The organism is Streptomyces sp. NPDC042336 (assembly GCF_055581985.1).
Genome location: NZ_JBVJEA010000041.1, coordinates 1 through 41747, shown reverse-complemented (window position 1 = coordinate 41747; position 41747 = coordinate 1). Strand labels below are relative to the sequence as shown.

General features: G+C 71.9%; 24 protein-coding genes and 7 pseudogenes. 18 read left to right on the top strand and 13 right to left on the bottom strand.

Annotated elements, in window-relative coordinates:
- On the top strand, nt 1-484 hold a 484-nt coding region (locus ACZ6IM_RS39885), incomplete at its 5' end, for an HARBI1 family protein (RefSeq protein ID WP_469563964.1).
- Nucleotides 485-992: 508 nt separating this feature from the next.
- Entirely contained in the window at nt 993-1847 is an 855-nt protein-coding gene (locus tag ACZ6IM_RS39880) for an XRE family transcriptional regulator (protein ID WP_469563962.1), read from the top strand.
- A 612-nt stretch (nt 1848-2459) separates the two neighbouring features.
- Here ACZ6IM_RS39880 and ACZ6IM_RS39875 read toward each other — a convergent pair.
- The gene (locus ACZ6IM_RS39875; RefSeq protein ID WP_469563960.1) at nt 2460-2894 is read right to left on the bottom strand and encodes a hypothetical protein; all 435 of its coding nucleotides are present in this window, start codon (nt 2892-2894) and stop codon (nt 2460-2462) included.
- Between the two features lie 517 nt (nt 2895-3411).
- Between ACZ6IM_RS39875 and ACZ6IM_RS39870 the strand changes: the two genes are divergently transcribed.
- The 3 genes from ACZ6IM_RS39870 to ACZ6IM_RS39860 all read left to right on the top strand — a co-directional run bounded on the left by ACZ6IM_RS39870 (nt 3412) and on the right by ACZ6IM_RS39860 (nt 8809).
- Complete coding sequence (locus ACZ6IM_RS39870; protein ID WP_469563958.1) at nt 3412-3798, top strand: hypothetical protein; 387 nt, start codon at nt 3412-3414, stop codon at nt 3796-3798.
- Between the two features lie 248 nt (nt 3799-4046).
- Nucleotides 4047-8348 carry an nSTAND1 domain-containing NTPase gene (locus ACZ6IM_RS39865; protein ID WP_469563955.1) on the top strand — a complete coding sequence of 1434 codons (4302 nt, stop codon included), beginning with the start codon at nt 4047-4049 and terminating at the stop codon, nt 8346-8348.
- An 80-nt stretch (nt 8349-8428) separates the two neighbouring features.
- Nucleotides 8429-8809, top strand: coding sequence for a CU044_2847 family protein (locus tag ACZ6IM_RS39860; RefSeq protein ID WP_469563953.1), 381 nt, complete (start codon nt 8429-8431; stop codon nt 8807-8809).
- 92 nt (nt 8810-8901) lie between these two features.
- Here ACZ6IM_RS39860 and ACZ6IM_RS39855 read toward each other — a convergent pair.
- The 4 genes and pseudogenes from ACZ6IM_RS39855 to ACZ6IM_RS39840 form a co-directional block, all read right to left on the bottom strand.
- Nucleotides 8902-9033 (bottom strand): annotated as a pseudogene (locus ACZ6IM_RS39855) (IS5/IS1182 family transposase); the annotation flags it as partial.
- A 118-nt stretch (nt 9034-9151) separates the two neighbouring features.
- Nucleotides 9152-9673: a hypothetical protein gene (locus ACZ6IM_RS39850; RefSeq protein ID WP_469563950.1), complete on the bottom strand. Its 522-nt coding sequence runs from the start codon at nt 9671-9673 to the stop codon at nt 9152-9154.
- A gap of 182 nt (nt 9674-9855) precedes the next feature.
- Complete coding sequence (locus tag ACZ6IM_RS39845; RefSeq protein ID WP_469563947.1) at nt 9856-10731, bottom strand: ABC transporter permease; 876 nt, start codon at nt 10729-10731, stop codon at nt 9856-9858.
- Nucleotides 10728-11342, bottom strand: a complete 615-nt coding sequence (locus tag ACZ6IM_RS39840; protein ID WP_469563945.1) for an ABC transporter ATP-binding protein — start codon at nt 11340-11342, stop codon at nt 10728-10730. Before ACZ6IM_RS39840 ends, ACZ6IM_RS39845 begins: the two co-directional genes overlap by 4 nt.
- A 255-nt stretch (nt 11343-11597) precedes the next feature.
- Here ACZ6IM_RS39840 and ACZ6IM_RS39835 point away from each other — a divergent pair, with 255 nt between their 5' ends.
- Nucleotides 11598-12959: a flavin-containing monooxygenase gene (locus tag ACZ6IM_RS39835; protein ID WP_469563942.1), complete on the top strand. Its 1362-nt coding sequence runs from the start codon at nt 11598-11600 to the stop codon at nt 12957-12959.
- Nucleotides 12960-13053: 94 nt separating this feature from the next.
- Here ACZ6IM_RS39835 and ACZ6IM_RS39830 read toward each other — a convergent pair whose 3' ends face one another.
- A complete protein-coding gene (locus ACZ6IM_RS39830; protein ID WP_469563968.1) occupies nt 13054-14397 on the bottom strand; it encodes a hypothetical protein in 1344 nt (447 codons plus the stop codon).
- Between the two features lie 783 nt (nt 14398-15180).
- Between ACZ6IM_RS39830 and ACZ6IM_RS39825 the strand changes: the two genes are divergently transcribed.
- From ACZ6IM_RS39825 to ACZ6IM_RS39790, 8 genes and pseudogenes are all read left to right on the top strand, one after another.
- The gene (locus ACZ6IM_RS39825) at nt 15181-16389 is read left to right on the top strand and encodes an SDR family oxidoreductase (protein ID WP_469563939.1); all 1209 of its coding nucleotides are present in this window, start codon (nt 15181-15183) and stop codon (nt 16387-16389) included.
- Between the two features lie 67 nt (nt 16390-16456).
- On the top strand, nt 16457-18040 hold the full coding sequence (locus ACZ6IM_RS39820) for a PfaD family polyunsaturated fatty acid/polyketide biosynthesis protein (RefSeq protein WP_332057072.1): 1584 nt from the start codon (nt 16457-16459) through the stop codon (nt 18038-18040).
- A gap of 50 nt (nt 18041-18090) precedes the next feature.
- Nucleotides 18091-24312, top strand: coding sequence for an SDR family NAD(P)-dependent oxidoreductase (locus tag ACZ6IM_RS39815; protein ID WP_469563935.1), 6222 nt, complete (start codon nt 18091-18093; stop codon nt 24310-24312).
- Between the two features lie 61 nt (nt 24313-24373).
- Nucleotides 24374-31096 (top strand): beta-ketoacyl synthase N-terminal-like domain-containing protein, encoded by a 6723-nt coding sequence (locus ACZ6IM_RS39810; RefSeq protein WP_469563933.1) that lies wholly within the window; start codon nt 24374-24376, stop codon nt 31094-31096.
- A 118-nt stretch (nt 31097-31214) separates the two neighbouring features.
- Nucleotides 31215-31439: pseudogene (locus ACZ6IM_RS39805) on the top strand (integrase core domain-containing protein); the annotation flags it as partial.
- 363 nt (nt 31440-31802) lie between these two features.
- Nucleotides 31803-32015: an alpha/beta hydrolase gene (locus ACZ6IM_RS39800; protein ID WP_469563930.1), complete on the top strand. Its 213-nt coding sequence runs from the start codon at nt 31803-31805 to the stop codon at nt 32013-32015.
- A gap of 59 nt (nt 32016-32074) precedes the next feature.
- Nucleotides 32075-32254: pseudogene (locus tag ACZ6IM_RS39795) on the top strand (IS5/IS1182 family transposase); the annotation flags it as partial.
- A gap of 48 nt (nt 32255-32302) precedes the next feature.
- Complete coding sequence (locus ACZ6IM_RS39790; RefSeq protein WP_469563966.1) at nt 32303-32809, top strand: tetratricopeptide repeat protein; 507 nt, start codon at nt 32303-32305, stop codon at nt 32807-32809.
- A 264-nt stretch (nt 32810-33073) separates the two neighbouring features.
- Here the strand turns inward: ACZ6IM_RS39790 and ACZ6IM_RS39785 are convergent, their stop codons facing one another.
- Entirely contained in the window at nt 33074-34324 is a 1251-nt protein-coding gene (locus ACZ6IM_RS39785) for a cytochrome P450 family protein (protein ID WP_469563927.1), read from the bottom strand.
- Between the two features lie 193 nt (nt 34325-34517).
- Between ACZ6IM_RS39785 and ACZ6IM_RS39780 the strand changes: the two are divergent.
- A pseudogene (locus ACZ6IM_RS39780) lies at nt 34518-35456 on the top strand (GlxA family transcriptional regulator); the annotation flags it as partial.
- A gap of 368 nt (nt 35457-35824) precedes the next feature.
- Nucleotides 35825-35992 (top strand): annotated as a pseudogene (locus ACZ6IM_RS39775) (ISL3 family transposase); the annotation flags it as partial.
- On the opposite strand, the gene ACZ6IM_RS39770 reads toward ACZ6IM_RS39775, so the two are convergent.
- Both ACZ6IM_RS39770 and ACZ6IM_RS39765 read right to left on the bottom strand, forming a co-directional pair.
- Nucleotides 35978-36589: a hypothetical protein gene (locus tag ACZ6IM_RS39770; protein WP_469563924.1), complete on the bottom strand. Its 612-nt coding sequence runs from the start codon at nt 36587-36589 to the stop codon at nt 35978-35980. The pseudogene ACZ6IM_RS39775 and the gene ACZ6IM_RS39770 sit on opposite strands and share 15 nt — an antisense overlap.
- A gap of 393 nt (nt 36590-36982) precedes the next feature.
- Nucleotides 36983-37149, bottom strand: a pseudogene (locus ACZ6IM_RS39765) (IS5/IS1182 family transposase); the annotation flags it as partial.
- A gap of 140 nt (nt 37150-37289) precedes the next feature.
- On the opposite strand from ACZ6IM_RS39765, the gene ACZ6IM_RS39760 reads away from it, so the two are divergent.
- Nucleotides 37290-37712, top strand: coding sequence for a hypothetical protein (locus tag ACZ6IM_RS39760; RefSeq protein WP_399936748.1), 423 nt, complete (start codon nt 37290-37292; stop codon nt 37710-37712).
- Here the strand turns inward: ACZ6IM_RS39760 and ACZ6IM_RS39755 are convergent.
- Nucleotides 37691-38470: a helix-turn-helix domain-containing protein gene (locus ACZ6IM_RS39755; RefSeq protein WP_469563921.1), complete on the bottom strand. Its 780-nt coding sequence runs from the start codon at nt 38468-38470 to the stop codon at nt 37691-37693. The genes ACZ6IM_RS39760 and ACZ6IM_RS39755 overlap by 22 nt on opposite strands.
- Nucleotides 38471-38556: 86 nt before the next feature.
- On the opposite strand from ACZ6IM_RS39755, the gene ACZ6IM_RS39750 reads away from it, so the two are divergent.
- The gene (locus ACZ6IM_RS39750) at nt 38557-39531 is read left to right on the top strand and encodes an LLM class flavin-dependent oxidoreductase (RefSeq protein ID WP_469563918.1); all 975 of its coding nucleotides are present in this window, start codon (nt 38557-38559) and stop codon (nt 39529-39531) included.
- A gap of 160 nt (nt 39532-39691) precedes the next feature.
- Here ACZ6IM_RS39750 and ACZ6IM_RS39745 read toward each other — a convergent pair whose 3' ends face one another.
- From ACZ6IM_RS39745 to ACZ6IM_RS39735, 3 genes and pseudogenes are all read right to left on the bottom strand, one after another.
- A complete protein-coding gene (locus ACZ6IM_RS39745) occupies nt 39692-39862 on the bottom strand; it encodes a hypothetical protein (RefSeq protein WP_238696687.1) in 171 nt (56 codons plus the stop codon).
- 951 nt (nt 39863-40813) lie between these two features.
- Nucleotides 40814-41494, bottom strand: a complete 681-nt coding sequence (locus ACZ6IM_RS39740) for a GntR family transcriptional regulator (protein WP_469563915.1) — start codon at nt 41492-41494, stop codon at nt 40814-40816.
- A 20-nt stretch (nt 41495-41514) separates the two neighbouring features.
- Nucleotides 41515-41747, bottom strand: a pseudogene (locus tag ACZ6IM_RS39735) (hypothetical protein); the annotation flags it as partial.

The following is a 41747-nucleotide window of genomic DNA, read 5'->3' as shown; positions in this document are numbered from 1 at the left end:
TGAGAGCGACCCGGAGTACGTCCTGCTCGACGGAACCCTGGCGGAGTGCGACCGGGTCGGCGACAGCCGGGCCGACTACTCCGCCAAGCACCGCCCGCACGGAGTGAACCTGCAGCTGGTCACCGACCCGGCCGGCGCACTGCTGTGGATCTCGCCCGCACTGCCGGGCCGCACGCACGACCTGACCGCCGCCCGCACACACCGGATCATCCGGATCTGTGAACGCCAAGGAGTCCCGGTCCTGGCCGACTGCGCCTACATCGGCGCGGGACCGTGGGTGACCACGCCACGGCGTCGCCCGCCCAGAGGCGAGCTGTCCCCGACGCAGCGGACTGTCAACCGAGCGCTGTCCCAGGCCCGCGCAGCGGTCGAGCGCGGGCCGGCACGACTCAAACGGTGGCGGATCTTCCGCAAGGCGCGTTGCAGCCCGAATCGAATGACGTCAATCGCGGCAGACGTCCTCACTCTGGAGCGGCAACGCTGAAAGAGCTCAGTGACACAGGCGCCGCGCCGACTCGACTTCTGCCTGCGGGAACGCCTGCGGCTGGACCCCCGGCGGCTGCGGCGGCGACGTCGGCCATGTCGGCGGCCGGCTCGGATGCTGCGCCGACGGATGCGACCAGAAGCTGCATCATCCGCTCGCCGACAGGCCGGGGAGCGGCCGGGCCGGTCACTGCGCATCCCCTCCGCAGTCGTGGCGGCGCGCACGGTCTTGCCCTCGGAGTCGCGGATGTGGTCCGTCGACGGCACCTGGGAGCGGGGTGTTTACTCCGCTGACAGCACAGACCGACGCCGATGAGGACCTCGGTCCGGTCGGGGCACCACAGAGACTGCTGGCCCGCTGACGGGGCATGGCAACGGCCGTCGGCCGTCCCGGACAGAAGCGGGCTGTCAGGGCTAGTCACGGCCTTGCCCGGGATGCGTCCCGGACAGCCGGGCATGGCGGAATCCATCGTTGTCCTCTGTGTCATGACTGCGGCAAGGTGACCTTCGTGGGGAACCTGGGGGAGCCATCGCCATACGACGCACACGACGCTGCTGGCTTCGTCGAGTCGATGCGGCAGCTCAAGGAGCATTCGGGACGGACGTATCGCGAGCTGGAGGAACAGGCCGCCCGAAACGGTGACGTGCTGGCGCGCAGCACACTGGCCGACATCCTGCGCCGGACGAGTCTGCCCCGCCCCAACGTGCTGACCGTGTTCGTCCGCGCCTGCGGGGACGGGCAACGGGTCGGAGCCTGGCTGGACGCCAGAGACCGGATCGCCGCAGCTATCACTGCCGCACCGGCCGTGACACCGGGCTCCGGGCTCGACACCGCAGTCCAACCGCAGACCGAACACTCCACGGCCTCGCAGCCGCATCGGACCAAAGGCCGCATGCTCGCACTCACGGCCACACTCATGGTCCTGCCACTCGCCTTGGGTGCCTGGGGGCTGCTGGCCGGCAGCTCCGATGATCCGGCCGCCCCTTCCCGGACTCCCGCCGGCGGCTGGGTCACCATCCGCCCCGCCCGCTCGCTCGACCTGTGCCTGACTGAAGGACGCGACCGCCACGGCGCCTACGCCAGCGCCGTCGCCGTCCAGCTCACCTGCGCCCGCGCCACCGTGCCCCGCACCTACCTCGAACCGGCCGGCGGGGATCTGTACCGCATCCAGTGGCACCACCCCCAGGAAGGGAAAGGATGCCTGACGGTCATGAGCACGGGGCCTGCTCGAGCCCCGAAACGACTGCACCCGGGCCACCCTGTTCCACCTGGAGACTCCCGCCGCCGACAACGCCGGGGGGTTCCGGCTTCGCCCGGCCAACAGCAGCCGGTGCATCGGCATCGCCTTCCACGACACCGCTGAGGGAGCCGAGGCGGCCGAAGAACCATGCACCGGCGCGACCGACCAGCGGTTCGTCATCCGACAGGCTGAGTGAGTGGTACGCCACGCTCTTCCTCCGGGGTGTCTCCGACCCGTCGGACCCGTGCGGAGCCGGCCGGCAGGCTGGACCGGGGTACCGCCCTGTGCCTACCGCGGCAGGACCCGCCTCCCTCCGCACAGTGAACTGTGCTGCGAGGCGAGGCAGGTTCGGTTTCCGACGATTCGCAACCCCTCAGCGCTGGCGCGCAGCACGCTGGGAGGGTCCGGCGACCCTCGTGAAGGAGACGTCTGCGGCCGCAACCGCTTGCAGCCGCAGAAAGGACCACCGACGACCTGACCAGGGGGAGAACATGGGCTTCACCGCATAGCACCACGGACGCGGCCAACTGGATGCCACCCAGCCCGACCTCGGGTGCGGCAGGGCGTGGGAGGCCGTCCACCGCGCCCGCCCCGCCTGATGATGGCCGACCCGGAGTGCGCGCCCCCCGTACACGCGAAGGTCTCCCCCGTATACGTCCCGGCACCCCGCCCGCGCCGGTGATCCTGACCGGCCGACGGGCGGGGACGCGGGTACGCCGCGGCGCTCCTGCTCGATCAGTTGACGAGGCCGCAGCCGGTGACCTTGCCGCCGGTCCGGTTGCAGACACGGAACCTGATGTCGCGCACGTCGTTGAACACCAAGTCGTACTGGCCCGTGCTGTCGCGGAGCGACGTCCAGGGGATCTGGCTCCACGCGCCGGAGCGGTAACGGTAGCCGGTGTACTGGAAGACTCCTGGCCCATCGTTCCAGCTGTCACACGTCGCGTAGTACGAGTGCCGCGCCCAGCCGGCGGTGTCGTACTTCACTTTGCCGCCCGCGGAGCCGTCGGCGACATAGTCGTAGTCGCCCTCCATCTCGTTACAGCCCTCGTAACTGGAGCCGAGGATCATGGATGCCGTAACCGCCGATGCCGCATACGGCTGCAGGGCCAGTGTCATGCCAGCCGCTAAGGACGTGACGGCGAGCGCCGCCTTCTTTGCTCCCCACATGGGTTTCTCCCCTCGTAGTGCCGTCTCCCCACCGCGAAGACGGCCGGGCCCTTCGGTTGCCTTCGAACGGTGACCGGCCCGGGAAGCGAAGTACAGAGGAAGCCTGTCCGGGACATGTCCCGGACAGCGGACAGCCTGTCCGGACGGTGCCGGAATCCGCCGCGGCACCACGAATGAGCCCGAGCTGAGGGGGAGTGACGGCCGCGGGCGAAAGTCATCGCGCCCGGGGCCGGGCGCTCTTGCCGGACCCGGTGCAGGGCGGCGGCGTCCGGCTCGGGGAACGCGCGGCGGCTCAGCTCCCGCATCGCGGCGGACTGCCGCTCCACCGCCTCCGCGATCAACGGGTCCACACGAGACGGTCGGGCCGTCTCCTGGTGCTGCGAGCGACTGGCGGTAGCCCTGGGCACCCCGTCTTGGGTTCTCCACCGGCCCTTCGAGCCGGGCGGCAGACACCGGGGGTGAGCTCCGTTGAACGGGGAGCGGGCGAGTCGTCGACCGTCACTCCTCGCAACGGGCCATGGGGTTGGGCCTGCTGGTTATCGTGGGCTGCTTCGCCGCCGGCCTGTACTTCGCCAACGGCCGGACCAAGGTATTCGTCGCCGCCATCGCCGGCGTCGCCGCGGCGCTCTCCGCCTTCCTCAACCGCACCTACCTGCATATGTACGGGCAGACGCTGAGTCAGCTCAACCGCTACTTCGAGCAGCCGGTCCTAACCGGCTACTACCTGACGGCAGAGCGCCTGGCCCAAAACCTGGGCGAGGACCCCGAGAGTGAGATGCGCCGCCGCATCATCGACCGGGTTCTGGAAGCCAGCGCCCAGATGAACAAGGGCGCCTCCGGCGAAGAACCACCGCCACCCGACAAGCGGCGGGCAAAGAAGAGGCACGCCGCAGCGACCGAGTAGGGCCGCATCCAGCTCTGTACGATCGGCAGCGTTGGCGCCGCCAAGGATTCAACAACACCGTTGTGACCGGATTCCGCGGGCCTGCCGACCCCTGCGGCGCGCTCGTACCGGCACCGACGGCCTCAGCACGCCTCGGCGGCCGACGCACGCCTCCAGACGTCAAGAGTGGTACTAGCGAGGCGAGTTGGCTTTTCCGTGGTGGCGGTGGATCGTGAGTACGTTGTCCCGAGGCGAAGGGAAGCAGGGTCATGGCCGCGGAGTTTCGGAGTGACGTTCTGGGGGCCTCCCAGGTGCGGATATTCTCGGTCCACGGAGACGTGGCCGGTGCCGGATTCCTGGTTGCCGCGGACCTGGTGTGCACCTGCGCGCACGTCGTCGAGGAGGCCCTGGCTCTCCCGGCACCTGCGGACCAGGCCCCTGACGGGGCGGTGAATCTCGACTTCCCGCTCCTGTCCGCCCGTCCCTCCGCGCGGGCCAGCGTGGTCTCCTGGCGCCACGGGCGAGCCGATGTCGCGCTGCTGCGGCTTGACCAGCCCGTCGACGGCGCGAGGCCGGTGCGACTCGTCGACGGCGCCGAAGTCTGGGAGCACCCGTTCCGTGCGTTCGGGCACCCGAACGGTGCGGATCACGGAGTCTGGGTGCGGGGCACTCTGCGCGCCGGCATGGCGGCGGGGCTCCTGCAGATGGAGGCGCACCTGCCCGGGCCCCGCGTCACGGAGGGGTTCAGCGGGTCCCCGGTGTGGGACGACGTCCAGGGCGGGGTCGTCGGCATGACCGTGGCCGCGCACCGAGGGGAGAGTACCGCCTATTTACTGCCGTCGGCCGACCTGATCGACGAGCACACCATGCCGGCACATTGCCCATTCCAGGGACTGGAGCCCTTCACCGAGAAACAGTCGCAGTTCTTTCACGGTCGTGGCGCCGACACCACCCGGGTGCTGGAGGCTCTTGACCAAAGGCCGGTGGTACTGGTGGTCGGGCCCTCAGGATGCGGGAAATCCTCCCTGGTGGGGGCCGGAGTGCTGCCTCGGTTACGGGACCAGGGTGCCGGCGTGTCCGAGTTGCGTCCCGTCCCAGGCGCCCGGGCGACCTCCGTTCTCGCTCACGTGCTGACCGATATCCTGGAACCGGGGCTCAGCGAGATCGAACACCTCGTCAGGGCCGACGAACTGGCCTGGCTCCTCGCCGACGGCCCGGATGTCCTCGCGGCGCTGCGGGAACGGATCCTGGCCCGTGGCCCGAGCGCCGGGCACGTGCTCTTCGTGGATCAGTTCGAGGAGTACGCACGCGCCGTGCCCGCCGAGGCTCGCGAGCTGTTCAGCATGCTTTCAGACCTCGTCGGCCGGCGAGGCCCGGCAGCCCTGCGGGTTGTCGCCACGGCGCGTCCCGACTCTCTCGACGCAGTGGTGACGGTCGACACGTCCGACATCGTCAGTGATGCCGTGCAGTTCCTTGCGCCGCTGAGCGACGACGACTTGAAGCGCGCGGTGACTGCTCCCGTCGATGCCGTGCCGGGGCTGTGGTTCGAGCCGGGACTGCCCGAGAGGATCATCGCGGACGCGGGCGACGAACCCGGACGGATGCCGCTGGTCCAGTTCGCCCTGACCGAGTTGTGGCACCAGCGCAGCAATTCGATGCTCACCCATGTCGCCTACGACGCGTTCGGAGGCATTGCAGGGGGCCTGGCCAAGCATGCGGACGGTGTCTACAGCAAGCTGTCGCGCAAACAGCAAGAGCTTGCTCCCCGATTGTTCGCGCAGCTGGCCCGGCCGGGTGACGGCGACGCTTTCGCCCGGAGACCCGTCCGCACCACCGATCTAGCACCCGAACTCCTCGCACTTGTTCGCGAGCTGACGCAATCGGGAAGACTCCTCGTCCTCTCGCACGCCCCGGGGGAATCCGGACAGGAGGAGATCGTCGACCTGGCACACGAAGCACTGACTGAACTCTGGCCGCTCCTTCGGACCTGGCTCGTGGAGTCCCGGGACTTCCGCGCCTGGCAGGAGCAGCTGCGCGCTGACATGGGCCGCTGGCAGACGCGGAAGAGCGATCCCGCGCGCCTGCTCAGCGGCGCGGACCTGGACGAGGCAGACCTCAGACTCGAGGGACACAGCCAGGACGTCTCCGCGGAGGAGCGCACCTACATTCAGTTGAGCCACCGCCACTCCCGGCGCAGGATTCGCGTGCGCAGGGGCGCAGTGGGGGTGCTCGCGGTGCTCACGACGCTCTCCGTCGTCCTGGCGCTCTCCACCTGGCGGGGCTTGCAGCGTGCCGAACAGCAGCTCCGTCTCCAGGCGGCGGGCCTCCTCGCCCAAGCCTCCGAGGCGCGCCCGCCGGACGATCCCGCCACGGCCCTGCAACTCGCGCTGGCCGCCTACAACGCCCGGCCGACCGCCACGACCCGCCAGGTCCTGCTGAACCAGTACGTCCGCGGGCAGCACCTGCTGGCCAGTCACCCGTCGGTCTGGAAGGGGCGTGCGACGGGCATGACGTCCACTCCGGACGGTCGCGTACTGGTGGTCACATCGACGCGAAACAGCGACAACCCCAGGTTCACCGTAGTCACCGACGCCCTGAGCGGCACGCCCCGAGCACAGGAGCTGAGCGGCGTACCCAAAGGACTGGTCCACGACCAGGCTCTTAGCCCCGACGGCCGCTTCTTCGCCGCTACGAGCTCATCCGATGTCGTGCTCCTGTGGCGGCTGGACGGTTCCTTCCGCCCCGAGCCGCTGTCCGTAGTCCACACATCGGCCGGAACGGTGAACAGCACTCTCGATTTCAGCAGCGACAGCAAGCGACTACTGCTGACCGTGAGGCCCTCGGGCAGCTGCGCCCCGCTCCCCAAGTGCCCGCCCGCGTTCGCCGAGGCATGGGAGACCGAGTCGGGTGATCGTATCCGCGTATCGGAGGGGCTCGTCCCCGAGGAAGGGGCGCAGGAGGCGGCTTTCACCTCCGACCCGGATTCCGTCGCGGTCATCAGCTCCCCCGACCTGGGCCACAAGCGCCTCGAGATCAGAGACCTCCGCACCTCCCGGCTGCGATACAGCGCCACCGTCAAGGACAACCTGGACTCGAGCTTCAGACTGGCGGCCGGTGGTGAACTTCTCATCGGCCTGAACGGTGACAACGCGTACGCGCGGCCCCTCGGGACCGCCCCCGGCCGTCGCACCGAACTGCTCGACGTCCGCTGGGGCGCGGACAGCACCCAGCGCTTCCACGTGTCGTCGAACGAATCCTCGAGCGGCACCGACGAGGGACTCTACGACGAGAGAATCCTGACCGACCTCGGTACCGGGCAGACCCACATCGCCCGCATTCCCAGCGCCCGCGACACGGAACTCTCCGACGCGGGCCTCGCGGTGGTGCCCCGCGACGACGGCGGGACGGCGGTCCTGGTACCGCTCGGTACAGCGCTCATGGTCGTGCGTGCCGAGCGCTATGACCGCGAACAGTTCCCCGCCACGCACGGCGACGCGGCCACCAGCATGTCCCCGGACCGGCGCTTCATGGCCATCGCGGACCAGCGCAACCTGCAGGTCGTCGACACGTCCGGCGCCCGGCCGCAGTCCGTGCCACTCCCGTTCATCGACGACGCGCCGTCCTGGACGCTTTCCTGGACCGCAGATTCACGACGGGTCGTGGTATGGAGCAGGGGCGGCAACCTGCTCGCCGCGTACCCGGCAGCAAGCCTCAAGGACAAGGTGCCTCTCGACCGTGCGCTGCCCGGAGCGAAGGCGGCGGAGAAGGAAGAGTACGACCAGGGAGGTGAAGTGGAGGAAGTCGCCGCCCTGGGCGGCAGCCAGGTCGCCCTGCTGACGCTCGACGGACGCCTCGCCCGGGTCGACACAGCCAACGGGGCCCTCCTGACGAGGCCGGTCCCGGCCCACCCCGATCCCGACCGGTCCGGCATGGGCACCCTCGACGACATCTTCACCGAGGGCCGACTCGTCCCCCGGCCGCACCACCCCGGGCAGGTCGTGGCGGTGACCCGGCGCGGCGCCGCGTTCGGCGACATCCTGCTGTGGGACCTTCGCACGCCCAGGCACATCAAGACCCTGACGGGGCTGCCAGTCTCAGCGCCGTTCGTCAGCAGCGACGACCCGTCACCCGGCCCTCTCGCCTTCGACGAGCGCGGTACCCGTCTGGCCGTCCAGACCAGCGGCAAGAAGGTCCGGGTGTGGGACGTCGACCGGGGCAAGCCCCTGCCCGGCAGCGCGACCGGCTCCGCGGACGGGTACATGATCGGCGTCGGTGCCGGGGACCGGGTCCTCACCTACAAGGAAGGCCGGGTGACGATCCACGACCTGAACGACGCCGAGAACTCCACCACGTTGAACGTCCCCGAAGAAGCGGTGGCCTCCGTGAAGGGGAACCGTCTGGAGGTACTCATCGGAGGGGTGAAGGAATCCTTCACCTTGCGGCGCAGGACCTTCGACCTGCGTCCCGAGGCCCAGTTCCGCGCCCTGTGCAAAGTCGCGGCCCGCGACTACACCCCCGCCGAGCGTGAACTGCTGCCGGACGGAACCCCGGAACAGCCCCCCTGCACCTGACCTGGAGGCACGAGAAGATCCTGCGACCGAGTCCGGCAACATCACTGTCCGGTCGGGGTCCTTCCTGCAGAATGATCCACATGACCGATTCACAGGATTTCGCTCTCTCGGACGGAACCACGGTCCACTTCCTGATCCGGCCCGCGGAGCGTCCCACCTCCGACGCCGAGCAGGCACCGGACGGCATCGGCCCACTCGTTCCGGTCTCCAGGCGAGGGCGAGCGGCCGCCGCCGTCGCCGCCGACGCCTTGCGTACCACGCTGCAACCCCTTGGCTCGCTGGTCCAGGACGTGCACGACGCGATCACCACAGGGGCGACCCCGCCCACCGAAGTATCCGTCACCTTCGGCGTCCAGCTCGGGCACGACCTCAAACTCGGCATCGTCAGTGGCAGCGGACAGGCACACCTGACGGTCACCGCCACCTGGAAACCGGAACAGAACCAGGAACCCGGAACCTGAAGCACCAGCGGCAAGCCTCGATCATGCTGACACCGACAAGTCGGAGGCCCATGGCCGCCCTCTCCCCCCAGCGCTCGTGTAACTGAGCCTTTTCAGCGCTGCCGCTCCAGGGTGAGGATGGCGGCGGCGATTGACGAGAGCCGCTTCGGACTGCAGCGGGCATAACGGAAGATCCGTCCGAGGGGCGTACGTCTGACCGGCGTGGTCACCCAGGGGCCGGCTCCCATTCCCAGGAGTGCTCGCCGCGGGCGAGCGGCGCCGCGGAGCATCCGCGGGTACAGGCGCGGGCCGTAACCCGGCCGACACCACCGCACGCCCCGGGATGGCAGAGGCGCCGCCCAGCTACCAGCCGGCCTTCACCGCGTTGTAGGCCGTACGACAGTCGGCGTTGGTGGCGTCCGCGGCCAGCTTCTCCATGGAGTCGCGCCAGACCGTCTTGGCCACCCTCTCCATCTCCCTGGTCTCGGCCGGGACATTGGGGGCGTACTTCTTGATCGTCGCCAGTGCGGACCTCGCGAACTTGTTGCACACGGGTCCGGCGGCGTTCCGGTAGCGGCTGTCCAGGTCGGTCGCGACCGCCTGGCCATTCCGGGTCGCCCAGGTGTTCCAGGCCGCGCACGCCACCTCGGTGAACACTGCCTGGTCGGCCTCGCTCAGCCCCAACACCTGGGCGGTCATGGTGTTCTTGGCCTTGTCCGGGACCGTGAAGTCCACGACGGGGAACTTGTCGAGTGTTTCGAGCAGCGCTTCCTGACACGCGGGCGGCAGCGGAGCGGCCTGTGCCGTGGCGGGGACGGCCGGCGTGGAGACGCAGACCAGGACCGCGGTGAGGACGGCGCGGCGGGCGGTACGCGAGAGAGACATGGGGCGGTGCTCCTTGCACTGGTGAACGGGTCGTTCCGGGCACCGATCCAGCGCCCGACGGCTACTGAACGATCACCGCCTGCCCAGGTCACGGGCGAATCGGCGGGACAGGGGGCGCACACGGAGTCGACGGCCGTCGTGCGACGGACGGAGTCCCCCGAACGGCCCCGGCAGCCGGGCGGTCAGGCGGGGCCCACCCTTTCCGGCGTCGGGCCGGACTCAGCCGGGGGCAGGTGAGCGCCGGGGCCCTCGGTCGCTCCAGCGCCGCGGGACGCCGGAAGCGATGGCTTCCTGTGCCGCAGGAGCGCGTTTCGGGTACGTCGGCGGAAGACCAGGAATCCCGCCGCCGACGCGCCGGTGAGCCAGAGGCACTGGGTCAGGAGCGCCCGGCCGCCCGACGCGTCGGAGAAGGCGGCGGACATGCTGGCCTGAACCGCCCCGTACGTCGGGAGGAAACGCACGACGGCACTGTCGGACCCGGAGCTGGAGAGGGGGTTCTGCAGGGCTACGTCGAGGACGCTGATCATCAGGATGGCGAACATGCCCTCGACCTCGCGCCGGAGCACCGACCCGAAGACCACGCCGAGCGCGCCGTAGGTGAGGGCGGCGCCGAACAGCGCGGCGGTGAGCAGCAGGGGCTGTCGCGGCGTCCAGGCGAACCCGGCGGCGGCGGTGGCGTACACGGAGATCGCGACGCAGACCAGCGTGAGTGCGGACAACTTGGCGAGGACGAGGTGGTACCGGGGGTAGCCCGCCATCGCCAGCCGGCGGTCGAAGGCTCCCCCGGTGAACGTGGCCGCGAACATCATGAACCCTGCGATGAGGGTGACCGCGTTCAGCGCGCCGGTGATCTGAGTGAGGTGGTTGCCGGGCGGGGAGAGCACCTCGCCGGTCGCCCGGAGCCGGAAGGGGGCGGGCTGATCGGGAATGGTCACATAGGCGAGGGCGATCCACACCGGGATGTACACGATCACCAGTAGCATCGCGAACCGGTTGCGGGCGTGTCCGATCAGCGCGTAGCGCGATGCCGTGACGAACAGGGACAGGTGCCGCCTCACGCCGCGGCCTCCGCAGGCCGTTGCTGGACGTGCAGGCGCCCGCCCTCCAGGCGCCAGAGCTGGTCCAGCCGGTCGATGTCGTACGCGAGGTGCGAGACGACCAGCACCGAACGCCCGGCGTCGCGCAGCCTGGTCGCCAGTTCCCAGAAGCGCAGGTAGGTCTCCCAGTCGAAGCCCTGGTAGGGCTCGTCCAGCAGGAGTACGTCCGGGTCGTGCATGAGGGCCAGGGTCAGGTTGAGCTTCTGCCGCGAGCCGCCGCTGAGCCGGCCCGCGCGCTGGTCGAGGTACTCGGTGAAGGCCAGTGTCTCCATCACCTCCTCGGCCCGTTCGAGCCCGGTGAGGCCGAACGCGCTCCGGAAGAAGTCGAGATGCTGGCGGACGGTGAAGGAGTCGTCCAGCACCACGGTCTGCGGACAGTATCCGAACCTGCCGCTGTGGTGCACGGTCCCCCGGTCCGGACGGAGTTCACCGGAGAGGATCTTCAGCAGGGTCGTCTTGCCCGCTCCGTTCTCGCCGACGATCCCGGCCAGGGTGCCGGGCTTCAGCCGGAGGCCGACGCCTCGCAGGACGGCATGCTGCCGGTAGGAATGGTGCACATCGTGGACGTCCATCGCTTCGCTCCGTCGTACCTGGCCTGCGGTCCGCGGAACCGGTCCGCGCGTGCCCAACGAGTCGGCCGGGCGAGGGAAACGGCAGCCGGGAGAGCTGCCTCCTGCGGTGTCAACCTGGCGCCCGCGCGTCACGCGTGCGGCGGGAAGCCTGCCCGAAACCGCCTCGGTCGCAGTGGCGGCGGCTACCGTGACCGGGCTCCCGGAGGGTCGTACCCATCTGACGTGAAAGGCCGGTCAGCCATGCGGAGAACGTGCGTGATCGGAGCCGGCCCGTCCGGCCTGGCCGCGAGCAGGGTCCTCGCCTCGCGCGGCATCCCGTTCGACTGCTTCGAGGCGGGCTCGGGCATCGGCGGCCTCTGGCGCTATGGCAACGACAACGGCATGTCGGGGGTGTACGCGTCGCTGCACGCGAACATCTCCAAGGAGAGCATGTCCTTCTCCTCGCTGCCGATGCCGGATTCCTACCCGGTCTTCCCGCACCACACCCAGGTCCTCGCCTACCTGGAGAGCTACGCGGAGACCTTCGGGCTGCACGGTCACATCGGACTGCGCGCGGAGGTCACCTCCGTGCGCCCTGTGGAGGGCGGCGGCTGGGAGGTCACCCGCCGGAGCCGAGGAGGGGCGGAGGCGGTCACCGATCGGTACACCGAGGTGGTGGTGGCCAACGGGCACCACTGGGACCCGCGTCTTCCGGACCCCGCTGTGCCCGGGGCCGGGGTGTTCGAGGGCTCCGCCGTCCACGCGCACGCCTACCGCTCCCCCGAGCCGTACGCCGGGCAGCGGGTGCTCGTCGTCGGGATGGGCAACTCCGGGTGCGAGATCGCGGCGGAGATCTCCCGTTCGGCGGCGCGGACGTTCCTCTCCGCCCGCACCGTGGCGCACGTGTTCCCGAAGATGCTGCTCGGGCGGCCCGCGGACCACTGGGCGGTGAGCAGGGCGGCCGCTCTGCCCCGCTTCCTCAAGAACCCGGCGATGGCACTCCTGCTGCGGCTGGCCCGTGGGGCCCCCGCGCTCTACGGGCTCCCCGAACCGGTGCGGCGGCCTCTCGCCGCCCACCCCTCCACGTCGGACGAGCTCCTCGTCCAGCTGGCCCGGGGCGCGGTCACCGCGAAGCCCGGCATCCGCTCCTTCGGCAGGGACTCGGCGTCTTTCACGGACGGCAGCCGCGAGGCCGTGGACGCCGTGGTGTACGCCACCGGGTACTCGCTGTCCTTCCCCTTCCTGGACCCCGCCGTCTTCGCCGCGCCGGACGGCCGCACCGAGCTGTATCTGCGCACGGTGCCGCCCCGGCTTCCCGGGCTCTTCTTCATGGGGCTCGCACAACCGGCGGGAGCGGCCTTCCCGTTGCTCGAACCGCAGGCCGAATGGATCGCCGACCTGATCGAAGGGGAGGTCCTTCTGCCGACGCCCGCGGAGATGACCCGGTCGATCGCCCGTGCGCGGGAACGGCACGACAAGGTCTACGCGCCGACCTACCGGCACGGAATCGAGATCGACATCTGCGCCTACCGGCGGGCCCTTCGTCGGGAGCTGCGGGCGGGCAGGCGCCGAGCGCTCCGGGCCGCCGCTCGCCGCCCCGACGCGCCTCGTCCCGCTCCGGTGTCCGACGCGGTGTGACCAGCCCTCCCGTGCCGGTACGGGGGCGGACCGGCCACGTGCGAGCACGGGCGGCAAGGGCCCGCGCCCCGGCCCGCGCCCGCACACCCGCTCATCACCGCTGCACGCTCTCCTCCAGCTCTCGCACGGCCTGTTCCCACAGCTCCGGCAGCAGCTCGCCCAGCGGCAGGGCGCGGTCAGCGACGAAGGACACCTCCGCCCAGTCGCCGAAGAACGACAGCCCCACTCCGCAGAGGTGTCCCGGCACGAGGAGCGGCAGCAGGGCCGTCCCCGTCACCCGGGTCTCCCCCAGGCTCCCCTTTTCGGCGAGCGGCATGGACGTGGCCATGACGTTGGTGACGCGGGGGGACAGCATCCTGCGCAGGTACCACGCGGTGGGACGGTCCGGCATGTAGCGGACCAGGTCCTGAACGGCCTGTCGCCAGGTGTGGCCCCGCAGCTTCCGGGTCACTGCCATGATCTGGTCGAGCCGTCGCAGCGGCGCCTCCTCGTCCGGGGAGCCGTCCGAGCGGCCCGGAGTGGGGCCAACCGGCAGGTCGACCGGAAGGGCGAAGCAGCGGTTGCCCCAGGTCTGCTCCTCGTCGGCCCGCCGCGCGTCGACGGGCAGCACGGCCGTCACCCTGGGCAGTGGCACGCCGGAGCGGGCCGCCCACACCGACAACGCCCCGGCCAGCGCGGCGAGATGGGCGTCGTGGGCCGAGCCACCGCGTCCGGCGCCGATCAGCCGCAGGGTGTCCACGGGGACGCGCCCCCGCCACAGCCGCCGCTCGCCGGTAGGGGCGAAGGCCGTGTCCGGGCGGTGTCCGCGCACGGCGAAGGTGCGCGCCAGGAACCTCGTGGCCAGCGCGGCGGCCGCGCCGAACCGCCGGGGCACGCCGGCCACGCCGCTCCCGCCCGGCAGTGGACGCGCTGATGGCTCCCCGTCGCCCAGCATCGCGCGGAACGTCATGGCGGCGGCCGAGCCGTCCTGGCAGGCGTGGAGGAAGCGGTAGCAGAGGGCGTACGCGTCGGGTTCGTGGCCGTGGATCAGCCAGGCCCCCCAGTAGGCGCCGGGCGCGAACGGGGCGTTGAGCGCGCTGTGCAGGGCTCTGTCCCAGTCGGCGGGTCCGGCGGCCACCACCTCGTACACATGCCGCTCGACGGGGAAGTCCTCGGACGGCTGCCACCCGGGCCGCCTGCCTCCCGTCACCCGGCTGGTGAGCAGCGGCAGTTCACCGAGCCGGAACGCCACGTACGCGCGCAGATCGGCCAGGCTCGGGGGCGGACCGCTGAGATACGCGACGCCGCCCGCGTCCCAGCGGACGTCGGGGCGGCGGCGCTCCAGGTCGAGGAACGCGCGGTCGACCGCGTGGGTGGGATGACGGGGCGGGGGGACGGAACGCTTCGGCCGGCCGGACCCCGTAGAGGGGGCCGCCGGCGCGGTGGGCGGGGCGGACACGGTGGACTGCTCGGAATCGGGCATGCGGGTGCGGGCTCCCGTTCGGGCCGAGGCGGTCTCGATGACCACCGGTGGTGGGACAGAGGTACGGCAGCGCGCGATGGGCGGGGACTCCGGCGGCCGGGCGCCCCGTCCACCCGAGCCGGTCGCGCTGCCGGGACCGGCGGCTCACCAGGATGACCGGCGACCGGGACAGCGTCGGCCGGCTGCGGCGGCCCGTCCCGGCTCCGCGGGCGGGTACCGGACGGTTCAGCGACGGTCGCCGCCCACCCGCTCTCCGCACCTCGCGGCCTCGTTTTCCCGTGCCGCGGCGGGGTCCCGGTACCCGGCGAGCGCGGCCGTGTCCCGGGTCGCGGCCCGCGAGGGCGTCATCCTGGGGTACCGCGACGAGTTCCCCCGAAAGAGCGACCGGACCGAGCGGCGTGCGGCGACGGCACCGACGGTCGAGCGACATCCTCCGTTCGGGTGGCCAGGGCGGATCGATGGGTGTGTTCCGTCCGCCGTCTGCCATTGTGTGGAAGGCGCCGGAGATCACCGGGGTTCGAAGGCCTGGTGAGCGCCGTCCGGGACGGTCGTCGGGAGAGCCGGGGGCAGCGGCAGCACGGATCGGCGGGACGATCCGGACCGTGCGCGGCGCGATCGCCGACGACGACCCGCGCCGCGGGACGGTCGACGGCCGTGCCGCTCGTATCCGCTTCCGGTCCGCCGCACCGCCGGTGCTCCGCCTCCGCACGCCCCGCATGGCAGGGGACCGCCCTTCTCACCGCTCTGGGAGCCACGCTCGTGCACGTCGCACTCACCGGCGCCACCGGATTCCTCGGACTGCGCCTGTTACGTCGTCTGCTCGACACGCACGCGTGGGTGACGGTCCTGGCTCACGCCGGTTCGGGCGACGCGCTGCACCGCATCACCCGTTCCCTCGAACTGACGGGTGCGCCGAGCGCGTTCCTCGCACGACTGCCCAAGCGGCTGAGGGTGGTGGAGACCGATCTGGCGCTGCCCCGGCTGGGCTTGTCCGCACGGGCGTTCCGAGAGCTGGCCGACAGCCTTGGCGCGATCTGGCACAGCGCGGGAAGCATCCATCTGGAAGGGGACCTTCCCGAGCTGCGACGGACCAATGTCGAAGGCACCCGCCACGTCCTGGAACTGGCGGCCGCCGGGCGCGCGGAACCGGTGGTGCGCCATGTGAGCACCGCGTTCGTGGCCGGCGCGCGGCGCACCGGGGTGGCGTACGAGGACGAACTGGACGACGGCGCCGGTTTCGAGAACGCCTACGAACAGTCCAAGTACGAGGCGGAGCTGCTGGTTCACGCCTGGTCCCGCGAGCACGGGCGACCGGCCTTGGTGCTGCGGCCGAGCATCCTCGTCACGGACGTGCCCCCGCACCCGGAGCTGCCTTCGCACCCCCTGCAGGTCGTCGAGCGCATCCTGCGCGACGCGCGACGGGCCACCGCCGCCGCACCACCGACCGCCCCGGGCCCTGCCGCCGGGGCTACGGACGGTCCTTCCCGCGGCGCTCCCGGGTCGCCGGGCCCCGGGACCCGGCCCCGGGTACGGACGGTGGGGCACCCGCACGGGCGGCTGAACCTGCTACCGGTGGAGCACGCGGCCGACGTCATGGTCCGCCTGTCCGAACTGCCGTCCTCACGTGGGGTCGACACGTACCACGTCGTCCATGACCGCGATGTCCCCGTGCCCACCGTCGTCGCCCTGCTGGAACGGCTCGTCCCCCTCTCGATCGACCTGGTCGACGCCAAGCCGGAGGACCCTTCGGCGCTGGAGACCATGATCGATTTCTACCCGGGCATCACGGCCTACCTCACCCACCGGCGGCGGTTCGACGACACCCGGGTGAGGACCCTGCTCGGTCCGGCGGCGGTCTGCGCTCCGGTCGGTCTCGATCGGCTGTGGTCCGGACTGGCCCCGAGGAGCGGGGCGCTCCCCCGGCCCCCGGACACCCCGCCCGCCCCTGCGCCCGCACCGTGCTCCTGAGCTTCCCGTACGTCGCAGACGGCGTACGCCCGACCAGCAGCAACCGTCCCGCCCCGTTGGAGCTTCCGTGTCCGTTCTCGCCGCTCCCCGCGCCCTTGCCGTGCGTCCGCCGGTCTTCTCCCCCCAGGGGATCGCCGACCGTGTCCGGCTGATCCGGGAACCCGTGCACGTCGTCAGCGGCCCGGACGGCCGGGAGCTGGGCCTCGCGACCGGGGCGCCGCCCGCCGGTCCGGTGCTGGGCACGCTGCCGCCGCTGTATCCCGAGTGGCTCGGCGGCCGGACCTTCTGCGAGGCGCACGGCGTCCGCTTCCCCTATGTGGCGGGGGAGATGGCGAACGGCATCGCGACCACCGGCATGGTCGCGGCGATGGCGCGGGCGGAGATGATCGGCTTCTTCGGTGCGGGCGGCCTGCCCCTCCCGGAGGTGGAGCGGGCTGTGCACTCGCTGGCGCAGGAGCTGGGGTCCCGCACGAACTGGGGAGTCAATCTCATCCACTCACCGGCCGAACCGGAGCTGGAGTGGCGGGTCGCGGAGCTTCTGCTGCGCTGCAGCGTCCCCCGGATCTCGGTGTCGGCGTTCATGGAGCTGACCCCTGCGGTCGTACTGTGCTCGGCGCAGGGCCTGCGCCGGGGTGCGGGCGGCAGCGTCGTCCGGCGTACGCGGCTGCTCGCGAAGCTCTCCCGTCCCGAGGTGGCCGAGAGGTTCCTCTCCCCCGCCCCGTCCGCTCTGCTGGACCTTCTTGTCGCGCGTGGCAGCCTGACCCGCGAGGAGGCGGCCCTGGCGGCCCTGGTGCCGGTGGCCGAGGACATCACCGTCGAGGCGGACAGCGGCGGGCACACCGACAACCGGCCGTTGTCGGTCCTGCTGCCGCGGATCGCCGCCCTGCGCGACACGGTCTGCCGGCGGTTCGGGTACCGGCGGCCGGTCCGCCTCGGCGCGGCCGGGGGCCTCGGCACCCCGGACGCGGTGGCCGCCGCCTTCGCTCTCGGCGCGTCCTACGTCGTCACCGGTTCGGTGAACCAGACGGCGGTCGAGGCCGGTCTGTCCGACGAGGCCAAGGCGATGCTGTGCGACGCGGACGTCGCCGATGTCGCCATGGCGCCGTCGGCCGACATGTTCGAGCTGGGCGTGAAGCTGCAAGTGCTGTCGCGGGGCACGATGTTCGCCCGGCGGGCCGGCCGCCTGTACACGGCCTACCGTGACCACGGCTCGCTGGAGGAGATCCCGCCCGCGCTGCGTACCGCCATCGAACGCGACGTGCTGGGCGCCCCGTTCGAGGAGGTCTGGCAGCGCACGCGTGCCTTCTGGGAGGAGCGCGATCCGGCGGAAACCGTCCGTGCGGAGGCCGACCCCCGACACCGCATGGCTCTGGTGTTCCGCTGGTACCTGGGCAGTTCCAGCCGGTGGGCGATCACCGGGGAGAGCGCGCGGCGGGCCGACTACCAGATCTGGTGCGGACCGGCGATGGGCGCGTTCAACCGGTGGGCGGCCGGCACCTTCCTGGCAAAACCGCCCCACCGGTCCGTGACGCAGATCGCCCTCAACCTGCTGGAAGGGGCCGCGACACTCACCCGCGCCCATCAACTGCGCACGTACGGCGTTCCGTTGCCTTCCGAGGCGTTCACCTACACGCCGCGCGAGCTGGCGTGAGCGGCCCCGCCGCGGCACCGTCCGCCGCCGCCCGACCCCGAGGAGAGACCATGTCCGGCTCCACCCCCCGCCAGGTCCCCATCGCCGTGGTCGGCGTCGGGGCACTGGTTCCGGGCGCCACGGACGCAGCCGGCTACTGGCGGGTCGTGACCGGCGGCCGCGACCTGATCACCGAGGTCCCCGCCTCCCGCTGGCGGGTGGAGGACCACTACGATCCGGACCCGGCCGCCCCCGACAAGACGTACGCCCGCCGGGGCGCCTTCCTTCCCGAGGTGGACTTCGACCCGATGGCCTACGGGGTGCCTCCCGCCAATCTGCCGGCCACGGACACCTCCCAGCTGCTCGCCCTCATGGTCGCCGACCAGGTGCTGAGGGACGCCGGCGGGACGTCCGGGATCGACCGGGACCGGACCGGCGTTGTCCTCGGGGCGGCCGCCCTCGAACTGCTGCCGCACATGTACGGGCGTTCCCAGCGCCCCGCGTGGCTGGCGGGGCTGCGGGAGAGCGGGCTGGATGAGGCCGAGGCGCAGGCCGTGTGCGACCGCATCGCCGCCCGCTTCGAGCCGTGGCGCGAGTCGACCTTCCCGGGGCTGCTGGGCAACGTCGTCGCGGGACGGATCGCCAACCGGTTCGATCTGCACGGCGTCAACCACACCACCGACGCCGCCTGTGCCAGCTCGCTGGCCGCCCTGTCGACGGCGGTCGGAGAACTGTCCCTGCGCCGGGCGGACCTGGTCATCAGCGGCGGCGTGGACACCGGGAACGACATCGGCATGTTCCTGTGCTTCTCCAAGACGCCCGCGCTCTCCCCCAGCGGCGACTGCCGCCCGTTCGCGGAGGCGGCGGACGGCACGATGCTCGGTGAGGCGGTCGTGATGTACGCCCTGAAGCGTTTGTCCGACGCAGAGCGCGACGGCGACCGGATCCACGCCGTGATCAGGGGCATCGGCACCTCGTCGGACGGCCGGAGCACAGCGATCTACGCCCCGCTGCCCGAGGGGCAGGAACGGGCCCTGCGACGCGCGTACGAGGAGGCCGGCTACCCGCCGGAGACCGTGGAGCTGGTCGAGGCGCACGGCACCGGCACGAAGGCCGGGGACACCGCGGAACTGGCCGCCCTCAACGCGGTGTTCGGCGCCCCGGGACGTCCCGACGGCCAGTGGTGCGCGATCGGCTCGGTGAAGTCGCAGATCGGGCACACCAAGTGCGCCGCGGGCGCGGCGGGGCTGCTCAAGGCAGTGATGGCCCTCCACCACAAGGTGCTCCCGCCCACAGTCAAGGTCGAACGGCCGAACCCGGCGGCCGCCGCCCCTGACGGCCCGTTCTACGTGAACACGGAGGCCCGGCCGTGGGTGCGGCCGGCCGGTCATCCGCGCCGGGCGGCGGTGTCGAGTTTCGGCTTCGGCGGCAGCAACTTCCACGTCACCCTGGAGGAATACACGCCGCCGACCGTGCCCACCCTCTCATCGGACACGCATACAGACACCCCTGCGCGCCCCGCGCCGAAGAACACGGGCCGCCCCGCCCTGCGCCACCGCACGGCGTCGAGCGAGCTGGTCCTGTTCGCCGCCGCCTCGCCGTCCGCCCTGGAGGAACAACTACCCGAGGACGGGCGGCCGCTGACCGAGCTGGCGAGGGAAAGCCACGCCGCGTTCTCGCCCACCGCCCGGGTGCGGCTGGCCGTCGTTGCCACCGACACCGATGACCTGCGGGGTAAGTACGCGCAGGCGCTCGCGCACATCCGGCGGCGACCCGAGGCGTCGTTCTCGGCCCCTTCCGGAATCCGGTACGCGTACGGAGAGCCCGCGCCCGGCCGCATCGGCTTCCTGTTCCCCGGGCAGGGCTCCCAGTACGTCGGGATGGGGGCCGGGCTCGCGATGCTGGCCCCGGCCGCGCAGGCCGTGTGGGACCGGCTGGGCTCCACCCGCTTCGACGGAAGGCCGCTGCACCGGGCCGTGTTCCCGCCGCCCGCCTTCACCGAGGAGGAGCGCGCCGCCCGAGCGGCCCTGCTGAACGCCACCGAGTGGGCTCAGCCGGCGCTGGCGGTGCACGCGCTGGCGCTGCTGGCGGTGGTGCGGGAACTGGGGCTGCGGCCGGACTGCGTGGCCGGCCACAGTTTCGGCGAACTGGTGGCGCTGCACTGCGCGGGCGCCCTGGACGCGGAGTCGCTGGTCGGGCTGGCGCGTATCCGCGGCGAGCTGATGCGGGAGGCGGCGGCCAGCCCGGGCGCGATGCTGGCGGTGGCGGCGGACCGCGAACGCGTAGCGGAGGTACTGGCCGGCGGTGGCTTCGAAGACATCTGGCCCGCCAACCACAACTCGCCCCGTCAGACGGTGCTCTCAGGTTCGGCGGCGGCGGTCGAAAGGGCGCGGAGCGCCTTCTCGGCCGCGGGGATCACCTCCCGCGGACTGTCCGCGTCGACCGCCTTCCACAGCCCGCTGGTCGCCCCGGCTGTCGAGCCGCTCGCCGCCCACCTGCGCACGGTGACGTTCTCGGAACCCCGGATCGAGGTCTACGGCAACACGGACGCGGCGCCCTACCCCTCCTGCCCGGACGCGGTGCGCCGCCGGGTCGCCGGTCATCTCGCCTCGCCGGTCCTCTTCCAGGACCAGATCGAGGCGATGTACGCGGCGGGGGTGCGGACCTTCGTGGAGGTCGGCGCGGGCGCCACGCTCACGGGCCTGGTCGGGCAGATCCTCGGCGACCGTGAGCACGCGGCCGTGCCCCTCGACCGGCCGGCCGGGGCGGGTGCCGACACCTTCCACGCCGCGCTCGGTGAACTCGCCGTACGGGGCGTTCCCCTCGACCTCGTCCCCCTCTGGACCCCCTACGCATCGCCCGGAACACCAGCGAAGGAGCGCGAGCCCCGAATGACCGTGAAGATCAGTGGAGCCAACTACGGTCAGCTCCCGCCCTCCGGAACCCCGCACGTCGAACCGACGCACGCCCCGGAATACGGGCCGCGCCCCGACGCCGTACCGGCTGTCGCCGCCCCCGCACCGGCGGTCGCTCTGCCCTCACAGCCCCCCGGCGACGTGCCACTGCCACCGGTATACGTGCCGGATGCCGCGTCCTCGCAGCAGGAGTTCGGGCCGTCGCACCCTGCCCAGGCGCCGGCTGACGCCCGCCCGGTCATCAGCGACGATCGGCAGCTCACCGTCGAGAACATCCACCGGCAGACCGCCGAGACCCACCTCGCCTGTCAACGTCTGCTGACGGACAGCCATATGGCCTTCCTGAGGATGACCGAGACGACCCTGGCCGCGCTGCTCGGTGCGCCGGTCCCGGGTGCGGTCCCGGCCGTGACCGCGCCCGTTCCGCTGCCGCTCCCCCGCTCCGGCGGCCCGCTCGACGTACCGGCCGCCGTGGCGCCCCCGGTGGCGGCGCCGGCTCCCGCGGCGGTCGTCGGGGCCGCGACGCCGTATCCCGTGCCGGAGGCGAGCGCCCCTCCGGTGCGCGACGCGGTGCGCCCCTCGGTGTCGGAGCCGGCACCGCCGACCGAGGCACCGGCACGGGACGCGTCGGCGCCGGACCGGTCGATGTCGGAGCCTGCTTACTCGGAGCTGTCTTCCTCCAAGCTGTCTTCCTCCGAGCTGTCTTCCTCCAAGCTGGAGGAGTTGCTCCTGTCGGTGGTGGCCGACCTCACCGGCTATCCGACCGCCATGCTGCACGTGGACATGGATCTGGAGGCGGACCTGGGCGTCGACTCCATCAAGCGTGTCGAGATTCTGTCGGCCGTGCGCCGCCGGGTGGGCGACGTGGCGGTCGGGGACGCCGGTCGGCTCGGCAAGCTCCGTACCCTGCGCGAGATCACGGCGGCGCTCGCCTCCGGCGCCCGGGCCGCCGGGTCCGCGCCGGAGCCGGACATCCCTGGCGTGCCCGCGCCCCGCGCGGACGCGTTCGAGCCCTCCCCGGCAAAGACTCGCGAGGCCGCCCCGTTCTCCACGACCGTCGATGTCCCGGCCGTACGCGGCGACGGATCCGGGCGGTCCGCCGATGACGCGGGGGCGGACGGGTGGACGCCCTTGACCCGGCTGGTGCCGCGCATGGTGGAGTCCCCGCCGTCCGGGCTGGCCACGGCGGGGCTGCTGGACGGGCCTGTCGTGGTGAGCGGCGAGGACGTGACGGGGTGCCCGGTCGTCGGCCTCGTGGCCCGGAAGCTGGCGGAGCGCGGTGTGGACGCCACCGCTGTGGCGGAGGTACCCGAAGGGGCGCGCGGCGTCATCCACCTCGGCGGCCTGTCCGCGAGCGGCACACCGGACGAGGCCCGGGAGGTCCACCGCTCGGCGCTCCGCGCGGCGCGCGCGCTGGCACCGCGGGCGGCCGGGGGCGGCGGCCTGTTCGTCACCGTCCAGGACACCGGCGGCGACTTCGGGCTCGGCGGACACGCGCCCGGCCGTGCGTGGCTGGGCGGGACGGCCGGACTGGCGAGGACCGCCGCGAAGGAGTGGCCGGACGTCCAGGTGAGGGTGCTCGACTGCGAGCGGGGCGGGCGGGATGACGAAGAGGTCGCCGACGCGATCGTGTGCGAACTGCTCGAAGGCGGAGCCGACACGGAGGTCGGCCTTCGTGCGGACGGCACCCGCGCCCTGCTGCGGATGGTGCCAGGCCCGCTCACACCCGGCGGCGCCCCGCGCATCGGCGAGAACTCCGTGATCGTGGCCACCGGCGGTGCCCGCGGGGTGACCGCCGCCGCGCTGCTCGACCTGGCCAGGACCCACCGGCCGCGGATCGTCCTGCTCGGACGGACGGAGGCTGCCGCCGAGCCCGCCGGCCTGGCATCGGCCACCGACGAACGGGCCCTCACCCGACTGCTCGCGGAGCGGGCCGGCGATGCGGAGGGGTCCTCGCCCGCCCGGATCGCGGAGGAGGCCCGGAGGATTCTCGCCGCCCGCGAAGTACGGGCGACGCTGGCCGGGTTGGAGGCCGCCGGTTCGCCTGCCCGGTACGTCAGGGTGGATGTCCGGGACGCCGACGCCCTCACCGCGGCGCTGCGCGAGGTGCGCGCGACGTGGGGGCCGGTGACCGGCATCGTGCACGGGGCGGGCGTGCTCGCCGACAAGCGGATCGCGGACAAGACCGACGAGCAGGCCGAGCCGGTCATGGCCACGAAGGTGGACAGTCTGCGGGCGCTGCTGACGGCAACGGCGGACGATCCCCTGGACACGATTCTGCTGTTCTCCTCGGTGGCCGCCGTGTTCGGCAACGCGGGCCAGAGCGACTACGCCATGGCCAACGAGGTCCTCCAGCAGGTCGCGTCGGCCGAGCAGGCTCGCCGCCCCGACTGCCTGGTGCGCTGCGTGGCCTGGGGCCCCTGGCAGGGCGGCATGGTCACCCCGGCCCTGGCCGCGCACTTCGGCCGGGCCGGGGTGCCGCTCATCCCCCCGGCCCAGGGGGCCGCGGCCTGCACCGCCGAACTGGACGGTGCGGCCGGCGAGGCCCGTGTCGTGCTGACGGCGGGCGACGGGCCGGCCGCCGCGGACGAGCGGTTGCGCGCACAGGTGCTGGTCAGCTCGGACACCCTGCCGCAGCTGGCCGACCACGCGCCCGCCGGTGTCCCGGTGCTGCCCGTGGCGCTGGTCCTGAACTGGTTCGCGGGCGCCGCGGCGGCCTGGCTGCCGACCGAGGGGCCGCTGGTCCTGCGTGATCTGCGGGTGTACCGGAAGTACGACCTGCCGGAGCTGGAAGGCGTGGGCCACCGGCTCACCGTGCTCGGCAGCCGGGGCGCGCCCGGCTCCCCGGCCGGGCTGGAGGCGGAGTTGCGGGGCGAGGAGGGCCCGGCGCACTTCCGTGCCGTCGTGGACACCGGCGACGGTGCGCCCGACCGGTCCTCCTGGGACACCCCGGCGGACCTGAAGCCGCTCGACGTGGCCGCGCCGTACCACGGGGGCGTCCTCTTCCACGGCCCCCGGTTCCACGCCCTGCGCGAAGTGCGCGGTGTGTCGGAGCACGGGGCGGAGGCGACGGTCGCGGGCCTGCGGTCCCTGGGCTGGCCGGGCGGGCACGGTCCGCTGGATCCGGCCGCTGTGGACGGCGCGCTGCAACTCGCGCTGCTCTGGGGCGAGAAGGTGCTCGGGACGGCGACCCTGCCGATGGCCGTCGCGGAGTGCAGGGTGTACCGGCGGGGCCCGGTGGACGACGCCGTGCGCTGTGTGGTGCGGGGACGCAAGGCCCACGACACCGGGGCACGCTGCGACGCCGCGCTGATCGGACCCGGCGGATCCGTCCTGCTGGAGCTGACCGGCGTCGAACTCGTCAGCCGCCCCTCCTGACCGGGCACTCTCCCTCCTGTCCGAACCCGCCCTCTCCACCCCGCCGTGAAGTGAGACCCGCATGCGTTTCGAACCGATCGCCATCGTCGGCCGGGGCTGTGTCCTGCCCGGCGCATTGGACCCGGACGGGTTCTGGGAGAACGTCGCCGCCGGGCGTACGAGTCTGACGGCGGCCCCGGAAGGCCGGTGGCGGCTGCCGCGTCATCGGGTCATGGGCACGGTGGACGACCATCTCGACCGCACCTGGACCGACATCGGGGGGTACGTCGAGGGGTTCGAATCCGTCTTCGACCCGGAAGGCTTTCTCCTTTCCCCGGAGCGGATCGCGACGCTGGACCCGCTCTTCCACTGGGTGCTCTACGGGGTACGGCAGGCGCTCACGGAGGCGGGCCGCACCACACCGCTGCGGCGCGGCGGGCTGATCCTGGGCAACCTGTCGTACCCCACCCCCACCGGGGCGGCCTTCGCCGAACACGTCTGGCTGTCGGCGCAGCGCCCGGAGCTCCGCGAAGCGCTGCTGACGGGTGGACGCCACCCCCGCCCCGATGCCCGCAACCGCTTCTCCTCCGGCCTCCCGGCCCTGCTCGCGGCCCGCGCCCTCGGGCTCGGGGCCGGGGCGTGGTCCCTCGACGCGGCCTGCGCCTCCTCGCTGTACGCGATCAAGCTGGCGTGCGACCGCCTGCACGACGGCACGGCCGACCTGATGGTGGCCGGTGCGGTCAGCCGGCCCGACCCTCTCTACCTGCACGTGGGGTTCTGCGGTCTGTCCGCGACGAGCCGTACGGGGCGCAGCCGCCCCTTCGACCGGGACGCCGACGGGCTGGTGCACGGCGAGGGCGCCGGGTTCGTCGCCCTGACGCGGCTCTCCGACGCCCGCGCGGCGGGGCTCCCCGTGTTCGGCGTGATCCGCGGGGTGGGGCTGTCCAACGACGGGCGGGGGTCCGGTCTGATCAGCCCGTCCGAGGAGGGCCAGGTGCGGGCGATGCGCCTGGCGTACGAGGCGGCGGGCGTCGCTCCCGAGTCGGTGTCGCTCGTCGAGTGCCATGCGACGGGAACCCCGGTCGGCGACGCGGTGGAGGCACGGGGCATGGCCCGGGTCTTCGGGGCCGCCGACGACGTGCCGATCGGTTCGGCGAAGTCGAACATCGGGCATCTGCTGGCCTCGGCGGGCGTGGCGGGGCTGCTGAAGGTGCTGGGTGCGATGCGCTCCGGGGTGCGCCCGGCGACACTCGGCGCGCGTCGGCCGCTGGACGCCCTGTCCGGTACGCCGTTGCGCGTGCTGGACACCGCGGAGCAGTGGGCGGGACCCCGCAGGGCGGCGGTCAGCGCGTTCGGGTTCGGCGGGACCAACGCCCACCTGCTCCTCGACGACCCGGACGACGCTCCCCCGCCCTCCGTGCCCCGGCCGGCGTACGGACCGCGGCCCAGCGCGCGGCGGGCCGCACCGGCGGACCGGGCACCGCAGGACCCGGTGCCGGAACCCGACGCGCCGGACACCCCGGCCGCGGCAGCCGACAGCGGTGCGCCGGGCGACCGTACGCCCGGGGCATGCGCGGTACCCGTGGCGATCGTCGCCATCGGGGCGCGGGTCGGGGAGGGAACGTCGGTCGAGGACCTCCGCCAGGCGGTGCTGGGCGGTGAACGGCGCGGCCCGGTCGCGGAGATCGCCGTGCAGCTGACGGGCCTGTGCTTCCCCCCGCTCGCCCTGGAGCGGACCGTACGCCATCAACTCCTGGTGCTGGAGGCCGCCCGGGAGGCCGCCCGGACGGTGAAGCTGCCCCGGGAGCGGACCATGGTGGTCATCGGTACCGGCGTGGACCCGGAGGTGGCCCGGGCGGGCGCGCGCTGGCGGATTCCCCACTGGCTGGAGGAGTCGGGTGTGCCCGTCACCGCGGCGTGGGTGGACCTCGCCCGGGACGCCTTCACCCCGCCCATGACGGCGGAGGGGGTGGTGGGCAGCATGCCGAACCTGGCGGCGAACCGCATCAGCACCCAACTGGACCTGGCGGGACCGAGTTTCACGGTGTCCGCCGAGGAGGCGTCCGGGCTGGTGGCGCTGGAGGCCGCGGCCCGCGCCCTGCGGTCGGGGGAGGTCGACGCCGCGCTCGTCGGCGCCACCGACCTGTCCTGCGAAGCGGTCCACCGGGCCGCCGTGCAGGAGTCCGCTCCCGGCGTGGAGCCCGGTGACGCGGCGGTCGTCCTGGTCCTCAAGCCGCTGGACGCCGCCCGCCGGGACGGGGACACCGTCGTCGCCGTGCTGGACGAGGAAGCCGGCGACGAACCCGACATGGTCATCGGCGACGGCCCGGACGCCGGATTCGATCCTGCGTCCGCCTTCGGGCGCGCCCATGCGGCATCCGGGCTGGTGTCCGTCGCCGTCGCGGCGCTCTCGCTCCAGCACCGCGCGGTCCCCCGCCCCGACGCGCCCGCCGACACGGCGGCCGTCACCCACACCGCGCGGGCCGTCGCCGTACCGGCGGAGGGGCCGGCCATGAGCGTCCGGCTGCGCGCCGGGGACCCCCGGCCGTGGCTGCCGGGGCCCGCCCCGCGCCTGCGCGTCTTCTCCGGCGCGGACCGCGCTCAGGTGCTGGCCGCGCTGGAGGCCGGGACCGAGTCCTCTGCGGGTCCGGCCCGGCTGGCTCTCGTGGCGGACGGCGGCACCGCCTGGGCGGAGCGCCGCGAAGCGGCCCGTCGCTGGCTGGCGGAGGGCGGGGCCCGCCCGGCGGATGTCCTGTACCGGGACGCGCCGGTCGGCGGCGAGACCGCCTTCGTGTACACCAACGGCTCGGCCGCGTACCCCGGGATGGGCCACGCGCTGACGCTGGCGTGCCCGTCGCTGGGCGAGAGCGTCCGTGCCGGGCACCGGGCGATCGGGACGCGGCTGCGCTCCGGGAGGGGGCCTGGCGTACTCGACCAGATCTGGTCCGTCGCCGAACTGGCGGTCTTCCACACCGTGTTCAGCCGTGAGGTGCTGGGCCTGCGGCCGGACGCCGCGATCGGCTACTCCTCGGGCGAGTCGACGGCGCTGGTCGCGCTGGGCGCGTGGCCGGACGCCTCGGGGCTGTACGAGGCGACGCGGGAGAGTGGGCTGTTCACCACGGAGCTCACGGGTGAGCTGCGGGCGGTGCGGCGCTACTGGCGGCAGCGCGGCATCGGCGGTGACCGCTGGTCGAGCTATCTGGTCGCCGCGCCGCTGGAGGCCGTGCGCGCGGAGCTCGCCGGGGAGCGGGCGGTCCATTTGATGGCGGTGAACGCGCCGGGGGTCTGCGTCGTCGGCGGCGAGTCCGGGGCGTGCGCGGCCGTGGTCACCCGGCTGGGCGTGGACCGGGCGATCGAGCTGGACTACGACATGGCCGCCCACTCCCCGGAGTTGGCGGAGGTCCGCGAGGTGTGGCGCGAGGCCCACCGCCGCCCCACGGTCGAGGTGCCGGGGGTCCGGTTCTACAGCGGGGCCACCGGCCGGGCGTACCGTCCGACGACCGAGCGGGCCGCCGAAGCGCTCACCGCTCAGGGACTGGGCACGATCGACTTCGCGGCGACGATCGAGCGGGCGTGGGCGGACGGTGTCCGCGTCTTCGTGGAGCACGGGCCCCGGAAGCTGTGCACCGGCTGGATCAAGCGGGTCCTCGGGGACCGGGAGTTTGTGGCCGTGGCGCTCGACACCCCGGACGACGCCGGGCTGCGCAATCTGTGCCTGGCCGTCGGTGAACTCGTGGTGGCGGGGGTGCCGGTGCGGGCCGACGCGTTGACCGCACGGCTCGCCGAGGCTGCTACCGGTCTGCCGACCCCCGGGCCCACCGTCACCGTTGCCGTACCCCCCACGCCCTGCGTGCCGCCCCTGGAGCCCGTCGTGACCGTCCTGCCCCGGGCCCCCGAGCTGGCGCCGGTGCCGACGGAGCGGCCCGCTCCCGGGGAACGGCCCGGTGCCCCGGTTGCCGCGGTATCCGCCGCCGCGGTGGGGCCGGTGTCCCGGCTGTCCGACCCGGCGTCCCCGGCATTGGGGTCGCCGGCGGTCGCGGGCACGATCGCCCGGCAGAGCCGGCGGGCCGCCCTGGTGCACGAGGAGATCATGGCCGCGCACGCGGAGGCCCACCGGCGATTCCTGCACGTGTCCGCGCTGGCCGTCACGGCGCTGACGGCGGGCGGCCGGGCGGACGCCGGACGCATGGCTGTTTCCCCACCCCAGGGTGGCGTTGCCTCCGTACCGCCGTCCGTCGCCCTCCCCGTACGACCGTCAGGCGCCCCGCCCGTCCCCGTGCGGCCGCCGGGCCCATCAGCAGCCCCGCGCCCCGGCACGGCTCCGGCTCCGGTCCCTGTCCCGGGGGCGAAGCCGGTGTTCGACCGGGCCCAGTTGGAGCACCTCGCCTCCGGGGAGATCTCCACGCTGTTCGGTCCGCGCTTCGCCGAGCAGGACCGGTACGCGGTGCAGACCCGGATGCCCGGACCGCCCATGCTCTTCGCCGACCGGGTCACCGCCATCGACGCGGTGCCCGCGGCGCTCGTCCTGCCGGGGCCGGTCCGCACGGACGGGCGGATCTGGACGGAGACCGACGTCCTGACCGACAGCTGGTATCTGGACGCGACGGGACGCATGCCGGCCGGCGTGCTGATCGAGGCGGGACAGGCCGATCTGCTGCTGCTCAGCTGGCTGGGGGCGGACCTGCTCAACCGGGGCGAGCGCGTCTACCGCCTGCTCGGCTGCGAGGTGACGTTCCATGGCGGCCCGCCCCGCCCCGGCGACACCCTGCGCTTCGAGATCCATGTGGACGGCCACGCGGAGGCGGGCGGGGTCCGGCTGGCCTTCTTCCACTATGACTGCTACGTGGACGGTGAGTTGCGGCTCAGCGTCCGCGAGGGCCAAGCCGGGTTCTTCACCCCCGCCGAGCTCGCCGCCGGTGGCGGGGTGCGCTGGGACCCGGTCGAGCACGCTCCCGGCGACGACCTTCCGTTCGACCCTCCGGCCGTACGCTGCGAGCGGACCCGCTTCGGTACGGACCGGGTGCGGGCCCTGGCGCAGGGGTCGCCCGCGGAGTGCTTCGGGCGGGGCTGGGAGGCGACGGCAGCCCATGTGCGGACACCCATGCTCGACGGGGAGCGGCTGCGCCTGCTGGACGAGGTCACCGTGTTCGACCCCGACGGCGGACCGTGGGGCCGAGGGTATCTGCGCGCCGAGACTGCGGTGTCCCCGGACGACTGGTTCTTCACCGGCCACTTCAAGAACGACCCCTGCATGCCGGGCACCCTGATGCTCCAGGCCGGTCTCCAGGCCATGGCCTTCCATCTGACGGCCTCGGGCCACACCGTCGACCGGGACGGCTGGCGTTTCGAGCCGGTCGATACCCAGCCGTCCCGGACCATGTGCCGGGGCCAGGTGACCCCGGAGTCCCGGAGGATCGTCTACGAGGTGTTCGTCCGGGGCATCTCGGCCGGGCCGGTGCCGACGCTCCACGCCGATGTCCTCGGGTCGGTGGACGGCAGGAAGGCGTTCCTGGGGCGCGGCATGGCACTGCGGCTGGTGCCCGACTGGCCGTTGTCGCAGTGGCGGGGCTCGGGCCCGCCCGCCGTGCAGGAGGACGGAGCGCCGGTGCCGCCGCAACGGCTCGGCGGGCTGTCCGGGCACCGGGAGGAAAAGGCGGTGGCCGTCGCGGACGATGGGTTCCGCTTCGACTACGCGTCATTGCTGGCGTGCGCCTGGGGCAGGCCCAGCGAGGCGTTCGGCACCATGTACGAACCCTTCGACGGCACCCGCAGGGTCGCCAGGCTCCCCGGGCCGCCCTACCACTTCATGAGCCGGATCGTCTCGGTGGACGGCGTCCAGGGCGGCATGCGAGAGGGCAGCGTCGTCGTCGCCGAGTACGAGGTACCGGAACGGGCGTGGTACTTCGAGCAGAACCCGTCCCGGTGCATGCCGCTCGCGGTCCTCATGGAGGTCGCGCTGCAGCCCTGCGGGTGGCTGGCTTCGTACGCCGGCAGCGCGACGACCAGCGAGCAGGACCTGCTGTTCCGCAACCTGGACGGAGTGAAGACGGTCACCGGCGAGGTCACCTCCGGGACGCGCACGATCCGCACCCGGGCCGAACTGACCCGTGTCTCGCGCAGCGGGGACATGATCATCGAGTCGTTCCGGGTGGTGTGCACGGCCGACGACGCGCCCCTCACCGAACTCACCACGGTCTTCGGCTACTTCCCCCGGTCGGCGTTCGACGACCAGCAAGGGCTGCCGGTTCCGGCCGAGGAACGCGCCCGTCTCGACGAGCCCTGCGACCGAGTGGTCGACCTGACCGCTAGGCCCGCCCGCTACTGCGCCGGGGAGCTGCGCCTGCCGGGCCGCATGCTGCTGATGCTGGACCGGGTCACGGGCTCCTGGCCGGAGGGCGGAAGCGCGGGGCTCGGCCGACTGCGGTCGGAGAAGGACGTGCGCCCGGACGCCTGGTTCTTCCGGGCCCACTTCTTCCAGGACCCGGTGCAGCCCGGCTCCCTGGGGGTCGAGGCCATGTGCCAGCTGCTCCAGTACCACCTGATCGAAGGCGGCGCGGCGGACGGGATCGTCCACCCCCGGTTCGATCCGGTGCTGCCCGGCCGGGAGACGGTGTGGACGTACCGGGGCCAGATCACCCCCGCCAACCGGCTGATCCGGGTGGACATGGACATCGTGGAGACCGGTACGGACGCACGCGGGCCCTATGCCGTGGCGGACGCGACGCTGTGGGGCGACGACACGTGCATCTACCGGGTACGGGGGCTGGGGATGCGGGTGGTGTCGGACCCTCCGCCCGTGCGGTGATCTGCTCGGTCCTCCATCCCGAGGTTCGGCCGCCAGGCTCGAACGACCGCCGTGCTGGCCCTCGCCGCCGGGCAGGCTGCCTTCCCTGTCCCGGCGGTGATGCGTTCTGTCCGGGGCTGGCCGGGTCGGGGCCGCCGGCGACAACGCAGCCATGGAGAGCTTCTTCGCACTGCTGCAGAAGAACGTCCTCGACCGCCGCGTCTGGGCCACCCGCCAGGAATTGCGGATCGCGATCGTCACCTGGATCGAGCGGACCTACCACCGGCGCCGACGGCAACGACGCCTGGGCCGATTGACCCCCGTCGAGTACGAGACCATCATGACCCCACCCGCAGCTCTGGCTGCGCAAACCGCCGCTGTCACCCGATCATGCAGCAGTCCCGATCTGCACGCTCCTGGCAAGATTCCCCTGACGTTGGGGTGTGCGACGGAGACATGACCACCGTGGCCCGGCTCTGGAAGGCCTCAACACCGGCACTCCACTGCCGGCAGGCCCTGACGCAGGGTGCCGGGGACGCCCCAGAGAACGTGTCCTCCGACCGCCTCGCCGCGATCGATCCGGCTCTACCGGGCGCAGGTCGCCGTCGACCGGATCCGTTGACCCGATGCTGGGTGCCATGACAGCCGACATTGGCCCGTGCGCGTACTGGCCGGGCGCCCCGGTCGAGTCGCAGGTACGCATCGGCGACCGGCGGATGTCGTCCCAGTGCCGAACGAACACTCCGGTACACCGCTGGCCGCAGCCCGACGCCTGCCTCAGGCAGGCGGCTCACGCGCTACGACAATCACCGTCGACCAGGGCGGTCGCTGCGTCTACTCCTACGGCAGCAACCAGTGCGCGAAGGACGCGGTCGTCGCCTTCCTGGCCACGTGCGAGCGGCCCGTGAGCGACCGCACCTGTGCGGCGCGGGCCCGCTGATCACGCCCCTCTCCCCCGGCGGCGCACCGCACGCGCCGCCGGTGCCGGTCCAGCCCCGACGGTCCGGCCTCGCCGGCGGTCAGGGCACCGGCCGGAGCCCAACCGAGCGCGCGTTCGCATGGCTGCACCAGTTCAAGCGCCTGCGCATCCGCTACGAGCGCCGGACAGACCTTCACCGGGGTCTCCTCGAACTCGCCTGCTCGATCATCTGCCTGCGGCGGCTCTTGCGATCATTCTGAGACGGTCAGTAAGGGCTCGCACGGAATCAACATGCTGGTTTGATCTTGGTGGGGCTGCTGTTGGCGAGGAACGCGGTGACGTCAGTGGGTGAGGCGTACCAAGCCGCAGCCGCCGAAGGCGATGCCGAGCTCGCCGCCGCCGACCAGGCCGGTCTGTACCAGCAGAGCGGCGACGACGATGCCGCTCGCACAGCCTACGAACGCGCCATCGCAACTGGTCACCCTCAGTACTCGCCCGCCGCCTCTTTCGAGGTGGCCGTCATGCTGGACCGGCTCGGTCATGAGCAAGAGGCAAGAAGCGTCTACCGTCGGATCATGGCGAGCGGTCATCCGGTACAGGGGGGCATGGCTGCCATCGACCTCGGCAATAGTCTCGCGGCCTCCGGAGGTTGCGCCGGGGCTGAGGAGGGATTCCAGCACGCGGCGAACGGCGCCTGGCAGGATGCCGCTGACCTCGCGACAGAAGCCAGGGAGCGGCTTCGCTCCATGCCTCGGTCCGATCAAGCCGACCACTTCCCGGGCCAGATGAGTCCGCGCTCACGCGGCATTGAATGACCAGAAGAGGGCCGCCCCGAGCCTTGAGACACTTACAGGCTGAGACTGCTTGACAGACCGCATAACCGCCTCGGACATCCACGAGCACCAGGCGGGCCGGTCCGCTCCGGCCCGGTTGAGGTCGTGATCCGCTGCGCACGACACGCAGCGCTGCCGTGCGGGCCGGGGCAGGTGAGACGGCAAGGCTACGGGCGAGACGCACGCGTGCGGACGCGCTGTTCCGTACGGAACGGCCTCCCCACTGCCTGCACTGGTTCGGACGGGTCAGCGGGCGGGCCCACCGGTCATACGACGGGGGCGGACCGGCAGGGTCCGGTGGCCGTTGCCGATCGCGGTCGGGAGGGTCCGCAACTCGCGAGCGGGAACAGCCAGTTCGATGTCCGGGAAGCGGGTGAAGAGCAGGCGGAGCGCCGTGGCCACCTCCATCCGGGCCAGCGGGGCGCCCAGGCAGAAGTGGACGCCGTGACCGAACGCCAGGTGGTCCTTGTTCAGGCGGGTGATGTCGAAGCGGTCGGCGGTGGGGCCGTGCCAGTCGGGGTGGCGGTTGGCGGCTGCGTAGGAGGCGAGGATCGCCTCGCCGCGGGGAATCGTCCGGCCGTCGGGCAGAGCGATGTCCGTGAGGGCGTAGCGCAGCGGGAGGTGCTTGAGGGCGGGTTCGTGGCGCAGCGTCTCCTCCACGACGTCGTCCCAGGTCGCCCGGCCCGCGCGGAGGTGGCTGAGTTGTTCGGGGTCGGTGAGCAGAGCGGTGACCGCCTGGTCGATGACGTTCACCGTGGTCTCGTAACCGGCGCTGATCATCAGCAGGAGCGTGTCGCGCAGCTCGCCGTCGGTGAAACCGCCGCCGTCGCCCTCGTCGTCGCGGGCGGCGATAAGAAGGGAAGTCATGTCGTCTGCGGGTTCGGCGCGCTTGGTGGCGATCAGGTCGTCGAGGGCCTTATAGAGGGACGCCGTGTTCTCGGCGGCCTGCGCGGCGGTGGCCGTGGTGTCGAAGACGCCGTCCACCACGTTGCGGAAGCCTTGGAGTTGACTGTCGGGGATGCCCATGAGGCGGCCCAGGACCGCGATGGGCAACGGGTACGCGAAGTGTTCGCGCAGGTCAACGCTCTCCCCGGCAGGCCGCGCTTCGAGGTCGTCGAGGAGCATCGTGACGATTGTCTCCACGCTCGGGCGCAGGTCCTGGACGCGGCGGGCGCTGAGGGCCGGCGCGACCATCCGGCGCAGCCTGCGGTGGTCGCCGCCGTACGCCGTGAACATGCTCTCGACAGCGATCCACAGGGCCAGCGGCCACGTGGACACGGTGTCGGCGTAGGCGGGCCAGTGGGCGCGGCCGTCCTTGGAGACCTGCGTGCTGGTGAGCAGTTGCTTGAGGAGGGCGGGGTCCGTCACCGACCAGACGGTCAGACCCAGGAGGTCCACACGGGTGGCCGGGCCACGGTCGCGTAACGCCTGGTCCTCGGCGTGGTGGTCGGAGGCTGCGGGATCCAGGACGAGGGGCGTCGACGACTGTTCGGGCATGGAGGCTCCAAGGCGGACGGCAGGGATGGCGGCAGCAGCTCGAATCGTCCGAGCGGTGAGCCGACGGCCCGGGTGTCGGTGTGGGTGACGGTCGGTGTCGGTCACGTACAACTGACCGTGCCGCCCACCGGCTTGTGACACCCGACCGGATCCGCTCTCGGCGTCACACCCGCTTCAGCAGGTCGAAGGACACGTCGCCACGCATCACTTCGAACGGGTCCTCCAGCTGGGCGACGACCGTCGCTCCGAGGTGCTGTCCGCGAGCGTGGACGGGCGGTCGGTGCGTACCGACTCGGACCTGACCGTCACCCCCGGGCACGGTCCGGAGGCGCTGGCCGAGGCGGACACCGTCGTCATCCCCCCGTTCGCGATCTCTCCGGCCTCGGCTGCCCCGGACCCTTCGGCCCTCGCCGCCCTGTCCCGTGTCCGTCCCGGCGCCCGACTGGTGTCCATCTGCACCGGCGCCTTCCTTCTGGCAGCCGCCGGTCTCCTGGACGGGCGCCGGGCCTCCACCCACTGGGCGCTCACCGACTACTTCCAGGAGCTGTTTCCCCGCGTCGAGTTCGACCCCGGGGTGCTCTTCGTGGACCACGGTGACGTGCTGTCCTCCGCGGGGGCGACGAGCGGTGTCGACGTCTGCCTGCACCTGGTGCGCCAGGACCACGGCAGTGAGGTGGCCAACCAGGTCGCCCGAACCTGTGTCATGCCACCGTACCGGGACGGCGGACAGGCACAGTACATCGAGCGGCCACTGCCGCCTGCAAGCGGAACCGGAACCGGGCCGACCCGCGACTGGGCGCTACACCGGCTGGACCTGCCTCTGTCGCTGGACGAGATGGCCGCGCACGCGGCTATGAGCGCCCGTACCTTCTCCCGGCGCTTCCGGGAGGGGACTGGCGTGAGCCCCGGCCGCTGGCTGACCCAGCAACGGTTGCGGCGGGCGCGGCACCTGCTGGAGTCCAGCGACCTGCCGGTGGAACGCGTCGCCCACGAGGTCGGCTTCGCCACCGCCACCTCGCTGCGGCGGCACCTGGCAGCGGAGGCGGGCGTCGCCCCGTCGGCATACCGGCGCACTTTCCGCACCTCGAGCCCGGCCGGAACAACGCCACGGAAGCCAGGATCCGAGGGCTGAGAAGCTCAGACCCAAAGCAACCCGACCTCACGGGCACCAGGCCGTCCCATGCGACGACGTCATTTCTCGGGTTCTGGCCGGCGCTGTGCCTCGTCGATCAGCCACTTCTGGAGGGATCGGTGGCGGAACTGGCACGTGCGCCCGGTGACGCGCAGCAGTCCGGCCCGGTGCGCCCACGCCAGAAACCGGGCGGGCCGCCGGCAGCAATTGCCGTGCGGCGCCGACCGTCGCGGACACCGCGTACCGCAGACGCCCTGACCGGCCACGTCCGGTCCTTCGCCCAGATGCTCACCGAGCGCCAGGGCCAACGGCTCCCTGAATGACTCGAGGCCGTCCACCAGGACGACCTGCCCAGTTTCCACACCCTCGCCGCGGGCATCGAGCGCGACCGCGACGCCGTGATCGCCGGCCTCACTCTGCCCCGGAACTCAGGCGTGGTCGCAGGACACGTCAACCGGATGAAGATGCTCAAGCGCCAGATGTTCGGCCGCGCGGGCTTCGACCTTCTGCGAAAACGACTCCTACTCGCTGAGTGACTCCTCAGCCCCCGCGCGAAGATCGTGGATCGGAAACGCCGCGGGTGAGCGACTTCCCTTGCATGCTTCGCCGTGTAGCTCTTCGGGCCGCAGCGCCCAGGCGATGGCCTCGCCCGGACCGCAGAATGAAGGATCGAGGTGGAACGTGGTCCGCGTCCCGAACGGTTTCGGCGCTATGAACTCTTCCCTGGGACCATTCGGGTCCATCCCGACCAGCGCCTGGCGATAGCCGTGGCCATCCAGCCACACTTCGATGACTGTGCGGACGCTGAGTGCGGCAGCTGCGGAGGGGGCCCAACGCTGCATGTCGAACACGTCGAGCAGGGAACCGAAGAATCCCGGCAGAAGCCTCTCCCGTTCATCGACGCCGGGGCGCTGATCGCTCTCCACGGTGAAGCTGACATCAGATCCGATCTCGATACTGATCTGTCCATGCCTGCCGTCGCGACGGTGCAGGGCGTCCCAGGCCACCGCCCGCAGGACCTCGGTGGGAAGCTCGGGACTGCCCTGGTCGACGAGGAAATACCTCGCTGGGCGTCGCCGCACGCGCTCCACGAAATCGACTACCCGAAGCTGCTCGACGGTGAACCTCCCCACTCGCCCTCCCCTTCTCTGCACTTTTCAGCCAGCCACAGCCGATCATGGCACCCACCAACAGCAAGCACCACGCTCCCCGATCGTCAGTAACCGTGACGGGTTGTCACCAATCACGGAAGCCGCCCTGAGGCGCCGTCCGGGCGGGAACGACCGAGCCGAAGCCCGCGGCCGGGTGCCTGCGGGCAGACCACGCGCCAACGCGAGCTCTGCCGGGTGTCCTTGACAGCGTCGGTTGCAGCCAATAGCAGTTCAAGGACGGTCGCGGGCCGGGTGGACCGGCCTCATGATGTTTGCTGCCCACCATCAGTCAAAGACGGGGCTGGTGGCAAGCCGAGCGTGGACGCGGATGAACCGTCCCAGCGGCTGGAGCGGCCGGTTATCGGGCTGGTGCGTCACCAGCAGCACTCGGTCCTCCAGCGACAGCTTCCACGGTCGTCCCCGGCCGGAAGCGTCGGCGCCCTCGCGTCGCAGCTGCGCCACCAGCTGCCGAAAGCCGCCGGGCTCAGCCCAGTGAACGGAGCCATCCAGGACGGTACCGACGTCGTCATCACGCCACTCACATAGTGATCATTCCACTGAGACTATGCATGACCGCGGTCGTCTCTGACTCGAAAGTCCCATTCCCTACGGGGAATTGTCGGTCTCCACCGCGCCCCGCAGGATCTGGTCCGAATGGACCTGCCCGCGCAAGGAGACGAAGATGATCGAAATCGACCCGCAGCAGTTGGCCGACCGCTACATGGCTCAATGGAATGTGCCCGATGCGGTAGAGCGCCGCGCGGCCATCGAGCAACTCTGGGCCGAGGACGGCACCCATATCCTTCACCCGCCTGCGGAGATACGGGAGACCGCCGCGGAGCTCGGCTTCGACCACCCGACTCTGGAGGCACAGGGATACGACGCCATCGAGACCCGAGTGGCGCGAAGCTACGAGCGGTTCGTCGAGAAACAGGGATTCGCTTTCCGGGCGCGCCCCGGGGCGATACGCCTCAACGGCGTGGTCAGGATCGGCTGGGAGGCGGTGTCCACCGCAACCGGCGACGTGGTGGGCGGTGGTTCGGACATCGTCGTACTTGACGACAACGGCCGCATCAAGACCGATTACATGTTCCCGGGCTCCTGAGCGGCGGCAGCAAAACCCATTGCCCCGGCGGCTGCTGAGAGAGCCTCGGCCGTCGTCGGGTCGGTCGGCAGAAACGCCTCCAGCTTCAGCTCGGCAAGCGTCACGTCGACGGCGGTCGCGAAGGTCGTCACAGTCGTCATCAGGCGGAGCTCACCGTACGAGGACCGCAGGCGGAGTGGCACCGCGAAACCGAGTTGCCCGGCGGACGGCTCCAGCTCGGGAACGTACCCGGTGAGCTCGGCGCGCAACTCCTCCAGATGGCCAAGGCGCACCAGGATGTGGCGCGCCCACTCGGCGAGGTTGAGGATGCGGGGAGCCAGTCCGTCGGGATGCAGCGCCAGGCGGTAAATATTCGTGCCGGGACCCACCAGCTCGTCAGCCGCGCCCTCGGTGATCAGGTCGAATGCGGCGTTCGCGGCGATCAGGTCACCGCCTCGGTCCACAACCAGCGCCGGATACGGCAGATGCCCGCGGAGGATGTGGTCGATCGCCGTGCGCACGGGGGCCAGCACCGGTTCGTCCAGTGAACTCTCCGGGTAGGCGGGCGCATACCCGGCGGCCAGCAGCAGTTCGTTGCGCTCCCGCAGCGGCAGCTCCAGCGACTCGGCCAGGCGCACGACCATGTTCCGGCCCGGGACAGACCTGCCGGATTCAATGAAGCTGAGGTGGCGCTGGGTGGTGCCCGCTCGCAGCGCCAGATCGAGCTGGCTGACATGACGGCGGGTACGACGTTCACGAAGCGTGCGAGGGAAGTCCACGGGCCTGTTGTATCGGCGGCGCAAGGTCCCAGGCCATTCCCCGCAGGGAATTGTCGCCACTTGCACCGGTCCTGAACATTGCCGACATGGACATCGGTGTACTGCTTCCGACCGGAACCGCCCAGTGGGGCCCTGCCGACGACCCTCGTGAGCTGGTTGCCTTCGGCCGCTACGCCGAACGCTTGGGGCTCTCCTCGCTCTTCGTCAACGATTCTCTGATCAGCCCGCGCATCGAGGCGCTCACGATGCTGGCCGTACTCGCCCCGGTGACCCGGACCGTGACACTGGGCACAGCTGCACTGATGCCGTTCCTCCGTCGGCCGGTCCAGGCCGCGCAGGCACTTGCGTCGATCGACCTGCTGTCCGGTGGCCGGCTCACCGTGACCGTCGGCGCCGGCTTCCCTGGCCGCTTCGGGCGGCCCCTGTACACACTGTCCGAGCTGCCGTGGGAAAGGCGCTTTGCCCGCCTGGACGAGACTGTCGCGCTGTGGCGTGCCCTGTGGGACGGCGCCGACGCCTTCCACGGCGAGATCCTCCGGTTCGATGACATCCCGCCCACGACGAGGCCGTCCCGAGCCGGCGGCCCGCCCATCTGGCTCGGCGGCGCGACCCCCGCAGCACTGGCCCGCACTGGCCGACAGTACGACGGATGGCTGCCCTACCCGCCTGCCCCCGCCGACTACACGTCCGGCCTCCGCAAGGTCCACAAAGCGGCGACCGAAGCGGGACGCGAGACCGAGGACATCACCCCCGCACTATTCGTCTCGGTATGGATCGACAACGACATCGAGAGCGGCCGTCGGGCACTGGACGACTACGCGCGGGTCACATACGGCATGCCACTGGAGGAGCTGGAAAAGATCCAGGCAGTTGTCACCGGCTCCGCGGACCAGGTGCTTGAGCATCTAAGACAGTACGTCGCCGCCGGTGCTCGGCACATCGTCGCCCGCCTCGGTGCCCTGGACCTGCATTCCCAGCACGACCAGCTCGAACAGATCGCAGACCTGATCCCCGCCGTTCAAGCGGCAGCGGATCACGCCTCCACCTCGGAAGGCTCCTGAGCCTGGCCCAGTCGACACGAAGCGACGATTACGGACCCTGGATGGGCAGGTGTGCCTCTGCTGGATGGCGGAGGATGCCGCCCGGTGGAGGGTGTAGCGGGTGCGCCTGCCCTCCCGCTCGCCACTGAGGTAGCAGCCTGTTCGAGGTCTGTGACGATGCTCAGGGCTTGGTCAGCTGCTGCCGCAGCCCGCTCTCACCGGTCAGCCGCCGCCCGTCGGAACGGGCCCGGTCGACCAGCATCGAGATCAACTGCTCGTCCGACACCCTCTCCACGGCCGACTCGACTACCGGCTCCTCCACCGTCTCGTGCTCGCTGATGGTCTCGATCACTTCAGGCGTCTCCTTGATCACCGGATCCGCCGTCTATTGGACACCCCCTACTTCGGTTGCAGGCCGGGGAGCGGAACGGGTCGCAGTCGTTGGAGTCAGTCGCTTGCACTCTGCGGTGGGAACCGCGCCGGGCGACGACATGCACGAATCCTCGTCGGGCGTGCACACGGCCAGGGGGCGGGATCAGCCGCTTCACCTCCCCCCAGCGGACGCTCTCGCCCGCGGTCTTCCGGCTCCCATCCTTCACCGGCCCGGTGGTCAGGAAACGACCGAGAGCGCACGGGGTCACAGGGCGGACCGGTGGCCAGGGCCTGTAGCGCGATGCGGGCGCGCCGCCGGGGAACTCAGGACGCGCCGGGCGCATACACCGACGTGAACGTCCAGTCGCCGGAGCCGACCCAGTAGACGGCCTCGCCCTACCCGCAGCGCCGGAGCCTCGCTCCGGCGGGCGCCGTGGCACGTCCTTCGGTGAACGGCACGTGGACCTCTCCCGTTCGGCGCCGTCGCGGTCCGGCCGGGACTCCGCCCGTTCTCCGCCCCCGTCCTCGTCCACGCCGCGGCCCTGGCCTGCGCGATTGGAGCGTCAGCGGGTTGGTGGAGCATCACACAGCAGCTGGTGCGCGTCGTACCCGCCGTCGCGGCCCTGGTGGCGGCACATCGGGGGGATGCCCGCGCGCGACCGTTCCCGTCGAGGCGACGGGTGCCGTCGCGGGACTGTCGGCGCTTGCGCTCGCCATGACGGATCTCCCCACGCTCGCCCCGGTGGTCTCCCTCGGCGGTGTCGTCGCGGCCGGGACCGCACTGCGAGCCGAGCGACGGCGGGCCGGCTACGCGGCTGCCGCGCCGTTCCTGTCGACCGCGTGGATACGCCCGGCGACCTGGGGCCGGTGGGCCGCACGGCAGGCCCTCCACCGCCGCCGGAGACGCCGGACCGCACGTCCCGGGCCGGTATCACCCTCCGGCGAAGAGTTCGGGATGCGCCGTGAGTTCGACCCGGGTGCGACGAATGTGCCCCGTGAGGTACCGCTCGCCGTCCTCGGCGTCACGGCGCCGCACGGCGTCCAGGATCAGTCGGTGCTCCGCGTTGACGACGGCGGCCCGTCCCGGGTCCGCCAGCTCCATGAACGCCCGACGGTAGTGCTGCGTCGCGTTCCACAGCCGCTCCGTCATGGCGAGCAGGTGGTCGCTGGGGCAGGCGGCGTAAGTCGTCATGTGGAAGTCCCGGTCCAGGAGCAAGAACCGCTTGACGTCGCTCTGGCTCTCGATCTCGCCCTGGATGCGTTCCAGGTCGCCCAGGTGGTCGGCGGTGAGACGGGGGAGGCTCTCTGTCAGGGTCAGGGGCTCGAGGCGCTCACGCATACGGTAGTGGATGTGCACGTCCTCGAGGCTGAGCACAGGTACGCGTGACCCCCGGTTGGGAAACGACTCCGTGAGCCCTTCCGACTCCAGGATCCGCAACGCCTCTCGCACCGGGATCCGGCTGGCGCCGAGACGCGCCGCGAGTTCGTCCTGGCGCAGCCAGGTACCGGGGCTCAGCTCTCCGGCCAGGATCTCTTCTCGCAGGATGTCGGCGATGTGCCGGCTCCTGACGCCTTCCGAGCCACCCGGACCACTGGCGCGTACAGGAGTCAAGAGCGGTCACCTCCAAGCAGTCAGGGTCCGTGCTGGGCTCTGCTGCAAGAATAGGACACGGCCTCGTGCGGGCGGGGCCCCGTCGGCCCGCACGGGCAACCGGTACGGCCGGGCCGCGGGGCCCGCGGGCAGAACAGCGAGCCGGTGACGGGGATGGCGAAGTCCAGGATGCGGTCGTGCGGTGCCGACGCGGTGCCCAGGAACATCCGCTCCAGCATCGTCTCCGTCACCTCGGGGGTGCGGGCGTAGCCGA

What these genes read in the sequence shown, in the direction of transcription:
- ACZ6IM_RS39875 (WP_469563960.1), bottom strand. Translation starts at nt 2,894, where the DNA reads ATGTGGGGAGCAAAGAAGGCGGCGCTCGCCGTCACGTCCTTAGCGGCT.
- ACZ6IM_RS39870 (WP_469563958.1), top strand. Translation starts at nt 3,412, where the DNA reads ATGGGGTTGGGCCTGCTGGTTATCGTGGGCTGCTTCGCCGCCGGCCTG.
- ACZ6IM_RS39865 (WP_469563955.1), top strand. Translation starts at nt 4,047, where the DNA reads ATGGCCGCGGAGTTTCGGAGTGACGTTCTGGGGGCCTCCCAGGTGCGG.
- ACZ6IM_RS39860 (WP_469563953.1), top strand. Translation starts at nt 8,429, where the DNA reads ATGACCGATTCACAGGATTTCGCTCTCTCGGACGGAACCACGGTCCAC.
- ACZ6IM_RS39850 (WP_469563950.1), bottom strand. Translation starts at nt 9,673, where the DNA reads ATGTCTCTCTCGCGTACCGCCCGCCGCGCCGTCCTCACCGCGGTCCTG.
- ACZ6IM_RS39840 (WP_469563945.1), bottom strand. Translation starts at nt 11,342, where the DNA reads ATGGACGTCCACGATGTGCACCATTCCTACCGGCAGCATGCCGTCCTG.
- ACZ6IM_RS39815 (WP_469563935.1), top strand. Translation starts at nt 18,091, where the DNA reads ATGTCCGGCTCCACCCCCCGCCAGGTCCCCATCGCCGTGGTCGGCGTC.
- ACZ6IM_RS39810 (WP_469563933.1), top strand. Translation starts at nt 24,374, where the DNA reads ATGCGTTTCGAACCGATCGCCATCGTCGGCCGGGGCTGTGTCCTGCCC.
- ACZ6IM_RS39785 (WP_469563927.1), bottom strand. Translation starts at nt 34,324, where the DNA reads ATGCCCGAACAGTCGTCGACGCCCCTCGTCCTGGATCCCGCAGCCTCC.
- ACZ6IM_RS39760 (WP_399936748.1), top strand. Translation starts at nt 37,290, where the DNA reads ATGATCGAAATCGACCCGCAGCAGTTGGCCGACCGCTACATGGCTCAA.
- ACZ6IM_RS39750 (WP_469563918.1), top strand. Translation starts at nt 38,557, where the DNA reads ATGGACATCGGTGTACTGCTTCCGACCGGAACCGCCCAGTGGGGCCCT.